Below are 56,514 nucleotides of genomic sequence, written 5' to 3' on the forward strand. Positions count from 1 at the left end.
CATGATTGTGCTGTCGGAAATCGGGGTGAATATCGCCCCGCTGCTGGCCGGTGCCGGTGCTCTGGGGCTGGCGATCTCCTTCGGGTCGCAAACGCTGGTGAAGGATATTATTACCGGCATCTTTATCCAGTTTGAGAACGGGATGAACACGGGCGATCTGGTGACCATCGGGCCGTTAACCGGCACCGTTGAGAGGATGTCGATTCGCTCGGTGGGCGTGCGCCAGGACACCGGGGCGTACCACATCATTCCCTGGTCCTCGATAACCACCTTCGCCAACTTTGTACGCGGCATTGGCTCCGTGGTAGCGAACTACGATGTGGATCGTCATGAGGATGCCGATAAAGCGAAGCAGGCGCTGCGCGATGCGGTAGAAGAGCTGATGCAGATGGAGGATATTCGCGGACTGGTGATTGGCGAGCCGTCATTTGCCGGCATTGTCGGGCTGACGAACACGGCCTTTACCCTGCGCGTGTCGTTCACCACCCAGCCGCTGAAGCAGTGGACGGTGCGCTTTGCGCTCGACAGCATGGTGAAAAAACACTTCGATCTGGCGAACGTGCGGATGCCGGTCCAGACCTATCAGGTACTGCCGCCGCCCGCAGCGCCGCTCCCACCGCAGGAGCCAACGCTGTAGCCTCGTTGCCGGGTGGCGGCTTCGCCTTACCCGGCCTACGACGGCGCGCTATTTGCGACGTTTGTTATTGTCCATAAACGTCCAGGCAATAAAGCGGCTTTGCTTCTGGCCCTGCGCCATCTCTTTTTTCACCACTTTTACGGCACCCGCTTCGGTGAGCGCGCGGTAGAGTGGCGGCAGGTTATCTCCGCGGGAAACCAGCGTCGTGAACCACTTCACCTGACGACCAAACTGTTTGCTTTCTGCAATCATGCGCAGGATAAACGCCACTTCGCCGCCTTCACACCATAATTCCTGCTGCTGACCGCCGAAGTTCAGCGCGGCATCTTCCGCCTGACCCAGGTTGCGGCGCTTGCGCTCGCTGCCCGCACGGGCCGCGGCCGCCGAATCATGGAACGGCGGGTTGCACATCGTGGCGTCATAGCTCTCATTTTTGTGAATGATACCGTTGAAGATCGACGCCGCCTCTTTCTGACGACGCAGACGAATGGCGCGGCTTAACCCAGGGTTCGCGCTGATAATCGCCTGGGCGCTGGCAAAGGCCTCGGCACCGATTTCGCTTCCGGTAAAGCGCCAGTGGTATTCATGCGCGCCGATCAGCGGGTAAATCAGATTCGCCCCGGTGCCAATATCCAGAATGGTGGCCTGCTCTGGAACAACGCCCTCATTACCTTCGGCAAGAAGATCGGCAAGGTGATGCACGTAATCCGCGCGGCCCGGCACAGGTGGACAGAGAAAGCCTTCGGGAATATCCCAGTTCGCCACACCGTAATAGTGTGCAAGCAGCGCTTTGTTCAACATTTTAACCGCCTGGGGGTCAGCAAAGTTGACCGAAGGTTCACCCGCGGGGGTCTGGACAATGTAGTCCTGTAGCGGCGGGCAGCTCAGGCATAACGCATTCATGTCGTAGCGGCTGCGGTGGCGATTTCGTGGGTGCAATCCCGGCTTTTGGGAAGTCATGGCGTTCTCCTTTAAACAGCGGCGTAAGATACCCTTTGCTGGCCCAACGGTAAATCTTTCTCTGCATCGATCAAAAATTCGACATAAATCAAACACCTTTATGTCTATGATCTGTCAGCGAAATGTCAACTGATGTTGTTCAAAAAATAAGCAGATCATCATCAAATATTTGCGCTAAGTCACACTCCTCCGGCTTCTAAACTTAAGGGGAATCACCTGTTGTTTCCTCATGAGGATGTGATTATGAAAAAGTATCTGACCCTTGCTGTTATCGCTGCCGCCCTGGCGACCGCGTCATTCTCTGCGATGGCCGTTCAGTCGCTGACCCCGAGTACCGACACCAGCCAGCTTCGGCCTGCGGGCACCGTCTCGGTAAGCCGTGCCAGCAACCTTGACGATCTCCAGTCTAAACTTGCCGAAAAAGCCCGTCAGGAAGGTGCAAAAGGCTTCGTGGTGAATTCCGCTGGCGGCGATAACCATATGTACGGCACAGCGACCATTTATAAATAATCTGCTATTTTCCCCAGACTGCATCTGTCCACCGGATGCAGTTCTCTTCCCCCTCGCCTTGACTGTTCGTTTTTTAACCCCATATTAAAAGCAGGGCTGAACCAATATCAGGAGGGCATAATGGCTTCCGGCTGGGCAAATGATGATGCCGTTAACGACCAGATCAACAGTACAATTGAAGATGCGGTAGCGCGTGCCCGCGGTGAAATTCCGCGCGGCGAAAGCTTAACTGAATGCGAAGAGTGTGGAGACCCTATTCCCGAGGCGCGCCGAAAAGCCATCCCCGGCGTAAGGCTTTGCTTCACCTGCCAGCAGCATAAAGATTCGAAAAATTCATCGCATTCGGGATATAATCGCAGGGGTTCGAAAGACAGCCAGTTACGTTGACTTTCCTTTACCTAAGTTAACCGCACAGGCCCTTACCTTTACGCTCACGATTTTTAGCGAACCGCGTAGCAAAATGTGCCCTTCATCTTTCTTCTGTAAAGCGCATCAACAAGAAGTGTAAATCGCCAGTTTGAATTTATTAATATTCAATAAGTTATTTGTCATTCAATTTTTTTGAGCAACCACGTCAATTCTCTTCGATTTTATCCCTCGTAAAAAACCGTGATACTTATCACATCGACGGAACATCGTCCCCTTAACAGAAACACCTGCGAGAGATTAATTATGAAAACCATCAAATATGCTGTAGCTGCTGTTGCCCTGTCCGCTCTGTCCTTCGGCGCTTTCGCCGTAGAGCCAGTCTCTTCAACTCAGGCACAGAACATGAATAAAGTCGGTGTGGTAAGTGCTGATGGTGCGACCACGCTGGACGGTCTGGAAGCCAAACTGGCTGAGAAAGCGGCTGCTGCCGGTGCAAGCGGATACACCATTACCTCCGCTAACGGCAATAACAAGCTGAGCGGTACCGCGGTTATCTACAAATGATCGCCTGAACGAATGCTGTCCCCTCGCCAAACCCTCTGGTGAGCTGCTCCAACCCTCATTGACCCTGTTGTTTGTTACCCTTGCTTGCCCGTCCGCCACTGGACGGGCTTTTTTTTAGTTAAAAAGACTGCGCCACGCGCGCCAGACCGTCCTCTATCGAGTCCACCTCGCCCGTCGCCAGCAGACAGCAGGCCATCTGCTGCGTAATGGCGTGCGGAACAGGGACCTGGCCCGCCAGACACTGGGTGATCCAGTGGGCGGTGGTGTGCGGATCTTTGGCTTCGGGCAACGCCACATCACGATTATCCGTCCCGCGCTCCAGAATGACGCGCGCGCCGGCAGAATCAATGTGCACAATCTGCGGGCAGCGCTGCGGGTTGGCATACACCTCCCCTTCGGTGCCGTGCATCAGTAAAGCGCGCCCGCCAACCTCTTCAAAGAACTTGCCGACTCGCGTCACGTACTCCGGATGAGAGACGCTGGAAAGCCGCAGCGCGGCATCTTCGCCAAACGGCGTTGCCAGTTTGGCCAGCGTGTGGGCGCTGTTACGCACCCCCATACGCCAGCGCATATCCAGCTGCTTTTCCAGCGGCGGGCAGAACGCACCAACCGGAATATAGACCGGCTGATGCCCGTCAAGCTTCGCCTGCGCCTGACCCGCATGAAGGGTCGGCTTGATGTCCAGCAGCTCAAAGATGGTTTGCGTCAATACGCGCGTGGGATCTTCACTTACGCCGTGTACGACAACCGGGAATCCAAGCTTGTGCAGTAAAATCGCCAGCAGCGGCGTCAGGTTTGCCTGTTTACGCGCCCCGTTATAGCTGGGGATGACAATCGGCATCGGCTTTGCGACTGGCGGCGTTAAGCGCATCGTTTGCGCCTGCATCGCCTCGTAAAAACCGCGCATCTCCGCTTCGCCTTCCCCTTTAATACGCAGCGCAATCAGGATGCCGCCCATCTCCAGATCTGGCACATCGCCATTCAGCATGTGCGTATACAGTGCCTTAGCCGTTTCGTAATCCAGGTCGCGCGCATGATTTTTGCCCCGCCCTACCTCTTTGATAATTTTGCGATAATCCACGTCTTTTCTCCTGACTACGTCATCTTGTGAACACTATAGTCCTGAAGAAGCGCTGGCCGATAGTTTTTTATGAAGACAATCAACCCGCTGATTTTTTAGCAGTTAACGAAAGACAAGCTTTATTTCAATTATTTGTGATTTCTATAGAAGATTCTAAAGCATATCTTTTTTGATTAAATAGTCGCCGAACACTATTGAGGGTCACGGTGAAAACGTCCAGGCAACGTTTTTACCCGAAACACACCAGGATTGACTATGAACAAGGTTGCTTTAGGTTTATTTATCGCTGCAACGATAGGGTGTTCTGCATCCGCCTTTGCGGCAACAAACGGTGAAGGACAGATTAACTTTACCGGCGAAATTATTGATTCTGCCTGTCAGGTAGTAAATGGATTAAGCGATCCACTCAACGTCCAGTTAGGCAAAGTTTCAAAAACGGTATTCACCGGTGCAGGCTCCACCAGCACACCAACAAAATTTGATATTCAGTTAAAAGATTGTCCGGAGACGGTCACCTCTGCAGCAATTAATTTTGGCGGTACGCCAGATGCGAATAACAGCACCACGCTGGCGTTAACGGCAGATGCGAATGCCGCAACCGGCGTCGCCATTCAATTGCTTGACTCATCTGAACAACCCGTCAGCTTATATACGCCTTCCCGCGCGTATCCACTCAACGCAGGAAGTACGGTTAACGATCTGGAATTTGCAGCGCGATATATTCAGACGCAGGCTGCCGTTACGGCTGGCCCTGCTAACTCCGTATCGACCTTCACCGTTATTTATAACTGATATTTTCAATCTGAAGATATTAGCTTTGTGTCAAAGCTAATATCTTTTCTTTATGTTGAGAAATATTTATGCGCCATGGTTATTTACTGAGCACTCTGTTACTGGTAGCCGCGACCGCTCATGCGGGAGTCATTATTAATGGCACCCGCCTGGTCTACCGGGGAGATAAAAAGGAGTCATCTCTTGGTATTTCAAATCCAGATACAACGGATTATCTGGTGCAGTCCTGGGTTGATACCGACAGTAAAAATCATGCCGCTGCGCCGTTCCTGATTACACCGCCCCTGTTTCGTCTTGATGCGAAAGAGGATAACGTACTGCGCGTCGTTCGCACCGGCGGGAATTTACCGGACGATCGCGAATCGCTGTACTGGTTAAATATTAAAGCGATTCCCTCATCGAAGCACGTTGAGGGGGTGAATACGCTGCAAATTGCGATTAATACGCGCATCAAATTACTCTACCGTCCATCGTCCGTTAAGGGCAAGCCGGAAGAGATGGCGGATAAGCTGGAATGGCATCGTGAAGGTAACGATCTGGTCGTTAATAATCCGACCCCCTTCTATATGAATTTCCAGAGCGTGGCGTTGAATGGTCATAAAATCACGAAAGCCACCTGGGCCGTGCCTGAAACCGGAACGCACATTACCCTGCCAGCCAATACGGGTGGCGATACTGTGACGTATTCCATTATTACGGATTACGGCAGCATCAGCAAAACCTGGACAAAATCCGTTCATTAATTTCATGTCTGATAACGCATTAAAATAATCATGTACAGCCATAAAAAGCCGTTCACCTGCCAATTATTCACGCTGCTGACCCTGCTATGTGGTCTGGCAGCCGTGTGTTTTGCGCAGTTCGCGTGGGCTGATGATTATTTTAACCCGGCACTGCTGGATATTGACAACCCTCAGCAGACCAAAACGGATCTCTCCGTATATGAAAAAGGGCCTGGACAGGCGCCGGGGAAATACCAGGTCGCGATCTATATTGATAATAATAAAATCGACACCCGTGACGTGACGTTTACATTGCAGCAGGATAGCCGGGGCAACAGTTCGCTTCAGCCTTGTTTTAGCCTCGAAGAGTTAAAAAGTCTGGGCATCAAAACCCAAAAATACCCGCAGTTAATGGCAAAGGGTTCGTGTGCCGACATTAGCGCCATCCCTTCGGCATCGGCCTCGTTCCACGTTCGGAATCAACAGCTGCTCCTGAGCATACCGCAAACGGCACTGGGCCAGGTGCCACGCGGCTATATCGATCCCAAAGAGTTTGATGAAGGGATCACCGCAGGCTTATTAAACTACAGCGCCAACGCCAGCCAGAGCCACGCTCGCCAGCAGGGCGAAGAGGATAACAGCAGCCAGTACGTCAATTTGCGCCCGGGCTTTAATGTCGGGGCCTGGCGCGTACGCAACTATTCCACCTGGAATCGCAGCACGACGGGCAAGGAAGAACAGCAGAAGTTCTCCTCCGTCTATACCTATGCCCAGCGCGATATCGTGTCGATGAAAAGCGATCTCACCGTCGGGCAGAGCTCTTCGCCTGCCGATGTGTTCGACAGCGTGCCCTATACCGGGGTGCAGATTAACTCCGACAGCGACATGCTGCCGGACAGCGAAAAAGGCTATGCGCCGATTATTCGCGGAACGGCGCACAGTAACGCGCTGGTGATGGTTCGCCAGAACGGCTATGTCATTTATCAGAACACCGTCGCCCCCGGCGCGTTTGAAATTAACGATCTCTACCCTACCGGCAGCAGCGGCGATCTGCAGGTGACCGTAAAAGAGACCGACGGAAGCGAAAGCCACTTTGTGGTGCCCTACGCGTCGGTGCCGGTATTGCAGCGTGAAAAAAACCTGCGCTACAGCGTAACCGCAGGCCGCTACCGCTCGTATGACAGCGACGTCGAGAAAACGCCGTTTGCCCAGGGGAGCGTAATTTACGGCTTACCTTACGGATTCACCGCCTACGGCGGCGTGCAGCAGAGCAGCCATTATCAGTCTCAGGCGGTGGGCGTCGGTAAAAACATGGGAGATTTAGGCGCCTTCTCGCTCGACGTCACCCGCGCAAAAGCGCTGCTGAAAAAACAGCAGTCCAGCAAAGGGCAGTCTGCGCGCCTCCGCTACAGCAAAGATTTTGCGGGATCGGGGACGAATTTTTCCGTGGCGGGCTATCGCTACAACAGCAAAGGGTTCTACACGCTGGAAGACACCATGGAATCCTATACCCGCTCGGATGACTGGTCGGCACCGCAGCAGCGCCGCGAGCGTGAAGAAGCCACCATCGACCAAACCCTGCCCGAAGGCTGGGGCTCAATGACGCTGAGCCTGGTCAAAGAGACCTACTGGAGCCAGAGCCAGAACATGACCTCAATGAGCGTCAGCTACAACAACAGCTGGCACGGCGTGAGCTACAGCCTGAGCTACAGCATGAACAAGAATACCGACGCCAGCGATGAAAACGGCAATTCCGTCTCCAACGACAACCAGTTTTCACTGAGCGTCTCCGTGCCGCTCGATCGCTGGATGCATAACACCTGGGCAACCTACAACCTGAACAATACCAAAGACGGCACGACGCAGAACATTGGCCTTAACGGCACGGCGCTGGCCGAAGATAACCTGAACTGGAACATCCAGGAGGGGCTTAGCCGCACCGGTAGCGGAAACTCGACCAGCATGAACGCTGACTACAAAGGCACCTACGGCGAGCTCAGCGGCGGCGTGAGTCAGGACAACTATCAGCAAAGCGTAAACGTCGGCGTGCAGGGTGGCGTTATCGCCCACGCCAACGGCATAACGCTGAGCCAGCCGCTCGGCGAAACAATTGCACTGGTCAAAGCGCCGGGCACCCATGGTACGCACATTGCCAACCAGACCGGCGTTGAAACCGACTTCCGCGGCTATACCGTGGTGCCGTTCGTCACGGCCTACCGCCATAACACGATTGCCCTGGACACCGAAACGCTGCCGGACGACGCCGACGTTACCCACGCCGCGCAGGTTGTTACCCCGACCCGCGGTGCGGTGGTGCGCGCCAGCTTTAACACCCGCGTGGGGAACCGGGTATTGATGGTGCTCACGCAAAACGGGAAACCGCTGCCCTTTGGCGCAACGGTGACCACCGACGATAAGGACAGCGAATTTATCGTGGGCAGCGGCGGCCAGACCTACCTCTCCGGCATGCCACAGCGCGGCACGCTCTCCGTTTCGTGGGGTGAAGGTGCCGGCGAACATTGCGTCGCTGAATACGCCCTCACGGATGAGAAAGACAAAAACAGCATCATTAACGCTGCCGCGCAGTGTCATTGATTCACCGTAAAGGTTGACCTTATGCAGATTGTAAAACAACTGGTGTTCTTATTCGTGCTCGGCCTGTCGGCGCTATTCATGCCCCATGCAAAGGCCGAATGTACGACGCCCGATATGCCAAAGTTGCTAAACGTGGCAACCATATCGGTACCCAGCACGTTGCCCGTGGGCGAAAGTATTCCCGGAACGGAACAAACCGTTCACGTTGCGGGAAGCTGCGACCACGCCTATGAAGCCGGTCAGGAAATTGTCTCCTGCTACTACGGCACCGGCACCGAAATTCCGGGCCTCGCCGGCGTGTACGGTACCGGCGTGGAGGGGATTGGCATTGCGCTGGTCAACGACAAAGGCCAGCGGATAACGGGCGCGGGTGGGGTCTATTGCGATTCGCGCAGTACACCCATTGGCTACATCTCAAATGATGATGCGCGAAACTTCAGCTTCGATGTCACCCTTGAACTGATAAAAACCAGCAATGCGGTAAGCTCGGGTACGCTTTCAATTGACCAGACAAAGTTTGGGATTGGCGTTTATGGCATGGACGGGATTGGTTCTCCGAACACCGTATCTTACGCTGGCGACGTCAATATTCAGGAGGTGACCTGTTCGGTTTCCCCTAAAAACCTCACCGTTGTACTAGGCGATTTTCCGGTCAGCGATTTTATCGGCATCGGCACGCTCTCCATGCCGGCGCAGGAGTTTAACGTAACGGTCAACTGTAACGCCACGGTACAGCCTGAAGTGAAAATCACCAGCGCTAACGGCTATGAGACCGGCTACGCTGGGGTGATCAAACTCACTCAGCAGCCCGGAATGGCCACCGGGGTCGGGGTGCGAATGTTGTTCGACAACGATATCGCCACCTTCGATCAATACGTCACGACCTCCAGCGAGGCCGTTGCCAACCAGACGCTGGATATTCCTTTCCAGGTGCGCTACCAGCAAATCAGCGACGAGGTCACGCCCGGCCCGGCCAACACCGTAGCCACCATAACTCTGGCCTATAAGTGACGATGATGAAAAAAATAGTGCTTTTCATTGGGATGAGCCTGATGACGCAGGCGTGGGCGGATGATATCCAGGTTCAGATGGTCGGGAATATCTATGCCAATACCTGCGTGATCGACAGCGCCAGCAAAAACTTAACCGTCGACCTCGGCCAGACAGCGTCCGGCAATTTTAAAGACGTGGGGGATACGGGCGAATGGAAAGAATTTTCGCTGAACGTCTCGCATTGTCCCAAAACGCTGACGCTGGCAACGGCCTTTTTCTATGGCCAGGCAGACAGCCTGCACCCGACAAAATTTGCCAACATCGGCAGCGCAAAAGGGCTGGCGCTTGAGCTGGCGGACCGGCAGGACAATATCCTCATTGCCCCGCAGGCGAGCTTTAACGCGGTGATTAATCAAAACGATCACACGGCCACCTTCCCACTCGCCGCACGCTACTACGCCACCTCCATGCCAGTGAGCGCGGGGACGTTCAGCAGCGTGGTGCAGGTGACCTTCACTTACCAGTAGGACCGCGCCCCTTAGCACGGATGCTTTTCCTGCGCCCGGCGGTCAGTGTTGCCGGGCGTTTTTTTACCTCGGGCACTTCTGGCTGTTCAATCGGAAAGATCGGCAGCGCGTTTAACAAACGTTGGCCGTAATTTTTGGTGAGCAGACGTTTGTCATAAATCACCACCTCCCCCCAGCAGCCGTGGCTACGGATCAGACGCCCGACCTGCTGAATGAGATTAAACGACGCCGCAGGTAAACTTTGCACCTCAAACGGATAGCGATTGAGGCTTTTCAACCACTCGCCTTCGGTGATGACGACCGGGCTGTCGATGGGCGGGAAGGCAATTTTATGAATATGCACCTGCGTCAGGTAATCGCCCTTCAAATCCAGACCTTCCGCGAAGGACTGTAATCCCACCAGCACGCTGCACTCGCCGTTATCGATACGTTTGCGGTGCGTTTCCACCAGCCGGTAGCGCGGCTGATCGCCCTGCACCAGCAGGAGTAAACGCAGATCGGTGACGTGCTCCAGGAAGCGCTGCATCGCGCGCCCGCTGGCAAACAGCACCAGCATGCCGGGGTATTTTCTGCTCTCAACCTGTTCGCGGAAGTAGGCCGCCATTTCCGCAATGTGCTGCTCTTCGTTGTCGATCAGCGGCTCGAATTTCATGCGCGGGATCACCAGCTTCCCCTGCTCGCAGTGGTTAAACGGCGAGTCCAGCGCGACAAAACGATCGCCCGCTTTCTCTTTCAGGCCGCTCATTTCCTGCAAACGCGAAAAACTGTTCAGGGAGCGCAACGTGGCAGAGGTGACCACCACGTGCGGCACGCTGCGCCAGATGAGCTTTTCCAGCTGATCGGCCACGCGGATGCCCACGCAGTGGAAAAACAGATGGACCTGCCCGTCGCGCACTTCCCGGGTGGCCCATTTGGTGACCGGCGCGCCCGACGCCTGCGCCATCGAGGCCAGCCGCCAGAGCTTGCTCTGCGCTTCAAACATGCCGAGCGCACGGTTCATTTGCAAAAGAATACGGTGCAGGCGAACCACGTCATGCGAGCCGGTTTTCTCGCTGAGATCGTTTAAGAACATCTCCGCCAGCCCGCGCAGCTTTTCGAGATGCTTCGCCAGCTGCTGGCAAATCTCCATCACCTCGTCCGGCAGTTCGCCCATCGCAAAGCGGTGTTCCGCCTCCTGGGTTGCGGGAAGATAAAGATTCAGGATGTTGTTCAGCGACGAGATAAGGCTGTAAACCTCTTCGCAGTGGTCGCTCAGACGCTCCGGCACCGCCAACGGCGGCGTGGTTTTCGGCCGGAACTGCTCCATGCAGGTGGCGACAAGCTTGCAGAAGAGATCCAGCTGCAGGCGGAACCAGGGGGCGGTAATTTCTGCGCTCATCTCCAGCGCGTCGCGCGCCACGTCGGGCAAATGGTGGCCTTCGTCGAGCACCAGCAGCAGGTTTTTCGGCTCCGGCAGCACCGCTTCGCTCTCCAGCGCCGCCATCACCAGGGCGTGGTTAGCCACAACCACCTCCGCTTCCTGAATTTCACGCCGCGCGACAAAAAACGGGCATTCGCGATAGTAGTGACAGTTGCGGTTCAGACAGCTGGCTTTGTCCGTGCTGAGCCTGCGCCACAAATCGTCGCTGATGGCTTTATCGGTGTGATCGCGCAGGCCGTCCCATTTATAGCCATCGAGATCGCCTTTCAGCGTTGCGCAGAGCTCCTGCTCGGCTTTGTTGTTTGGCGTGAGATCGTCGTCGAGGAACGCCAGCAGATCCTGCTGCGACGCCTCGCTGCTGGCAAGCCCTGCCAGGTTACGCGGACAGACGTAGCGACCGCGACCAAAGGCGGCCGTAAACCGCAGATCGGGGATGATTTTGCGCAGCAGTGGTAAATCTTTGCTGAAGATCTGATCCTGCAGCGCCACGTTGGCGGTGCTGACCACCAGCGTTTTGTCCTCTTCCCGCGCAATGGCAATGCCGGGAATAAGATACGACAAGGTTTTCCCGACGCCGGTCGGGGCTTCAATCGCCAGATGTCGCCCGTCGTCCCCGGCGAGCGTTTTTGCCACGTCAGCAATCATCTGCCGCTGCGGCGCTCGGGGGATAAAATCGGGGATCTGCTGTTGTAGCGCCTTATACCATGCGCCAATTTGCGCCTTGAGCGCAGCGGTTAAAGCCATCGGAAAACCTGAAATACTGTATAAACAGCCACTATTGTGGCACTTTCTCTTCGCAGCCGCAAAAAGAAAAGCCCGGCTTTACGACCGGGCTTCCAGATTACTGCGGGTTAGCAGGCTTGCGCGGGCGGCGTCGGCGCTGCCCTTCTCCTGCCGGCTTGCCTTCGCCGCTGCGCCACGGATTGTCACCGGCCGGTTTGCTGTCGTTGCTACGACGCGGCGGTTTGCCCGCTGACTTCGGCGCGCCGCCTTCGGCACGACGCGGCTGCTGACCGCGACCACCGCCGCCCTGACCGCGACCGCCCTGGCGACCGTTCTGAATCGGCTCGGCTTTGATCGACGGATCCACTTCATACCCCGGGGTTTCGATACGCGGGATCTCTTTCTTCAGCAGACGTTCGATATCGCGCAGCAGCTTGTGCTCGTCCACGCAAACCAGAGAGAGCGCTTCGCCGGTTGCCGCCGCACGACCGGTACGGCCGATACGGTGCACGTAGTCTTCCGGCACGTTTGGCAGCTCGTAGTTCACCACGTGCGGCAGCTCTTCAATGTCGAGGCCACGGGCAGCAATGTCAGTTGCCACCAGCACGCGGATGTCCCCAGACTTGAAGTCCGCCAGCGCACGGGTACGCGCGCCCTGGCTCTTGTTGCCGTGGATCGCCGCGCTGCGGATGCCGTCTTTATTCAGCTGTTCCGCCAGGTGGTTCGCGCCGTGCTTGGTGCGGGTAAAGACCAGCACCTGCTGCCAGTTACCCTGACCGATCATTTGGGAGAGCAGTTCGCGCTTGCGCTTTTTATCCACAAAGTGAACGTGCTGCGTCACCTGCTCAGAGGCGGTGTTGCGGCGCGCCACTTCCACTTCCAGCGGGTTATGCAGCAGCTTTTCCGCCAGCGCCTTGATCTCGTCGGAGAAGGTCGCGGAGAAGAGCAGATTCTGACGACGCGGTGGCAGCTTGGCCAGCACGCGGCGAATATCGTGAATAAAGCCCATGTCGAGCATGCGGTCGGCTTCGTCCAGCACCAGAATTTCGATGTTATCCAGCTTCACCGCGTTCTGGTGTTCCAGATCCAGCAGACGGCCCGGCGTTGCCACCAGCACGTCCACGCCGCCGCGCAGCTTCATCATCTGCGGGTTGATGCTGACACCGCCGAACACCACCAGCGAGCGAATGTTGAGATAGCGGCTGTAGTCACGCACGTTCTCGCCAATCTGCGCGGCCAGTTCGCGGGTTGGGGTGAGGATCAGCGCACGAACCGGACGACGGCCTTTGGCGTGCGGCTGGTTTTTTACCAGCAGCTCTAACAGCGGCAGCGTAAAGCCCGCGGTTTTACCGGTGCCGGTCTGGGCGCTGGCCATCAGGTCACGGCCCTGAAGAACGGCAGGAATTGCCTGCTGCTGGATTGGGGTTGGCTCAACGTAGCCCTGCTCTGCGATCGCGCGCAGAATTTCCGGGTTCAGGCCAAGGGAATCAAAAGACATAAAAACTCCGAACCGCCCCGACCATCACAGGTGTAGTTTTCAGGGAGATATAACAATTAGGAGGACAAAAACCACAATGTCGCGAAGGGGCGGAGTGTAGCAGCTTTTGTGACGTGGCGCATAAAATATCCCTCCTCGTTCCCTCGACGTAAGCGTGAATCAGGCATAATCTTAATCAATCGATTGATTAATTTTTAATGCCGCCATGAATACAACACCCACAACAACCAAAGGTGAACAGGCCAAAAACCAGCTTATTGCCGCCGCGCTGGCGCAGTTTGGTGAGTATGGGCTGCATGCGACCACGCGCGATATCGCCGCGCTGGCCGGGCAAAACATTGCGGCGATTACCTACTATTTTGGCTCAAAAGAGGATTTATATCTCGCCTGCGCCGAGTGGATTGCCGATTTTATCGGCACGCAGTTTCACCCGCACGTCGAGGAGGCCACCGCGCTGCTCAGCCAGCCGTCGCCCGATCGCGAGGCCATCCGCCAGCTGATCCTCAATGCCTGCCACAACATGATCCGCGTGCTGACCCACGACGATACGCTCAACCTGAGCAAGTTTATCTCCCGCGAGCAGCTCTCCCCCACTGCCGCCTATCAGCGGGTACACGATCGGGTCATTGCCCCGATGCATACCCACCTGACCCGGCTGATCGCCGCCTATACCGGGCGGGATGCCAACGATACCGCGACAATTTTGCATACCCACGCCCTGCTGGGTGAAATCCTTGCCTTCCGTCTGGGCCGGGAAACCATCCTGTTACGCACCGGCTGGACACAATTTGATGAGGATAAAGCCGCGCAGATCGGTGAGGTGATCGCCTGTCATCTCGATCTGATCCTGCAAGGCTTAACGCAAAGGAGCCTGAAGTCATGAAAAAACCTGTCGCCATCATTCTGGTGGTTGTTGTTTTGCTTGCCGCGGGCGTCGGTGGATGGCTGTGGTACCAGAGCCATCAGGATAAAGGCCTGACGCTGTACGGTAACGTGGATATTCGCACGGTGAACATGAGCTTCCGCATCGGCGGCCGTCTCGCCTCGCTGAGCGTTGACGAAGGCGATGCCATTAAAACCGGGCAGACGCTGGGAATGCTGGACAAAGCGCCCTATGAAAATGCGCTGCTGCAGGCCAAAGCGGGCGTCTCCGTTGCGCAGGCACAGTATGACCTGATGCTGGCCGGCTATCGCGACGAAGAGATCGCCCAGGCCGCTGCGGCCGTCAAACAGGCGCAGGCGGCCTATGACTACGCGCAGAACTTCTACGCTCGCCAGCAGGGGCTGTGGAAAAGCCGAACCATTTCCGCGAATGACCTGGAAAATGCGCGCTCCTCCCGCGACCAGGCGCAGGCAACGCTGAAATCCGCGCAGGATAAGTTAAGCCAGTACCACACCGGTAACCGCCCGCAGGATATCGCCCAGGCGAAAGCCAGCCTTGAACAGGCGCAGGCGCAACTGGCCCAGGCGGAGCTGGATCTGCACGACACCACGCTCATCGCACCGTCTGACGGCACGCTGATGACCCGCGCCGTGGAACCGGGCAGCATGCTCAGCGCGGGCAGCACCGTGTTAACCCTCTCCCTGACCCGCCCGGTCTGGGTACGTGCCTACATTGATGAGCCTAATCTCGGCCAGATGCAGCCGGGCCGCGAGCTGCTGCTCTATACCGACGGTCGCCCGGACAAGCCGTATCACGGCAAGGTGGGCTTTGTCTCCCCTACCGCCGAATTCACGCCGAAAACAGTAGAAACGCCGGACCTGCGTACCGACCTGGTGTATCGCCTGCGCATCATCGTGACTGATGCGGATGACGCCCTGCGCCAGGGCATGCCCGTCACCGTAAAAGTGAATAGCGGGGAACGACATGAATGATGCGGTTATCCAGCTCAACAATCTGGTCAAACGCTTCGCAGGGATGGACAAACCGGCAGTCGCGCCGCTGAACTGCACCATCCAGAAAGGCTATGTCACCGGCCTGGTCGGCCCGGACGGTGCGGGAAAGACCACGCTGATGCGCATGCTGGCGGGGTTGCTGAAGCCGGATGAAGGCTCGGCCAGCGTGCTTGGCCTTGACCCGATAAAAGATGACGGCGCGCTCCACGCCATGCTCGGCTATATGCCGCAGAAGTTTGGCCTGTATGAAGACCTGACGGTGATGGAAAACCTGAACCTGTACGCCGACCTGCGCAGCGTTACCGGCGAAGCCCGACAGAAGACCTTCGCCCGCCTGCTGGAATTTACCTCCCTCGGCCCGTTCACCGACCGGCTGGCGGGCAAGCTTTCCGGTGGGATGAAGCAGAAGCTGGGTCTGGCCTGCACGCTGGTGGGCGAGCCAAAAGTGCTGCTGCTGGACGAGCCCGGCGTGGGCGTCGACCCGATATCGCGCCGCGAGCTGTGGCAGATGGTGCACGAGCTGGCGGGCGACGGGATGTTGATTCTCTGGAGCACCTCCTACCTCGATGAAGCGGAACAGTGCCGGGACGTGCTGCTGATGAACGAAGGCGAACTGCTTTATCAGGGCGAGCCGACGACGCTGACGCAGAGCATGGCCGGGCGCAGCTTCCTGCTGCACAGCTCGCAGGCGTCCAACCGCTCGCTGCTGCAGCGGGTGCTCAAGCTGCCGCAGGTCAGCGACGGAATGATTCAGGGCCGCTCGGTGCGGGTGATCCTCAAAAAAGAGGCCACCGTCGACGATATTCGCCAGGCGCCCGGCATGCCTGAGATCGACATGGAAGAGACGGCGCCGCGCTTCGAAGATGCGTTTATCGACCTGCTGGGCGGCGCGGGGACGTCCGAGTCTCCGCTTGGCGCAATTCTGCACACGGTGGACGGCACGCCGGGCGAAACGGTGATCGAAGCCAAATCCCTCACCAAAAAGTTCGGGGATTTCGCCGCCACCGATAACGTCAATTTCGCGGTAAAACGCGGCGAGATTTTTGGCCTGCTAGGACCGAACGGCGCGGGAAAATCGACCACCTTTAAGATGATGTGTGGCCTGCTGGTGCCGACGTCCGGCAAAGCGCTGGTGCTGGATATGGATCTGAAGGTCAGCTCCGGCAAGGCGCGCCAGCATCTGGGCTATATGGCGCAGAAGTTCTCGCTGTATGGCAACCTGACGGTCGAGCAGAATCTGCGCTTTTTCTCTGGCGTGTATGGCCTGCGCGGACGGGCGCAGAACGAGAAGATCCGCCGCATGAGCGACGCCTTCGGGTTAACGACGATTGCTTCTCACGCCACCGACGAACTGCCGCTCGGCTTTAAGCAGCGGCTGGCGCTGGCCTGCTCGCTGATGCACGAGCCGGATATTCTGTTTCTGGATGAGCCGACCTCCGGCGTTGATCCCCTCACCCGCCGCGAGTTCTGGCTGCATATCAACAGCATGGTGGAAAAAGGGGTGACCGTGATGGTGACCACCCACTTCATGGACGAGGCGGAGTACTGCGACCGCATCGGGCTGGTGTATCGCGGCAAGCTGATTGCCCACGGTACACCGGACGACCTGAAAAACCAGGCCGCCGACGATGAGGTCCCGGACCCGACCATGGAGCAGGCGTTTATCACCCTCATCCACGACTGGGATAAGGAGAATGCCCATGCGCAGTAACGCCATTTCCTGGCGCCGGGTGCGCGCGTTGTGCATAAAAGAGACGCGGCAGATCGTGCGTGACCCCAGCAGCTGGCTGATTGCGGTGGTGATCCCCCTGCTGCTACTGTTTATCTTTGGCTACGGCATTAATCTGGACTCCAGCAAGCTGCGGGTCGGGATTTTGCTGGAGCAGCAGAGCGAGGAGGCGCTGGACTTCACCCACGCCATGACCGGTTCGCCCTACATTGACGCCACCATCAGCGACAATCGTCAGGAGCTGATCCAGAAGATGCAGGCCGGGAAAATTCGCGGTCTGATCGTCATTCCGGTGGATTTTGCCGCCAATATGGCGCGGGCGAATACCGATGCGCCGATCCAGGTGATCACCGACGGCAGCGAGCCGAACACCGCGAACTTCGTGCAGGGCTACGCGGAGGGGATCTGGCAGCTCTGGCAGATGCAGCGGGCGGAAGATCGGGGTGAAGAATTTAAACCACTCATCGACGTGCAGACGCGCTACTGGTTTAACCCCGCCGCCATCAGCCAGCACTTTATTATTCCGGGCGCGGTGACGATTATCATGACGGTCATTGGCGCGATTCTGACCTCGCTGGTGATCGCCCGCGAGTGGGAGCGCGGCACCATGGAGGCGCTGCTTTCAACCGAAGTGACGCGCGTCGAGCTGCTGCTGTGCAAGCTTATTCCCTACTACTTCCTCGGCATGCTGGCGATGCTGCTCTGTATGCTGGTGTCCGTCTTTATCCTCGGCGTGCCGTATCGCGGCTCGCTGGTGGTGCTGTTCTTTATCACCAGCCTGTTTTTACTCAGCACGCTGGGGATGGGGCTGCTCATCTCCACCATCACCCGCAACCAGTTTAACGCGGCCCAGGTAGCCCTCAACGCCGCCTTTTTGCCGTCGATTATGCTGTCCGGCTTTATCTTCCAGATAGACAGCATGCCTGCCGTGATCCGCGCCGTGACCTACGTGATTCCGGCGCGCTACTTTGTGAGCACGCTGCAGAGCCTGTTCCTGGCAGGGAATATTCCGGTGGTGCTGATCGTCAACACGCTGTTTTTACTGGCGTCTGCGGCGATGTTTATCGGGTTAACGTGGATGAAAACCAAACGGCGGTTAGATTAAGGAGCGCGCATGTTTCACCGTTTATGGACGTTAATACGCAAAGAGCTGCAATCCCTGCTGCGCGAGCCGCAAACCCGCGCCATTCTGGTGTTGCCGGTGCTGATCCAGGTTTTACTGTTCCCGTTTGCCGCCACGCTGGAGGTGACCAACGCCACCATCGCCATTTACAACGAAGACAACGGCAAACACGCCGTTGAGCTGACGCAGCGTTTTGCCCGCGCGAAAGCCTTTACCCACATCCTGCTGCTGAAAAGCCCGCAGGAGATCCAGCCTACCATCGACACGCAAAAAGCGCTGCTGCTGGTGCGGTTCCCGGCAGATTTTTCCCGCAATCTGGATACCTTCCAGACCGCGCCGCTGCAGCTGATCCTCGACGGACGCAACTCCAACAGCGCCCAGATCGCGGCCAACTATCTGCAGCAAGTCGTGAAGGATTACCAGCAGGAGTTGATGGACGGCAAACCGAAGCCCAACAACAGCGAACTGGTGGTGCGCAACTGGTATAACCCGAATCTGGACTACAAGTGGTTTGTGGTGCCGTCGCTGATCGCCATGATCACCACCATCGGGGTGATGATCGTCACCTCCCTCTCCGTCGCCCGCGAGCGCGAACAGGGCACGCTGGATCAGCTGCTGGTCTCCCCGCTCGCCACCTGGCAAATTTTCGTCGGCAAAGCGGTGCCGGCGCTGATTGTCGCGACCTTCCAGGCCACCATCGTGCTGGGGGTGGGAATTTGGGCCTACCAGATCCCGTTCGCCGGATCGCTGGCGCTGTTTTACTTCACGATGGTGATTTACGGGCTGTCGCTGGTGGGGTTTGGGCTGCTGATTTCCGCACTCTGCTCGACGCAGCAGCAGGCGTTTATCGGGGTATTCGTCTTTATGATGCCCGCGATCCTGCTCTCGGGGTACGTCTCACCCGTCGAGAATATGCCGGTGTGGCTCCAGGATCTGACGTGGATAAACCCGATACGACACTTTACGGATATCACCAAGCAGATCTATCTGAAGGATGCGAGTCTGGATATTGTCTGGGGAAGTTTGTGGCCGCTACTGGTCATCGCGGCCACGACGGGCTCAGTGGCCTATGCGATGTTTAGACGCAACATCGCGTAGCTTTTTCTCTTTGGTCAGCAACGAGACCACCGCAGGCCCTGCGAGGATAGCCAGACCCGCCAGGGCCAGCAGCAGGTTGTTTTGCAGGACGCGTGACAGCAGCCACAGGACAATCATCGCTGCACCAAAGTACCAGGTGGTGGTGAGCTCTTCGAGCACATCACCCACCTCACGCCAGCGCGCTTCATGGTGGCGCTGTAAGAACAGCATCGACAGCACGGTGACGCCGTAAAGGACGCATAGCCCCAGGCCAACACGCACCAGCGTGCCGCTCATCCAGCCCATCACCAGTACGGCCACGACCAGTAAATGCAACATTATCTGCCAGCAACTCAGGCCAGTTGCGACACGAACACGTTGTTGCCACTTCATGGCTTCTCTCCTGAAGGATTTTTCTCTGCTTAATCAGACTACCGCACTTTACGGAAAATTCCGTAACGCCGCATCTTTTTGTGACGCCGACTACACTTTATTTTCATTGGGATAGTCACTCAGGAAGGAGCTTATGACGAAAAAAATGCAGCATTTCTCGCTTAAAGTGCTGACGATAAACATTCATAAAGGCTTCACAGCATTTAACCGCCGCTTCATTTTACCGGAGCTGCGCGACGCGGTGCGCACCGTCAGCGCGGATATTGTCTGCCTGCAGGAGGTGATGGGCGCACACGAAGTGCATCCGCTTCACTTTGAGAACTGGCCCGACACGCCGCACTATGAATTTCTGGCCGACACCATGTGGAGTGATTATGCCTACGGCCGCAACGCGGTCTATCCGGAAGGTCATCACGGCAACGCGGTGCTGTCCCGCTACCCCATTGAACATTACGAAAACCGCGACGTTTCCGTCGGGGAGAGCGAAAAACGCGGCCTGCTTTACTGCCGTATTACCCCGCCCGACCTTGAGCTGCCCATCCACGTCGGCTGCGTTCACCTGGGCCTGCGCGAAGCCCATCGTCAGGCACAGCTGAAAATGTTGGCCGGATGGGCCAACGCGCTGCCTGACGGCGAACCTGTTGTCGTGGCAGGCGATTTCAACGACTGGCGCCAGCGGGCAAACCACCCCCTGAAGGTGGAAGCCGGGCTGGAGGAAATTTTCACCCGGGCGAACGGCAGGCCTGCGCGCACGTTCCCGGTTCGTTTCCCGCTGCTGCGGCTTGACCGCATCTACGTAAAAAATGCCCATGCCAGTAGCCCGACCGCCCTGGCGCTCCTTAACTGGCGGCATCTTTCCGACCATGCCCCGCTCAGCGCGGAGATCCACCTATGAAATGTTCCTGGCAGGAAGGCAACCGGATCACGCTGCTGGTCAACGGGGACGAGTATTACCCGGCCGTCTTTAAGGCGATTGATCACGCCCAGCAGAAGGTGATCCTCGAAACTTTCATCTGGTTCGAAGACAACGTCGGCAAGCAGCTGCACAGCGTGCTGCTGCGCGCCGCCCAGCGCGGCGTCAAAATTGAAGTGCTGCTGGATGGCTACGGCTCGCCGGACCTCAGCGATGCGTTCGTCAATGAACTGACCGCCGCGGGGGTGGTGTTCCGCTACTACGATCCCGGCCCTCGCCTGTTCGGCATGCGTACCAACCTTTTCCGCCGGATGCATCGCAAAATTGTGGTGGTGGATGAGACGGTGGCGTTTGTCGGCGGCATTAACTACTCCGCTGAGCATATGTCCGACTACGGCCCGGAAGCGAAGCAGGATTACGCCATTCGCATTGAAGGCCCGGTGGTGCAGGACATTTTGCTGTTTGAGCTGGAGAACCTACCGGGGAAAGAGGCCGTTCGCCGCTGGTGGCGACGTCGCCATCGCCCGGAAGAGAACCGGAAGCCCGGTGAAGCGCAGGCGCTTTTCGTCTGGCGCGACAACGGCGAGCACCGGGACGATATTGAACGTCACTACCTTAAGATGCTCGCCAACGCCAAGCGCGAAGTGATTATCGCTAACGCCTACTTCTTCCCGGGCTATCGACTGCTGCATGCCATGCGCAATGCTGCCCGTCGCGGCGTGCGCGTGAAGCTGATCGTGCAGGGCGAGCCGGATATGCCGATCGTCAAAGTCGGGGCGCGGCTGCTGTATAACTACCTGGTGAAGGGCGGCGTCCAGATCTACGAATACCGCCGTCGGCCGCTGCACGGCAAAGTCGCGCTGATGGACGATCACTGGGCCACTGTGGGCTCCAGCAACCTCGATCCGCTGAGCCTGTCGCTGAATCTTGAAGCCAACCTGATCATTCACGATCGCCAGTTTAATCAGACCCTGCGGGATAACCTGCAGGCGTTGATCGTTAACGACTGCGTGCGCGTGGATGAGTCCATGGTCCCCAAACGCACCTGGTGGAACCTGGGCATCAGCGTGGTGGTGTTCCACTTTCTACGGCATTTCCCGGCGATGGTCGGCTGGCTGCCGGCGCATACGCCGAAGCTGGCGCAGGTGGACCCGCCGGTACAACCCGAAATGGAAACCCAGGACCGCATAGAAGCGGAAGACGGAGGCAAACCCTGATGTCGAAATCGCATCCACGCTGGCATCTGGCAAAAAAGATCCTCACCTGGGTATTCTTTATTGCCGTCGCGGTGCTGCTGGTGGTCTACGCGCAGAAAGTGGACTGGGAAGAGGTGTGGAAGGTTATCCGCAACTATAACCGGATGGTGCTGCTGGGCGCGACGGGGCTGGTTATCGTAAGCTACCTGATGTACGGCTGCTATGACCTGCTGGGTCGGGCCTACTGCGGCCACAAGCTGGCCAAACGTCAGGTAATGCTGGTGTCGTTTATCTGCTACGCCTTTAACCTGACGCTGAGCACCTGGGTCGGGGGGATTGGCATGCGCTATCGCCTCTACTCGCGGCTCGGCCTGCCGGGCGGGACCATCACGCGCATTTTTTCCCTGAGCATTACCACCAACTGGCTGGGCTATATTCTGCTCGGCGGGGTGATCTTCACCATCGGCGTGGTGCAGTTGCCCGCGCACTGGTATATCGATGAGGCCACGCTGCGGATTCTGGGCATCGTACTGCTGTTGATTATCGCCGTTTATCTGTGGGCCTGCGCCTTTGCCAGACGCCGTCATATGACCATCAAAGGGCAAAAGCTGGTCCTGCCCTCGTGGAAGTTTGCGGTGCTGCAGATGGCGGTTTCCAGCGCCAACTGGATGGCGATGGGAGCCATCATCTGGCTGCTGATCGGCGAGGACGTAAACTACTTCTTCGTGCTGGGCGTGCTGCTGGTGAGCAGTATTGCCGGGGTGATTGTGCATATTCCGGCGGGGATCGGCGTGCTGGAGGCGGTGTTTATTGCCCTGCTGGCCGGGGAGCATGTTTCTCAGGGAACGATTATCGCCGCCCTGCTGGCGTACCGCATGCTGTATTACTTCCTGCCGCTGGCGCTGGCAACGATCTGCTATCTGGTGCTGGAAAGTCGGGCGAAAAAGCTGCGGGCGAAGAATGAGAGGATGCTAGCGAAGTGAATAAGTCGGGTGGCGGCTTCGCCTTACCCGACCTACGGTTCGCGCTTCGTAGGCCGGGTAAGGCGAAACCGCCACCCGGCAAAGCAATCTTAACGACGGTTGCCAAGAATTCGCAGCAACATCAGGAACAGGTTGATGAAGTCCAGATAGAGCGTCAGCGCGCCCAGAATCGAGTATTTGCGTAGGTTTGAACTGTCGCGCACGTCGATCTGCTCGCCGATGTTTTTCAGCTTCTGCGTGTCATACGCCGTCAATCCAACGAAGATCACCACCCCGATGTAGGTCACGGCCCACATCAGCGCTTCGCTCTTCAGCCACAGGTTCACCAGCGACGCCAGCACAATCCCGATCAGCCCCATAAACAGCATACTGCCGAAGCCGCTCAGATCGCGCTTCGTGGTGTAACCGTACAGGCTCATCGCACCGAACATCCCGCCGGTGACCACGAAGGTGCTGGCAATGGATGAGTAGGTGTAAACGATAAAGATGCTGGAAAGCGTCAGCCCCGTTAGCGCCGAATAGAGCATAAACAGGGTCGTTGCCATGCCGGCACTCAGCTTGTGTACCAGACCCGAAAGCACAAACACCAGCGCCAGCTGCGCGATAATCAGCCCAAAGAAGGTGATTTTGCTGGAGAAGATAAACATCATCAGCTCCGGCGTATTCGCCGCATACCACGCGATAAACGCGGTAAGCAGCAGGCCAACCGTCATCCAGCCGTACACCTGAGCCATATACGTCTGCAGGCCGCTACGGGTCTGCTGTACTATTGAATCGGAACGCGGAAATCGGTCCATGATTCACTCCTGATTAAGATTAAGTAGACACACTCGTTAAGAGTAACACATCCACGTAAACCGACTACCAACGGCTGGCGGCCTGTTTATCGCTATCGCGAGATTCTACCCAGCGATCGCCCTCCGGCGTGGCTTCGCGCTTCCAGAACGGCGCTTTGGTTTTGAGGTAATCCATAATGAACTCCCCTGCCGCAAACGCGCTGCCGCGGTGGGCGCTGGTCACCCCGACAAAGACAATCTCCTCGCCAGGCCACATCTCGCCGATGCGGTGAATCACCGTGACGCGCCCGAGCGGCCAGCGGCCTCGCGCCTCGTCCACAATCTCCGCCAACGATTTTTCCGTCATGCCGGGATAATGCTCCAGCGTCAGCGCCTTCACGCTGTCACCAAGGTTGTGGTTGCGCACCTTGCCGGTAAAGGTCACGACCGCGCCGTCTTCATCGCGTTCCGCCAGCCAGCTGTATTCGGTCCCCACGTTAAAACGCCCGGGGCTCACCAGAATGCGGGTTTCAGCCATCTTAGCCCCCCGTTACCGGCGGGAAGAAGGCCACTTCATCCCCGGCCTTCAGCGGATGGGTAAGCTCCACCAGCGTCTGGTTAACGGCGGCCAGCAGCTTGCCTTCATCCAGCGCCAGCGTCCAGCGGTCGCTTTGTGCCGCCAGATGCGCGCGTAGAGCCGCAACGTTTTCAAAAGAGGCATCCAGCGTCAGGCTGTCGGTATTTACCAGCTCGCGCACCTGCGCAAAAAAGAGCACCTTAATCATGGCTGTCCACCTTAAAATCACCGGATTTGCCACCGCTTTTTGCCAGCAGGCGAACCGGGCCAATCACCATATCTTTCTGCACCGCTTTGCACATGTCGTAGATGGTCAGCGCGGCAACGGAGGCCGCCGTCAATGCCTCCATCTCCACGCCGGTTTTGCCGGTTAAGCGGCACAGCGATTCAATCCGCACGCGATTGTGCTCCGGCTGGGCCTGCAGGTTCACCTCCACCTTGCTCAGCATCAGCGGATGGCACAGCGGGATGAGATCCCAGGTGCGCTTGGCGGCCTGAATACCCGCGATGCGCGCGGTCGCAAAGACATCACCCTTGTGATGGCTGCCGTCGATAATCATTGCCAGCGTTTCCGGCAGCATGGTGACGAACGCTTCCGCGCGCGCCTCGCGCACCGTTTCCGCTTTGGCGGAGACGTCCACCATATGCGCTTCGCCAGCGGCGTTAATGTGGGTCAGTTGTGACATAGCTTATTTCTTTAAATGGGGATGGAAATTACACGGACGGGTACGGGCATCCAGCTGCGGGGCGATGATGTTTTCCCACGCGGTGCGGCAGGCTTTCGTCGAGCCCGGCATGGCGAAAATCAGGGTTTTGTTCGCCACCCCGGCAACGGCGCGCGACTGCAGCGTGGAGGTGCCAATCTCTTCAAAGGAGAGCATGCGGAACACCTCGCCGAAGCCTTCCACCTCGCGGTCGAACAGCGGGAGCAGCGCTTCAGGCGCCTGATCGCCCGCGGTAAAGCCGGTGCCGCCGGTGATCAGCACCACCTGCACCTCATCACTGGCGATCCACTGCGAGACCTGCGCGCGAATGGCGTAGCGGTTCTCCTTCACGATCGCTTTATCAACAATGTTATGCCCCGCGTCATGGGCCGCCTCGCGCAGCCAGTGGCCGGAGGTATCATCCTCTTCGCCACGGCGGTCGGAAACGGTAAGGATCGCAATGCGTGTCGGGATAAATTCTGCGCTGACCTGACTCATCTTCTGATTCCTTCTTAAGACTGGTTACCCGCCGATGTAAGACAGGTTCTGAGTAATGCCAGTATTGCCCTGATGCAGGAAGTGGGTCTGTTTTTTATGCGTCAGAGCTTCAGAAATGCGCACTTCAAGCGCGTCCTGCTGCGCATCGTCTTCCAGCAGATCGCGAAGGTCCACGCCGCCGTCGCCGAACAGGCAGAGATGGAGTTTGCCCACGGAAGAGACGCGCAGGCGGTTGCAGCTGGCACAGAAGTCTTTCTCGTAAGGCATGATAAGCCCGATCTCGCCTTCATAATCAGGATGGCAGAAGACCTGTGCCGGACCGTCGCTGCGCTGGCGGATCTGGTGGATCCAGCCGCGCCTGAGCAGTTCGTCGCGCAGCACCATGCCGGAGATGTGATGGCGGCGGAACAGCTCGCTGCCCTCGCCGGTTTCCATCAGCTCAATAAAACGCAGCTGAATGGGACGGGATTTGATCCACGCCAGGAAGGTATCGAGCTGGTGATGGTTTACATCACGCATCAGCACCGTGTTGACTTTGACTTTTTCGAAGCCGGCCGCAAATGCTGCATCAATACCGTCCATGACCTGCTGGAATTTATCCTGGCCGGTAATGGCATGGAACTGGCGGGCGTCCAGACTGTCCACGCTGACGTTGATGGCGGTTAAGCCCGCATCGCGCCAGGTGGCCACGTCGCGGGCCATACGGTAGCCATTGGTCGTCATCGCAATCTGGCGGATACGTTCGTTTTCACGCACGGCGGCAATGATGTCGGGGAAATCGCGGCGCAGCGAGGGTTCACCGCCGGTAAGGCGCACTTTTTCGGTGCCGAGCTCAGAGAAGGCGCGCGTGACGCGGCGCACTTCATCCACGGAGAGAAAGCCGTTATTGGTGACGCTGCCCGGTTTGTAGCCGTCGGGCAGGCAGTAGGTGCAACGGAAATTGCACACATCGGTAATCGACAGACGTAAGTAATAAAACTTACGCGCGAAAGCATCAGTAAGTTGTGAAGCCATGTACACCTTTCCAGATACGGGAGGCACAGTCATTTCTTTCTGTACCCTGGTGGCAAATTCGCCACGGCCAGAGCGCCATATCTTTCGACACAGGCACAAGGGCTAGAGTGTATGTTTTCAATGTTGAAAACGTGGTTAGGGCGATAGTAGCGCGGAAATTCGGACAGCGCCATTGTCGGCTTTCGCTATATAATTACGTATATAGCGAATCATTCGCCCATTTTCGCTACAGAATACCTAAAAATCGCACTTTCACATTGATATACGTCATTTTGCATCGGGTGAGGCATCGTCTTTTAGGGGTAGTTAGGTTACTGTTACGCGATCGAACGTGATAAGGAATACGTATGCGCAATCGCACTTTTGCGGATCTTGACCGAGTGGTCGCTCTTGGCGGAGGCCACGGCCTGGGCCGCGTCATGTCCTCGTTGTCGTCACTCGGCTCAAGGCTGACAGGGATAGTGACCACCACCGACAACGGCGGCTCAACCGGGCGGATCAGACGTGCCGAAGGCGGCATTGCCTGGGGCGATATGCGCAACTGCCTGAACCAGTTAATTACCGAGCCGAGCGTCGCGTCGGCGATGTTTGAGTACCGTTTTGGCGGCAATGGCGAACTTTCCGGACATAACCTCGGAAATCTGATGTTAAAGGCGCTGGATCACCTGAGCGTAAGGCCTCTCGAAGCCATCAATCTGATCCGTAATCTGCTCAAAGTGGACGCATTCCTGATCCCCATGTCTGAACAACCGGTTGACTTGATGGCCATCGACGCCGAAGGGCATGAAGTTTATGGCGAGGTGAATATTGACCAGCTTCTGCTGCCGCCCAAAGAGCTGATGACTTACCCGAGCGTGCCGGCGACGCGTGAAGCCGTAGAAGCAATTGGCGACGCGGATTTAATTCTGATCGGCCCGGGCAGCTTTTACACCAGCCTGATGCCTATCCTGCTGGTGAAAGAGCTGGCGCAGGCGCTGCGCCGCACCCCGGCGCCAATGGTTTACATCGGTAACCTCGGGCGTGAACTGAGCCCGGCAGCCGCAAGCCTGTCGCTGTCGGATAAACTCAATTTGATGGAGCATTACGTCGGTAAGAAGATCATTGACGGCGTGGTGGTGGGGCCGAAGGTGGATGTATCCGGTATCGGCGATCGCCTGGTGGTGCAGGAGCCGCTGGAGGCCTCAGACATCAAGTATCGCCACGACCGCCATCTGCTGCGCGAGGCGCTGGAGAAAGCGATTCAGGCGTTGGGTTAGATTCGTTTAGTGAGGCCTGATGCCCTCACCCCGGCCCTCTCCCACGGGGAGAGGGAGAAAACAACGCTTTACTCACGACGCCGCGATAAACAGATCTCGCAGTTGATGAAGCTGGTCGCGGATCTGAGCCGCCTCTTCGAACTCCAGGTTCTGCGCGTGCTGCATCATCTGCCCTTCCAGCTCGTGGATTTTCTGCTGCAGCGCTTTTGGCGTCAGCACGACGGTATCTTCTTCCACCACTGAACGCGCCTTGCCGCGGCCTTTCGCTTTGGTTTTGGCGATGTTCTGACCCAGCGCCAGAATATCCACCACCTTCTTGTTCAGCCCCTGCGGGGTAATGCCGTGTTCTTCGTTGTAACGCTGCTGTTTCTCGCGGCGGCGCTCCGTCTCACCAATCGCCTTCGCCATCGACGGGGTAATTTTGTCACCGTACAAAATCGCTTTACCGTTGACGTTACGCGCGGCGCGGCCAATGGTCTGAATCAGCGAACGCTCGGAACGCAGGAAGCCCTCTTTGTCCGCATCCAGAATCGCCACCAGCGAGACCTCCGGCATATCGAGACCTTCTCGCAGCAGGTTAATCCCTACCAGCACGTCAAACTCGCCCAGACGCAGGTCGCGGATAATCTCCATGCGCTCCACGGTATCGATATCCGAGTGCAGATAACGCACCTTCTCACCGTGCTCTTCAAGATACTCGGTCAGGTCTTCCGCCATACGCTTGGTGAGCGTGGTCACCAGCACGCGCTCGTTGATGGCGGAACGGGCGCGGATCTCTGAGAGCAGGTCGTCCACCTGCGTGGCCACCGGACGCACCTCGATAACCGGATCCAGCAGCCCGGTCGGACGAACCACCTGGTCAACCACCTCATCGCCCGATTTTTCCAGCTCATAGTTGCCCGGCGTGGCCGAGACGTAGATGGTTTGCGGCGCCAGCGCCTCAAACTCTTCAAACTTCATCGGACGGTTATCCAGCGCTGACGGCAGGCGGAAACCGTACTCCACCAGCGTCTCCTTACGCGCCCGGTCGCCACGGTACATCCCGCCGATCTGCGGGATCGTGACGTGGGATTCGTCGATCACCAGCAAACCGTCGGCCGGAAGGTAATCAAACAGCGTCGGTGGCGGCTCCCCCGGCCCGCGCCCGGAGAGGAAGCGGGAGTAGTTTTCAATGCCGGAGCAGTAGCCCAGCTCGTTCATCATCTCCAGGTCGAACTGGGTACGCTGACTCAGGCGCTGCTCTTCCAGCAGCTTATTGTTCGCCAGCAGCACCTTACGGCGCTCGGCCAGCTCCACTTTGATCTCTTCCATCGCCTGCACGATACGCTCGCGCGGCGTCACGTAGTGCGTTTTCGGGTAGATAGTGAAGCGCTGGATCACCGACTCAACGTGTCCGGTCAGCGGGTCGAAGAGTGACAGGCGTTCAACCTCTTCGTCAAACAGCTCGACGCGCAGCGCCATATCGTCCGATTCTGCCGGGAAGATGTCGATCACTTCACCGCGCACGCGGAAGGTGCCGCGCTGGAAGGCCTGGTCGTTGCGGGTGTACTGCAGCTCCGCCAGGCGACGCAAAATCGCGCGCTGGTCAATGATCATCCCCTGCGTCAGGTGCAACATCATCTTGAGATAGAGATCCGGATCGCCCAGACCGTAGATCGCGGAAACCGAGGCCACGACGATCACATCACGACGCTCCAGAAGCGCCTTCGTGGCCGACAGTCGCATCTGCTCGATGTGTTCGTTCACCGAGGCATCTTTCTCAATGAAGGTGTCAGAGCTCGGCACATAGGCTTCAGGCTGGTAGTAATCGTAGTAGGAGACGAAATACTCCACCGCGTTTTCCGGGAAGAACTCTTTCATCTCGCCGTAAAGCTGCGCCGCCAGGGTTTTATTGGGCGCCAGCACCATCGTTGGGCGCTGGAGATCCGCAATCACGTTGGCAATGGTAAATGTTTTACCCGAGCCGGTGACCCCCAGCAGCGTCTGGTGCGCCAGCCCATCCTCCAGTCCCTCTTCCAGACGACGGATCGCCTCAGGCTGATCGCCAGATGGACGGAAAGCAGAATTCAATTTGAACGGTTTACTCATGGGCGACAACCTGATGACATTATAAGCGGCAGGTGAGTAATTTTACTCCTTGTTGCCAGGAATGCCAGTAAAAAACACTGGATGAAAAACCAGTAGCATGTCAGGATATTTAGAGTAGCGCCTGAATGATTAGCGCGATAGCGACCAAAATTTGGACTGTGACAACATAAAACACCAGTCAGGTCAGGTTATCCCCAGAACTTTTTCTTTTTTAACATTTGTCAAGCCAGGTAATGATAGTTTTGTGGCAACCGGTGACACTTTCATGACGGGAATTGCTTTTATCTAAGCAATTAAAAACTAAACGATATTTTCTAAAGCCGCGTTTCGCGTCAATTTGGGCGTAAGCCGCGTCTTCTCTCGCTTATCGCGTGTTTTCTAACTCTAATGCACATGGTTATCCACAGGAATAGTGGATAACTGCTTCCAGCCCATACAGACTGGCGCTCCGCAAATTCCCGGATTTTCCCACGAGACGGCGGCAAAAAATTTTTATAGCTATTTTTTGCTGATTAACAGTTGCGTCATTCATAACCAACCGATGCGATCTTGCTCACATTTTCACCTTTTCGGGCTCTGCACCACAACTCACCACCGCCAGCACCGTCGATGTGCAAGCCCGGTTTTTATCCGCCGCGCTTCTGTGACTTATTCCTAAAAAAGTCGCTTTTTTAACCACTTTCCGCTTTATGGCAGGGGTTTTGCAGATTCATCCACGAGCCACACCTACACACATTTTTAAGGAGAGAAAGATGTTGAGTCTGCGTGCAGTGAATCAGTTTTACGGAAGTCAACATACGCTATGGAATGTGGATTTAGATTTTCCGCAAGGGATGTGTACAGGCGTCGTTGGTCTGCCGGGCATGGGGAAAACCACCCTCATGAATTGCATCGCCGGGAAAGTGCCCGTCGAAAGCGGCAGCATCATCTGGTATGAGGCGGGCGCGCCCCCGCGTGATTTGCTCCACCCGCCGTCAGAACAGCGCTCCGGGCCGGGGATTGGCTATGTCTCGCAGGACAGGCGGATCTTCTCTCAGCTAACGATTGAGGAGAACCTGCATATCGCCATGCGGGCGACGGGGAAACCTAACCCGGAGGCGAAAAATGACGTTTACGACCTGTTTCCGGCGCTCTATGGGGTGCGGCAAACCCGCGCCAACACGCTCTCTCCGGACGACCAGTATCAGCTGGCGCTGGCTAATGCGCTGGTAAACCGCCCTCACCTGCTGATCCTGGATGAACCCCTGCACGGCGCGGGGCACAGCGTTGCCCAGAAGCTGTTGCAGCTGCTGGGGCGATTAAACCGGGAGCTGGGAATGACGGTGCTGTTAGCGGAGCAGCAGCTGTCGTTTATCCGCCGGGTGGCGGACCGTTTCTGTATGCTCTATCGCGGGCGTAACGTGGCGCAGGGCCACGTTAACGAACTGGATGATGAGCTTATCGCTCACTGGATGTCGCGGGAAGCAAAACGCTGAGATCGAGATAACGTCCTGTTTCGGCATTTTCCGCGCCGTCAGCAAGCCATGGGATCTCCCCGAGGCACGGCGCGGGCAGGACGCGCCTGAGCGTCGCCAGATACTCCAGGTGTCGTTTACCCGGCGCAACCACGTCGTTGGCTATCCAGCCCGCCAGACGCAGCCCGGCCTGCTGTATGGCCTGCGCCGTCAACATGGCGTGATTGATGCAGCCCAGCTTGACGCCGACGACAAGAATGACCGGAAGCTGCTCGGCCTGCACCCAGTCAGCAAACGTCTGCGTGTCCGAAAGCGGCGTAAACCAGCCGCCAGCCCCTTCCACCAGCACCCAGTCGGCCTGATTTTCCAGCGTCCGCAGTCCGGCAGACAACACAGCGAAATCAATCGGACTACCTTCATCGGCGCTGATAATGTGCGGTGAGGTCGGCTCGGCAAAGGTGTACGGATTCACCGCGGAATAGGCGAGTTCACGCGTGCTGTTACGCTGGAGCGCCAGCGCGTCGGTGTTGCGTAACCCTTCCGCCGTCATCTCGCTGCCGGACGCCACGGGCTTATACCCGGCAGTGTTTTTCCCGAGCAGCCGTGCCGCCTGCAGCAGCGCCGAGCTGGCCACCGTTTTGCCCACTTCTGTGTCCGTGCCGGTGACAAAATAACGTTCAGTCACGTTCGATAATCCCATGAAAAAGTTGATAGGAGAGCGGGAATTGACCCCGCTGCTGCGGCCAGGCCAGCTCAAGGCGCTGCAGCTGACCGCGGGTGAGCGGTTTTTTCTCGCGTCCGGTATGCAGGTGCGTGGCGCCTATGCCCTTCAGCGAACGCATGGCGCTGAACGCATCGCTAAAATTGAGCGTGATGGTCTGCACCACGCTGCGAGCGCGCCAGCCTGCCAGCGCCTGCGTCACCTGATCATGCGATAAAAACCGGTTAGCGTGCGGCTGTTCATCGACTGCCTGCCAGGCCTGATTCAGCTCCGGCAGCGAACTTTCCAGCAGGGTGGTAAACGCCACCTTCCCGCCCGGTCGCGCCACGCGATAAAGCTCACGCAAGGCCTGCGGCAGGCTGCTGCACCACTGAACCGCCAGATGACTCCAGACCAGATCAAACTGCGCGTCCGCCAGCGGGATCGCCTCGATATCGGCCAGCAGATAACGATCTGCAGCCTGCCGCTGGCGCGCCTCTTCCAGCATCTGGGCTGAGAGATCGATAGCCGTCACCTGGCTTCCTGCCCCGCGCCAGTAGCGGCTGTTGCTGCCGGGACCACACCCGGCGTCCAGCACCTGGGGAAAACGGTTCTCGCCAAGGGCGGCCAGAAGCCCCTGCGCGCTCAGACGCTGCAGCTCATCATGCTGCGAATAGCTCTGCGCGGCGCGGCCAAATGCGGCAGCGATGGCCTGCTTATTCACCGGCATCATGGAGCGCCTCCAGCAACGTCTCAATATCCTGTCGTTCATGCGCCGCCGTCAGGGTTAAGCGCAGCCGCGCCGTGCCCGGTGGGACGGTGGGCGGGCGGATGGCGGTCACCCACATGCCGCGCTGGCGCAGCGCCTGTGCCAGGGCCAGCGCGCGGGCATTTTCACCGACAATCACCGGCTGGATAGCGCTCTGCGAATCGGTGCTGCGGAAGGGCAGCGCCGCGAGTCCCTGACGGAAGCGGGCGATATGCTCTGCCAGCCGCTGGCGACGCTCATCCCCTTCCACGCTGCGGATGACTGCCAGCGAAGACGACAGCGCCACGGCCTGCGCCGGAGGCATGCTGGTGCTGTAAATCAGGTGTCGGGCAAACTGCAGCAGATAGTCGGCGACGGATTCGCTGCACAGTACGGCGGCACCACTAACGCCAAAGCCTTTGCCGAAGGTGACAATCAGCAGTTCCGGCTTCACGTTTTGCTGATACGCGCTCCCGCGCCCTTCGTCGCCCATCACGCCAGTGCCGTGGGCATCGTCCACCAGCAGCCAGGCATGCTGCCGCTTTGCGGCCTCGTGCAGCGCGGCAAGCGGCGCGCTGTCGCCGTCCATGCTGAACACCCCTTCCGTGACCGCCAGCTGTTGTCCTTCGCAGGGTTTATCCAGCAGCGCAGCAAGCTGTCCCGCATCGTTATGGGCAAAACGCCGCAGCTGCGCCGGGCTTAAATTTGCCGCCTCCAGCAGGGAGGCGTGGCTCAGGCGATCGGCGACAATGCGGTCCGCCTTCCCCATCAGGGCCGTGATGACCGCCTGATTGGCGGCAAAGCCGGAGATAAACAGCAGCGCGCGCGGGTAGCCGAGCCAGTCAGCCAGTTCCTCTTCCAGCGCCTGATGCGCCGTGGTGTATCCGCTGACGTGTCCCGATCCGCCGCTGCCCACGCCAAACCGCTCCGCGCCCTGCTGCCAGGCGCGGATTATGGCCGGATGCTGGCTCAGTCCGAGATAGTCGTTGCTGGAGAAATTGCAGAACCGCTGGCCTTCACGGGTAAGAAAACGACCCGCGCCGTTTTCCACCACCCTGCGAACGCGAAATGCCTCTGCCGCCCGACGGTCGTCGAGCGCAGAGTTGATCCGTGCCTGCCAGGTCATACGGCTGCCGCGTTGTAGAACTGGTCGGTGTCGGCGTTGAAAATCTGCTGCTCCAGCTGCTGCTGTTGCTCGTTATCGCCCGTCAGGACTTCGGTCTGATGCGGGTTCAGCCCCAGCTTGCGGAACAGCTGAACGTCTTTGTCCTCTTCCGGGTTCGGCGTGGTCAGCAGCTTGCAGCCGTAGAAGATGGAGTTGGCCCCGGCCATAAAGCACATCGCCTGGGTCTGCTCGTTCATCTGCTCGCGGCCCGCTGAGAGGCGAACGTAAGAGGTCGGCATCATGATGCGCGCCACCGCGATGGTGCGGATAAAATCAAACGCATCCACGTCCTCGTTATCCGCCAGCGGCGTGCCCTTGACCTTCACCAGCATGTTGATCGGCACGCTTTCCGGCGGGGTCGGCAGGTTCGCCAGCTGCAGCAGCAGGCCCGCGCGGTCTTTCACCGTCTCGCCTAAGCCCACGATGCCGCCGGAGCAGACCTTGATCCCCGCATCACGTACTTTATCCAGCGTATCCAGACGCTCCTGGTAGGTACGCGTGGTGATGATATTGCCGTAAAATTCCGGCGAGGTGTCGAGGTTGTGGTTGTAGTAATCCAGCCCCGCGGCCGAGAGGCGCTGCGCCTGCTCTTCGTTGAGCGTACCGAGGGTCATGCAGGCTTCGAGGCCCATCTCCTTCACGCCCTTCACCATCTGCTCCAGATACGGCATGTCGCGATCGTGCGGGTTCTTCCACGCCGCGCCCATGCAGAAGCGGGTTGAGCCAGCGTTTTTCGCCTTGCGCGCGGAGTCGAGGACCTGCTCCACTTCCATCAGGCGCTCTGACTCCAGACCGGTTTTGTAGCGCGCACTCTGCGGGCAATATTTGCAGTCTTCAGGGCAGGCGCCGGTCTTGATCGACAGCAGCGTGCTGACCTGAACATGGCGGGGATCGAAGTGCTGGCGATGCACCTGTTGGGCTTCGAACATCAGCTCAAGGAAAGGTTTGTTGAATAATTCAGTAACTTGCGACATCGTCCAGCGTGCGTGGTGAGCCATCGGGCTTCTCCAAAGGGTTTTGTTAATTTTCGGTTCGGTTTATACTCGTAAACCTAAAACTTTTCAAAATGGTTTACAAGTCGATTATGACCCAGGACGATCTCGCCTTCGACAAGCAGCATATCTGGCACCCTTACACCTCCACGACCCGCCCCCTTCCCGTTTATCCGGTGGCCTCCGCCCACGGCTGCGAGCTGCACCTCGCCAGCGGCGAGCGGCTCGTTGACGGGATGTCCTCCTGGTGGGCGGCGATTCACGGGTACAACCACCCGCGCCTAAATGCGGCGATGAAGGCCCAGATTGACCAGATGTCGCACGTGATGTTTGGCGGGATCACCCATCAGCCCGCGGTGGATTTATGCCGCCGTCTGGTGGCGATGACGCCTGCATCGCTGGAGTGCGTCTTCCTGGCGGATTCCGGCTCCGTGGCGGTGGAAGTGGCGATGAAAATGGCGCTGCAGTACTGGCATGCGAAGGGCGAAGCGCGCCAGCGTTTCCTCACCTTCCGCAACGGCTATCACGGGGATACCTTCGGGGCGATGTCGGTGTGCGATCCGGATAACTCCATGCACAGCCTGTGGAAGGGGTATCTGCCGGAAAACCTGTTCGCCCCTGCGCCGCAGAGCCGCTTCGACGGCGAGTGGAACGAGATGGACATGGTCGGCTTCGCGCGGCTGATGGCAGCACATCGTCACGAGATTGCTGCCGTCATTCTTGAACCGATCGTGCAGGGCGCGGGCGGAATGCGGATGTACCATCCGGAATGGTTGAGGCGTATTCGCAGGATGTGCGACCGCGAGGGCATTCTGCTGATTGCCGATGAGATCGCCACCGGCTTTGGCCGCACCGGCAAGCTGTTTGCCTGCGAACATGCGGGTATCGCCCCGGATATTCTGTGCCTCGGCAAAGCGCTGACGGGCGGCACCATGACGCTCTCCGCCACGCTCACGACCCGCCAGGTGGCCGACACCATCAGCGACGGCGAAGCAGGCTGCTTTATGCACGGCCCGACGTTTATGGGCAACCCCCTGGCCTGCGCGGTCGCAAGCGAAAGCCTTGCTATTCTGGAGAGCGGCGAGTGGCAGACGCAGGTTGCGGCGATAGAAGCGCAGCTGAAAGCGGAGCTGAGCGCCGCCTCGGGCGCGAATTTCGTGGCGGACGTGCGCGTGCTGGGTGCCATCGGGGTCATTGAAACCACCCATCCGGTGAATATGGCGGCGCTGCAGCGCTTCTTCGTGGATCAGGGCGTGTGGGTACGGCCTTTCGGCAAGCTTATCTACCTGATGCCGCCGTACAGCATTACGCCGGAGCAGCTGCGTAAATTAACTGATGCGGTCGTAACAGCCGTTAACATTCCCGCGCATTTCACGATTTAACCCTATGCATTACACTTGCTGAACGAGCGATTAACGAGGGTAAACCGTATGAAAATCATCAGTAAAGATCTGCGCGACGGTGAAAAACTGCCGGAACGTCACGTTTTTAACGGCATGGGGTATCAGGGAGACAATATCTCCCCGCACCTGGCGTGGGACGAGGTTCCGGCAGGCACCAAAAGCTTTGTCGTGACCTGCTACGACCCGGATGCGCCAACTGGCTCCGGCTGGTGGCACTGGATTGTGGCGAACCTGCCTGCCGACACGCGCGTACTACCGCAGGGTTCCGGTTCAGACCTGGTTGCCCTGCCTGAAGGTGCCATTCAGACGCGTACTGACTTCGGTAAAGCGGGCTACGGCGGCGCGGCCCCGCCAAAAGGGGAAACCCACCGCTATATCTTCACGGTGCACGCGCTGGATGTGGAGAAGATTGAGGTCGATGAAGGCGCGAGCGGCGCAATGGTCGGGTTTAACGTGCATTTCCATACGCTTGGCAGCGCGTCGATTACGGCGATGTATTCGTAAAAAAAGCCGGGTGGCGGCTACGCCTTACCCGGCCTGGATTTCGCACTCGTAGGCCCGGTAAGCGCAGCGCCACCGGGCAAAAAAATCACAGCACCGAAGGTAGCAGTCCTACAAGGCGTCCCTCTTCCAGAAGCTGCATCGCCTTATCAATATCCGGGGCAAAGAAGCGGTCGTCGTCGTAATGGGTGACGTGCTCGCGCAGCACCTGACGCGCCTGCTCCAGCAGCGGGCTGGATTTGAGCCCTTCACGCAGATCGATACCCTGACTCGCCGCCAGCCATTCCACCGCCAGCACACCGCGGGTGTTGGAGGCCATTTCCCAGAGACGACGCCCGGCAGCCGGTGCCATCGAAACGTGATCTTCCTGATTCGCCGAGGTTGGCAGGCTGTCCACGCTGTGCGGATGCGACAGCGCCTTGTTCTCGCTTGCCAGCGCTGCGGCCGTCACCTGAGCAATCATAAAGCCCGAGTTGACCCCGCCGTTACGCACCAGGAACGGTGGCAACTGGGACATGTGTTTATCCATCATCAGCGCGATGCGGCGCTCGGACAACGCGCCGACTTCGGCAATCGCCAGCGCGATATTATCCGCCGCCATTGCCACAGGCTCGGCGTGGAAGTTACCGCCGGAGACCACCTCGTTTTCCTGGGCGAACACCAGCGGGTTATCGGACACCGCGTTGGCCTCCACCAGCAGCACCTCCGCCGCCTGGCGCAGCTGCGTCAGGCACGCGCCCATCACCTGCGGCTGGCAGCGCAGGGAATACGGATCCTGCACCTTTTCACAGTTGTGGTGTGACTCCGCGATCTCGCTGGTGTCGGTAAGCACGTGACGGTACATCGCGGCAGCATCGATCTGCCCGCGCTGACCGCGCACCTCGTGGATGCGGGCATCGAACGGGCGACGCGAGCCCAGCACCGCTTCGGTAGTCAGCGCACCGCACACCACCGCCGAGGCAAACAGATCTTCCGCTTCAAACAGGCCGCGCAGCGCGAAGGCGGTCGACGCCTGGGTGCCGTTCAGCAGCGCCAGCCCCTCTTTCGCCGCCAGCGTGATCGGCGTTAAGCCGGCTTTTTTCAGCGCCTCTTTCGCCGGAAGCCACTCGCCCTGCCAGCGCGCTTTGCCTTCACCCAGCAGCAGCAGCGACATGTGCGCCAGCGGTGCGAGATCGCCGGAGGCCCCGACGGAGCCCTTCGCCGGGATCCACGGATAGACCTCCGCATTAACCAGCGCCATCAGCGCCTGGATCACGCTCAGGCGGATGCCGGAGAAACCGCGCGCCAGGCTGTTGATTTTGAGCACCATCATCAGACGGACAATCTCATCGTCAAGCGGCTGGCCGACGCCCGCCGCGTGCGACAGCACCAGAGAACGCTGCAGGTTTTCCAGATCGTGCGTCGCGATGCGGGTCTGCGCCAGCAGCCCAAAGCCGGTATTAATCCCGTAAGCCGTGCGCCCTTCGGCAACGATGGCTTCAACGCAGGCCACGCTGTCGTTAATGGCGGCGTGGGCGCTTTCATCCAGCGAAAGGGTGACCGGCTGACGCCAGACGTTACGCAGCTGTTTGAGCGTCAGTGAGCCGGGAGTGAGGGTTAATGCGTTCATTCATGCTTTCCTTGTGTGGCAGGGATCATCGGCAGGTTAAGGCCCTGCTCTTTGGCACAGTCAATGGCAATCTCGTAACCCGCATCCGCGTGACGCATCACGCCGGTGGCCGGGTCGTTGTGGAGCACACGAGCGATACGCGCGGCGGCTTCATCCGTTCCGTCACAGACAATAACCATCCCGGAATGCTGGGAGAAGCCCATCCCCACGCCGCCGCCGTGGTGCAGCGACACCCAGGTCGCGCCGCTGGCGGTATTCAGCAGGGCATTCAGCAACGGCCAGTCGGACACCGCATCCGAGCCGTCGCGCATGGCTTCCGTTTCGCGGTTCGGGCTGGCAACGGAGCCGGAGTCCAGGTGGTCGCGGCCAATGACGATCGGTGCGGAAACTTCACCGCTGCGCACCATTTCGTTAAAGGCGAGGCCGAGTTTTTGACGCCACTCCAGCCCTACCCAGCAGATACGCGCTGGCAGGCCCTGGAAGTTAATGCGCTCGCGGGCCATGTCCAGCCAGTGGTGCAGGTGTTCGTCATCGGCGACGATTTCCTTCACTTTGGCGTCGGTTTTGTAGATATCTTCCGGGTCACCGGACAGGGCAACCCAGCGGAACGGCCCGATGCCGCGGCAGAACAGCGGACGGATATAGGCCGGAACGAAGCCGGGGAAATCGAAGGCGTTATTCACGCCCATCTCTTTCGCCATCTGGCGAATGTTGTTGCCGTAATCAAAGGTCGGAATACCCATCTGGCTGAAGGCCAGCATCGCGGAGACGTGCTCGGCCATGGAGCGTTTCGCGGCAAGCACCGTACCTTCCGGGTCGGTCTCCGCTTTTTGCTGATATTCTTCCCACGACCAGCCTTTTGGCAGGTAGCCGTGCAGCGGGTCATGGGCGCTGGTCTGGTCGGTGACCAGATCCGGGCGCACGCCGCGGGCAACGAGTTCAGGAAGAATTTCTGCCGCGTTGCCGCACAGGGCAATCGACACCGCTTTGCCTTCGGACGTGTATTTTTTGATGCGCGCCAGCGCGTCATCGAGATTCTCGGCCTGTTCGTCGACGTAACGGGTGCGCAGTCGGAAATCAATGCGGCTCTGCTGGCACTCAATGTTCAGGGAACACGCGCCGGCCAGCGTGGCGGCCAGCGGTTGCGCGCCGCCCATGCCGCCCAGACCGGCGGTCAATACCCAGCGGCCTTTCAGCGAGCCGTTGTAGTGCTGGCGACCGGCTTCCACGAAGGTTTCGTAGGTGCCCTGCACGATCCCCTGGCTGCCGATGTAGATCCAGCTCCCGGCGGTCATCTGGCCATACATCGCCAGCCCTTTCGCGTCCAGTTCGTTGAAGTGTTCCCACGTTGCCCAGTGCGGCACGAGGTTAGAGTTGGCAATCAGCACGCGCGGGGCGTTTTTGTGCGTTTTAAACACGCCCACCGGCTTGCCGGACTGCACCAGCAGGGTTTCGTCGTGTTCGAGTTCGGTCAGGGATTTTACAATTGCGTCATAGCATTCCCAGTTGCGCGCGGCGCGGCCTATGCCGCCGTAAACCACCAGCTCGTGGGGGTTTTCCGCCACCTCAGGATCAAGGTTGTTCATCAACATGCGCAGCGGGGCTTCGGTGAGCCAGCTTTTGGCGGTAAGGGTGGTGCCGCGCGCGGCGCGGACGTCCTGCTGGCGGTATTTACCTGACGACATTGTGTGCTCCTATACGGGACAGATGATGCATTTAGATATACTTGTATAGACAAGCACACACAAGGTCGGATTTAACAAAAAAGATACAATTTTATTATATTGCGTTAGCGATCACGCTTATAAAACTATGACATAAAGTGGCCCTGCAGCCGGTAACGGTTACCCGGGAAAAGCAGCCGGGCATGCGACACAATGTGCGACGAGGACCAGGTTCGACGGCGGATCAGCAGGCACGGGTCGTGCTCTTTAATGCGCAACCGCTCGCACTCCTGCGGCGTGGCGCGCACGGCTTCCACAATGTGCTCCCCTTCCGTCAGCGGTGCGACAAGCGAAAGATAGGCATGCGGCGTGGTGTGGGTGTAATCCTGGTTCAGATAGTCCGGTATCCGTTCGGCGTTAACGCAGCGATCTTCAATCTGCACCGGAATGTCGTTTTCGAAATGCACCATCACGGAGTGGAAGATGCGGCTTCCCTCTTTGACATTCAGCTCTACCGCCTGCTCGGCGCTGGCCTGGGTCTCTTCGAGCACCAGCACCTCACAGCGGTGCTGATGATTACGCGCGGCAATTTCGTCCGCAATACTGCGGATTTCAAACAGGGCGGATTGCCCTTTCGGTTCCGCCACAAACGTCCCAACGCCCTGCAAACGCACCAGAAGCCCTTCGTCGGTCAGCTCGCGCAGCGCGCGGTTGACGGTCATCCGGCTAAAGCCAAACTGCGCCACCAGATCGGCCTCCGAGGGAATGCGGTCGTGCGGCCGCCAGACGCCGGTGGCGATTTTTTCGCTGATCGCCTGCTTCACCTTTTCGTAGAAAGGTGCGGGAGAGCTCGACTGCGGCAGGGGTGAGCGTGAAAACATCGTGACTCCTTGAATAGTGTTATGCCCACCAGTGAGCAATTTGCCAGGCCAGGCGGGCGGCGAGCTTAGCGCCCTGCCCGTCCCGATCGTACTGTGGGTTAAACTCTACCAGATCGGCGGCCTGAAGCTTACCGCTACGGCAGATATGTTCGATGACGGGGAGGAGATCCAGTGCCGGTATGCCTAACGCAGCCGGAGCGGAAACGGCAGGCATCTCGCTGGCGGGCAGGACGTCCAGATCGATCGTCAGGTAAATGCGATCGGCCTGCGCCAGCACACTTTCCAGCGCAGACAGTGCATCGCGCCTGAAATGGAGATCTTCCACCAGCGTGACGTTCAGGCGTTCAGCCTCATCCCACAGCGCCTGCGTGTTGGCCGCCCGGCTCACGCCAAAGCAGGCGTACTGAAATGCCCGCCCGCGCTCATCGCAGTAGTGCGCCAGTTGGCGAAACGGCGTGCCGGACGTCGCCCGCTCGGCCTTGCGCAGATCGAGATGGGCATCAAGGTTGATAATGACAACCCGCTCGTTCGGGAAGGCGTCCAGCACGCCGCGACCGTGCGCCCACGCGGTTTCGTGTCCGCCGCCAAAGACCAGCGTGCGCATCCCGGAGCGCTGGCAGGCTGTCAAGGCATCGCTTAACGTCTGCTGTGCCACCTCAAGCTCGTCACCTTCAACGTAGACCGATCCCATATCCGCCAGCCGATCGTGTCCCTGATGGCTTGCCATATTCGCCAGCGCCTTTCGCAGCATATCAGGCGCCTGCACGGCACCGGGCCTGCCCTGATTGCGTTTTACCCCTGCATCACATTCAAAGCCTATCAGCGCAATGCCGGATGATAGCGGCGTGAACGCTCCCTGCTGCCGTATCGTCTGGAAAATGCGCGTTGCGTTGCTGGCCTCAGCGCTGTCGTCGCGCCCCTGCCAGACCGATTTGGCTACGGGCCGCCATAACCTCATACTGCCTCCCCACGGAAAATACGTTGATACAGCGGATTGCGTCCCGGCTCGTAGACCATCTCAACCGGATGGCGAGCATCCCAGACGATGAAATCAGCGACAAACCCGGCCCGCAGCTGTCCGTGGGTTTCCCCGCGGCCCAGCGCCTGCGCGGCATGCCGCGTGACGCCAGCCCAGGCCTCTTCAGGCGTCAGGCCAAACTGGACGCAGGCCATGTTCATCGCCAGGTGCAGGCTCGCAAACGGGCTGGTACCGGGGTTATAGTCGGTCGCGACCGCCATCGGCACACCCTGTTTTCTGAGCTGTTCCACCGGCGGACGCTGGCGCTCCTGCAGAAAATAGAACGCGCCCGGCAACAGGACCGCAACCGTGCCGCTTTGCGCCATCGCCTGAACGCCTGCGTCGTCAAGATATTCGATATGATCGGCGGAGAGTCCCTTATACCGGCTGACCAGCGCCGCACCGCCCTGATTCGACAGCTGCTCGACGTGCCCTTTCACCGGAATACCGAGCGCGGTCGCCGCCTTAAAGAGGCGCTCGGTTTGCGACGGGGTAAAGCCGACGTTTTCGCAGAACACGTCTACTGATTCGTATAACTCTTTTTGCCACAGCGTGGGCAATATCTGCTCACAGACCAGCGTGAGGTACGCATCCGGATCCTGTCGGTATTCCGGCGGAACCGCATGAGCCGCCAGCAGCGTTGGGCTGATATCAACCGGATTATTGAGGCTCAGCTGGCGCGCGACCTGCAGCATCTTCTCTTCGGCCTCGGCGTTGAGACCGTATCCGGATTTGATTTCAACCGTGGTGACACCTTCATTCATCAGACGCTGAAGCCGCTGCTGCGCCAGCTTAAGCAGGGTTTCGGGCGAGCTGCTGCGCGTCGCCGTCACGGTAGCGTTAATCCCGCCCCCCTGGGCGCTGATGGTTTGATAAGAGACACCGTTCAGACGCTGCTCCCACTCCGCCGCGCGATCGCCGCCAAACACCAGGTGGGTATGGCAGTCAATCAGGCCCGGCGTGACCAGACGTCCCTGAAGATCGACACAGTGAGTGTGTCCGGCCGGAATGTCAGATTCAGGGATCACGGCCAGAAGGGTGTGGCCGCGTACGACCAGGGCATGTTGCTCTTTCAGTCCATAGGGTGCACAGACGTCCGGCGCCATCGTAGCCAGTCGCGCATTTCGCCATATCACATCGTCGGGATGAATCTGCTGCATGGGCATTCCACTTGTCATAGGTTGTATAGACATTTATTTTCATCTGTTGTCTGCTGTCAACCGACTTTGCGGAAAATGTTATTTATTTGTGATCACTTACCCGCCGCCCCTGGGCTAAAAATGCAACTTTTACCCTTTTTATCTTCCCGTTTCGCTCAACTTAGTATAAAAAAGCAGGCTATTTCGTCTATCCCGTAAAGACTTGCATACCCAGGAGCTTCACCTTGAACATTTCCAGGATTTCCCGTCTGGCGTTAGCACTCGCCTTTGGCGTGACATTATCCGCATGCAGTTCAACCCCACCGGATCAGCGGCCTTCTGAGCAGGTCGCGCCCGGTACGGCCTCCCGCCCGATTTTGTCTGCTGATGAAGCGAAGAACTTCGACCGTGCGCACTACTTCTCGTCGATGGATCCTAACGCTGCGCCGTGGACCCCGTCTTCGATTAACCTGCCGAAACAGCCTGACTTCGTGGTTGGCCCGGCGGGTGCGCAGGGCGTAACGCATACCTCGATTCAGGCTGCGGTAGATGCTGCCATCACGAAACACAGCGCGTCTCGCCAGTACATCGCGATCCTGCCAGGTGAATATGAAGGCACCGTGTATGTTCCGGCGGCACCGGGCAGCATTACGCTTTACGGTCTGGGCGAAAAAGCGATCGACGTAAAAATTGGCCTGGCGATTGATTCCGAAATCGACAGCAACACCTGGCGTCACCTGGTGAACCCGGCCGGTAAATATATGCCGGGTAAACCGGCGTGGTACATGTTTGATAACTGCCAGAGCAAGCGTGCCGCCACCATTGGCGTGATGTGCTCAGCGGTGTTCTGGTCCCAGAATAACGGTCTGCAGCTGCAGAACCTGACCATCCAGAATACCCTGGGTGACAGCGTTGACGCCGGTAACCACCAGGCCGTCGCGCTGCGCAGCGATGGCGATAAGGTGCAGATTAACAACGTCAACATTCTGGGTCGTCAGAACACTTTCTTCGTGACCAACAGCGGTGTACAGAACACGCTGCAGAATAATCGTCTGACCCGTACGCTGGTGACCAACAGCTACGTTGAAGGTGATGTGGATCTGGTGTCCGGCCGCGGCGCGGTGGTATTTGATAACACCGATTTCCGCGTGGTGAACTCACGCACTCAGCAGGAAGGTTACGTGTTTGCTCCGGCAACCCAGTCGAACCTCTTCTTCGGCTTCCTGGCCGTGAACAGCCGCTTTAACGCTGCCGGTGACGGCGTGGCGCAGCTGGGACGCTCCCTGGACGTGGACGCAGCGACCAACGGTCAGGTTGTGATCCGTGACAGCGTGATCAACGAAGGCTTCAACATGGCGAAGCCGTGGGCGGATGCGGCAATCTCCAAACGTCCGTTCTCCGGCAATACCGGTGCGGTGGACGATAAAGGGAACGTGCAGCGTAACCTGAACGACGCTAACTTCAACCGCATGTGGGAGTACAACAACCGCGGTCTCGGTAGCAAAGTGGTTGCTGAGCCGAAGCAGTAAGCAGTCCTTTTGCCGGGTGGCGGCTTCGCCTTACCCGGCCTACAGGTTATGTAGGCCCGGTAAACGCGGTGCCACCGGGCATAAAAAAACCTCGCATTCGCGAGGTTTTTTGTTTTAAGCCGCTTAGTGAGCGTTAACCACCACCCACATCGGCCCCTGGCCTACGGCGTAGCGCCCTTTCTCTTCCAGCAGACCCTGCTCGCCTTTAATTTCATACAGCGCGATATGGTGGGATTTCTGCCCCGCCGCAATCAGGTATTTGCCGCTGTGATCGATATTAAAGCCGCGCGGCTGGGTTTCCGTCGGCTGGAAGCCTTCAACCGCCAGCACGCTGCCGTCTTCGGAAACGCTAAACACGGTAATCAGGCTGGAGGTACGGTCACAGGCGTACAGATGACGGCCATCTGGCGTAATGTGGATATCTGCCGCCCAGCGGGTGTCGGAGAAATCAGACGGCATCATGTCCAGCGTCTGCACGCACTCAATCTGACCGTTTGGATCTTTCAGTTCCCATACGTCCACAGAGCTGTTCAGTTCGTTGACCACGTAGGCGTACTGCTGGTTCGGATGGAAGACCATATGACGCGGGCCTGCACCTTCTACCGTCGTGACTTCAGCAGGATTCTGCGCCACCAGGTGACCATCGTCGCTCAGGGTGAACAGGCAGATACGATCCTGCTTCAGCGCAGGTACCCACAGCGTGCGGTTATCCGGAGAGATATTCGCCGAGTGGCAACCTTCAAGCCCTTCCACCACATCCACGGTTTCGACCGGAATGCCATCTTCAAGACGGGTTACGCTGACGCAACCCGCGTTATAAGAGCCGCTGAAGACAAAGTTGCCTTTACGATCGGTTGAGATATGGGTTGGGCTGCCAGGCAACGGGGCTTCGGCAGTGTAAGTCAGCGCGCCGTCGTCCGGAGAGATGCGATAGGCCAGCACGCGGAACTCCGGGCGCACACCCACGTACAAGAAACGTTTATCCGGGCTGATAACCATCGGTTGCACCTGACCTGGCACATCAACAACCTGAACCAGCGTGAGTGTCCCCTCGGTATTTAAACGCCAGACGTGGATCTGCTGGCTTTCAGGACTGGCGGTATAAACGGTTTGTTTCATGAATATTCACTCCTCACTGCGCATGAAAGTAGTTAACTTTTGACGGTGAATGCTGAATTGTCGACAGGAGTTTTGAAGCGTTCGCCTCTCGGTGTACCATCCCATCAAAACGTAAATTCAATATTAACCCGGAAAAACAAATGACCTCGCGTGTGATTGCTCTGGATTTAGACGGTACCTTACTGACGCCGCAAAAAACCCTTCTCCCCTCTTCTCTGGAAGCGCTTAAACGCGCTCAGGAAGCGGGATATCAACTCCTTATCGTAACGGGTCGACATCACGTAGCCATTCACCCTTTTTATCAGGCACTGGCGTTAGATACACCTGCAATTTGTTGTAATGGCACTTATTTGTATGATTATCAGGCAAAAAAGGTTTTAGCCTCCGACCCGCTGCCGGTTCCCCAGGCGCTGCAACTGATTGATCTGCTGGATGAGCATGCCATTCACGGCCTGATGTACGTGGATAACGCGATGGTGTACGAGCGCCCAACCGGCCATGTGGTGCGCACCAGCAACTGGGCGTTGTCCCTGCCCGAAGCGCAGCGTCCGGTCTTTACTCAGGTAACTTCCCTGCGTCAGGCAGCCCAGGACGTTGAGGCTATCTGGAAATTCGCCCTGACGGATGAAGACACCACCAAACTGAATGCCTTCGCGAAACACGTGGAACAGACGCTGGGTCTGGAGTGTGAATGGTCCTGGCACGATCAGGTGGATATTGCCCGCAAAGGCAATAGCAAAGGCAAGCGTCTGACGCAGTATGTGGAATCGCAGGGCTGGTCAATGCAGGACGCGATCGCCTTCGGCGACAACTACAACGACATCAGCATGCTGGAAGCCGTCGGTACGGGCGTGGCGATGGGCAATGCCGACGACGCGGTAAAAGCGCGCGCTAACGTGGTGATTGGCGACAACACCACCGACAGCATCGCGCAGTACATTTATACCCACCTGCTGTAATCAGGCGGTGATCGAGACGCTCTTGATTTGCGCGTAGAGCCACAGGCCAGGTTTGATCCCTAACTCATCCCTGGCCCACGGGCTGATGCGTGCCCAGAGCGTTCTGCTTCCCACCTCGAGCTTCACTTCCACCTGGCCGTTATCATCAAAACACTCCGCGACTTTGGCGCGCAGGATATTTCGAATACTGGTTTGCAGCGGCGGCTGCAGCACCAGCGAAACGTCAGATGCCTGAATACGAATACGCAGCGCGGACTGTAATGGCTTGTCGATCTTATTGACCCACAGGTGCTGATCGCCCAGCGCCAGCGCCGTCATCGCGTAGTGCGGATGATGTTCCAGCACGCTCACTTTCAGGATGCTGCTCTGCTGTTCCCGGGGCAGCCAGGGGTGCATCACGCTGCTGCCCCACACCTCTTCCAGGTTGCCGAAGGCCTTGACGCTGCCCTCTTCCAGCACCAGCACCTTGTCGGCCAGATGGAGGATCTCATCCAGCGAATGGCTGACGTAGAGCATTGGAATATTAATTTCCCGCGTCAGGCGCTGCAGGTAGGGCAGGAGCTCACGTTTGCGCGGAATATCCAGTGAGGCCAGCGGTTCGTCGAGCAGCAGCAGTTCGGGTGCGGTCAGCAACGCGCGGCCAATGGCGACGCGCTGTTTTTCTCCGCCGGAAAGCGAGGATGGCAGCCTGTCGAGCAGTGGCTCAATGCCTAAAAGCGTCACCAGCTTATCAAACTGCCCGGCCATGCTTTTCGCCATGCCGTAACGCAGGTTGCCGCGCACGCTGTAGTGCGGGAATAAGCGTGCGTCCTGGAAAACATAGCCGATGCGGCGTTTATCCGGCGACAGATACACCTTGTTTTCCACGTCATTCAGAACGCGGTTATTCAATACAATCCGTCCTGACTGCGGGCGCGTCAGGCCGCTGATGGCATTTATCAGCGACGTTTTTCCCGCCCCCGACACGCCGAAGATGGCGGTGATACCGCTTGCAGGCAGCGTCTCGTTAAGCGTCAGGGTATGGTTTCCCAGCGTCTGAGTGAAATTCAGTTCCAGCATGCTTATTTCCCCATCCGCTCACGGCTCAGCCGCGCCAGCCATTCCGACACCAGCAGCGATACCAGGGCTAATACGATTGAGATGATACAGAGCCGCGCCGCCGCGCCCTCTCCGCCCGGCGTTTGAATCAGGGTATACATGGCCGATGGAATGGTTCGCGTCTCGCCGGGAATGTTCGAGACAAAGGTGATTGTCGCGCCAAACTCACCCAGCGAGCGGGCGAAGGCCAGTACCGTCCCGACAATAATGCCGGGTAAAGTCAGGGGAAGCGTGATGGTGAAAAAGACGCGCCAGCGCCCGGCACCCAGCGTACGCGCCGCCTGTTCGAGCTTCATGTCCACGCCTTCCAGCGCGAGGCGGATCGCCCTCACCATCAGCGGGAATGACATTACCGCTGCCGCCAGTACCGCACCGCGCCAGCTAAAAGCGAACGTCAGCCCAAACCAGTCGTAGAGCTTCTCGCCGATAAAACCGCGCCGCCCCATCGAAACCAGCAGCAGATAACCGACCACCACGGGCGGCAACACGAGCGGAAGATGAAGCACGCTGTCGAGCAGCGCTTTGCCGGGAAACTGACAGCGAACCAGTAACCAGGCAAAGAAGATCCCAAAGGGCAAACTCAGCGCAACCGCCAGGGAAGAGACTTTAAGGCTCAGCAGAACAGCCTGCCATTCAGGATCGGTCAATATCATCAGTGAGTCGTAAATCCGTAACGTTTAAAGATTGCGGACGCTTCCGGCCCCTTCAGATAATCGCGGAAAGCCGTCACGGTCGCATTTTTATGTCCATCAACAATCGCAACAGGATATTCCACTTTCTTGTGGGAGTCTTCCGGGAACGTAGCCACCACTTTCACACCCTTGCTGGCTACGGCATCAGAGCCATACACAATGCCCAGCGGGGCTTCGTTGCGTTCCACTAGCGCCAGCGCGCCGCGGACATCTTCCGCCGGAGCCAGCTTCGGCGGCAATGTCTCCCACGCGCCCAGCTTTTGCAGCGCTTCTTTGGCGTAGATCCCGGCCGGAACGTGCTCCGGATCGCCCACCGCCAGACGCCCGCCGTTCAGCAGACTTATCCAGTGGGTCTCTTTGTTGATGGTGAAGTCAGCCTGGGCGCTGGCTTTTGGCGCCACGACAACCAGGCTATTCCCCAGCAGCGTTTCGCGGGTTGCCGCATCAATCGCTTTCTTCTCCACCGCGTAATCCATCCACTTCTGGTCAGCCGAGATGAACAGATCCGCTGGTGCGCCCGCTTCTATCTGGCGCGCCAGCGTCGAGGAAGAGGCAAACGAGGATACAACCTCGACGTTTTTCTCTTTTTTATACGCCGCCGCGATATCCTGCAGCGCGTTGGTCAGCGACGCCGCCGCAAAGACCGTGATTTTACCGTCGTCCGCCAGCGCGTGGCCGGTAAGTGAAAGCGTCAGCGTTGCCCCTGCGAAAAGGCGTACCCAGGTACGTGCCATTTTTAACTCCTGTGAGTAGCGTTATATACACATTAATATAACGGTAACGTCAGGGAGATCCCAGCGTTAAATCGTACCGCTGAAGAGGTAAACCGGTGTGATACGTTAAATATTATCGGCGAAAACGGGAAAATCTTGAGAGCAAAACGCCCGGGCAAGCCGGGCGTTTTGGGGGGAATCAATGCTGCTTTTTAGCCTGGTCTCTGTGACCAATGTTCGAAAAGACGTTGAACACTTCACCCAGGCCGTAGATGGCACCGAGGATGATGGCCATCACTACTGGTACCATGATCACGGCGAATACCAGACTTTTCAACAACTCTAACATGGTTTTCTCCAGATATTGTGAATAGCTTATTCTACCCTTTCAACTGAGAAAAACATCCCCTTTTGTGCGGTACCCTTTGCGCCCTGCACCATTTGGGTCACAATACCCTTTTTGCCAGGACACTGTTATGCAGGCCGAAATTCTCCTCACACTCCGACTTCAGCAAAAGCTTTTCGCCGATCCGCGACGTATCACCCTGCTTAAACAAATAGAACAAACAGGCTCGATTAGCCAGGGGGCGAAAAACGCGGGCATCAGCTATAAAAGCGCCTGGGACGCCATCAACGAAATGAACACCCTGAGCGAACAGCCGCTGGTGGACAGAGCCACGGGCGGCAAAGGTGGCGGCGGTGCGATCGTGACGCGTTATGGACAGCGCCTTATTCAGCTTTACGACCTCCTGGCCCAGATTCAGCAAAAAGCGTTCGATGTGTTAAGCGATGACGATAACGTGCCGCTGGACAGTCTGCTGGCCGCCATTTCCCGCTTCTCGCTACAAACCAGCGCCCGCAACCAGTGGTTTGGAACGGTGACGGCGCGCGATAATCTGCAGATACAGCAGCATATTGAGATCCTGCTTGCCGATGGCACCACCCGCCTGAAAGCCGCCATAACGGCGCAAAGCGCGGAACGTCTTGAACTGGATGAAGGTAAAGAGGTGCTGGTGCTGCTGAAGGCGCCGTGGGTCACTATCACGCGCGATCCCGATGCGGCAAAGGCAGCAGATAACCAGCTGCTGGGCACCATCAGCCACATCGAACGCGGCCAGGCGCAGTGCGAAGTGCTCATGACCCTGGCAGACGGGCAACCGCTTTGCGCGACCCTACCGCTCAGCGAGTCGGACGGCTTAGAAGAAGGTGCTGTCGTCACCGCGTATTTCAACGCGGACCGGGTGATTATCGCCACTTTGTGCTGAGCGCATTGACAATCGTACCGACAGTGCGTATCCCTGATATCTATTGCTGCAAAAACAGGGATAAATCATGTCATCATTGCATATTTCGCAAGGCACGTTTCGTCTTAGCGATACCCGAACGCTGACGATTGCTGATTTGACACTACGCGCGGGTGAAAGCTGGGCGTTTGTCGGCACCAACGGCAGCGGTAAATCTGCGCTGGCCCGTGCGCTGGCGGGAGAGCTCAACCTCCTCAAGGGCGAATACCAGAGCGACTTTACGCGCCTGACGCGCCTGTCGTTTGAACAACTGCAAAAGCTGGTCAGCGACGAGTGGCAGCGCAACAACACCGATTTGCTCAGCCCTGGCGAAGACGATACCGGCCGTACGACCGCAGAAATTATACAGGATGAGGTGAAAGACCCCGCCCGCTGTGAGCGCCTGGCAGAACAGTTCGGTATCACCCCTCTGCTGAACCGGCGCTTTAAATACCTTTCTACCGGCGAGACGCGAAAAACGCTGCTTTGTCAGGCGCTGATGAGCCAACCTGAACTGCTTATTCTGGACGAACCGTTCGACGGTCTTGACGTGCAGTCCCGGGCGCAGCTGGCGTCCCTGCTGGCATCGCTTAATCAGCAGGGATATACCCTCGTACTGGTGCTTAACCGCTTCGATGAAATTCCGGACTTTATCCAGCACGCGGGCGTCCTGGCCGACTGTAACCTGATCGAGACCGGCGAAAAAACCGCGCTGCTTAAGCAGGCGCTGATTGCCCAGCTCGCCCACAGCGAACAGCTCGACGGTATTACCCTTCCGGAACCTGACGCCCCTTCTGCCCGCCATGCGCTTGACCCCCACCAGCCGCGCATCGTGCTGCGTGACGGGATGGTCGCTTATGACGATCGCCCGATTCTTAACCGCCTCAGCTGGACAGTCAATCCGGGCGAGCACTGGCAGATTGTCGGCCCCAACGGCGCGGGGAAATCCACGCTGCTGAGCCTGATCACCGGCGATCACCCGCAGGGCTATAGCAACGATCTGACGCTGTTCGGTCGGCGTCGCGGCAGCGGCGAAACCATCTGGGATATTAAAAAACATATCGGCTATGTCAGCAGCAGCCTGCATCTGGATTATCGGGTCAGTACCACGGTACGCAACGTGATCCTCTCCGGGTATTTTGACTCGATCGGCATTTATCAGGCGGTGTCGGACAAACAGCACAAGCTGGCCCAGCAGTGGCTGGACATCCTGGGCATGGACAACCGGGTCGCTGACGCGCCGTTTCATAGCCTGTCGTGGGGGCAACAGCGTCTGGCACTGATCGTTCGCGCGCTGGTGAAACACCCTACGCTGCTGATCCTCGACGAACCGCTGCAGGGACTCGACCCGTTGAACCGACAGCTTATCCGCCGCTTTGTGGACGTGCTGATTAGCGAAGGTGAAACGCAGCTGCTGTTTGTTTCACATCATGCCGAAGATGCCCCCTCCTGCATCACGCATCGCCTGGAGTTTGTTCCGGATGGTGAGCACTATCGTTATCTGCAAAGCAAAATCGATTGACCCCCGGAGGGCACCGCCCTCCGTTTTTCAGATAACCTGCACTAATACATTGCTATCCCGTTGATCTACAATGCCTCATGGCAGCTGAAAATCGGATTTTAAAAACAGTGTAAACGATTCCACTATTTTATCCCATGTCACACTTTTTGCGTCTCTGTTATGCTATGGTTATTACATACCATAAGCCCAATGGAGCGAAATATGCGAGTTCTGGTAACAGGTGGTAGCGGTTACATCGGTAGTCATACCTGCGTGCAGCTGCTGCAAAACGGCCATGACGTCATCATTCTCGACAACCTGTGCAACAGTAAGCGCAGCGTGCTGCCTGTGATTGAACGTCTTGGCGGTAAACAACCGACTTTCGTGGAAGGCGACATCCGCAACGAAGCGTTGATGACCGAGATCCTTCACGACCACGCTATTGAAGCGGTGATCCACTTCGCGGGTCTGAAAGCCGTCGGGGAGTCCGTTGCAAAACCGCTCGAGTATTACGACAACAACGTCAACGGTACCCTGCGTCTCATCTCCGCCATGCGTGCGGCCAACGTCAAAAACTTCATCTTTAGCTCTTCCGCCACCGTCTACGGCGATCAGCCCAAAATTCCTTACGTTGAAAGCTTCCCGACCGGGACGCCGCAGAGCCCGTACGGCAAAAGCAAGCTGATGGTGGAGCAGATCCTGACCGACCTGCAAAAAGCTCAGCCGGAGTGGAGCATCGCGCTGCTGCGCTACTTCAATCCGGTCGGTGCCCATCCGTCAGGCAATATGGGTGAAGATCCGCAGGGCATTCCGAACAACCTGATGCCGTATATCGCGCAGGTTGCCGTCGGTCGCCGCGATTCGCTGGCGATTTTTGGCAATGACTACCCCACCGAAGATGGCACTGGCGTGCGCGACTATATCCACGTGATGGATCTGGCAGACGGCCACGTTGCCGCCATGCAGCAGCTGGCGGATAAACCTGGCGTGCATATTTACAACCTCGGCGCCGGGGTCGGCAGCAGCGTGCTGGACGTGGTCAATGCCTTCAGCAAAGCCTGCGGCAAGCCGGTGAACTACCACTTCGCACCGCGTCGTGAGGGCGATCTGCCTGCTTACTGGGCCGACGCCACCAAAGCCGACAAAGAGCTTAACTGGCGTGTTACGCGCACGCTTGATGAAATGGCACAGGATACCTGGCACTGGCAGTCACGCCACCCGCAAGGCTATCCGGACTAAGGATCCGTCATGACGCAATTTAATCCCGTCGATCATCCGCATCGTCGCTTTAACCCGTTAAGCGGGCAATGGATTTTAGTTTCTCCACATCGCGCCAAGCGCCCCTGGCAGGGGGCGCAGGAGACGCCTGCAAAACAGACCTTACCGCAGCACGACCCGGACTGCTTCCTCTGTCCGGGCAATACGCGCGTGACCGGGGATAAAAACCCGGACTACAAAGGCACCTTCGTGTTTACCAACGATTTTGCCGCCCTGATGACCGACACGCCGGACGCGCCGGAAAGCCACGATCCGCTGATGCGCTGTGAAAGCGCGCGCGGTACCAGCCGCGTGATCTGCTTCTCTCCCGATCACAGCAAAACGCTGCCGGAGCTGAGCGTTGAGGCACTGAAAGAGGTGGTCAGCACCTGGCAGGCGCAAACTGCCGAGCTGGGTCAAACTTACCCGTGGGTGCAGGTGTTTGAAAATAAAGGTGCGGCAATGGGCTGCTCCAACCCGCATCCGCATGGCCAGGTCTGGGCGAACAGCTTCCTGCCTAACGAAGCCGAGCGTGAAGACCGTCTGCAAAAAGCGTATTACGCGGAAAACGGCTCGCCGATGCTGGTGGATTACGCACAGCGTGAGCAGGCAGACGGCAGCCGTACCGTGGTGGAAACCGAACACTGGCTGGCCGTCGTCCCTTACTGGGCCGCCTGGCCGTTTGAGACGCTGCTGCTGCCTAAAGCACACGTGCTGCGCATCACCGAACTCAGCGACGCGCAGCGCGACGACCTTGCCCTGGCGCTGAAAAAACTGACCAGCCGTTATGACAACCTGTTCCAGTGCTCCTTCCCGTACTCCATGGGCTGGCACGGCGCACCGTTTAACGGGGAAGAGAATCCGCACTGGCAGCTGCATGCCCATTTCTATCCGCCGCTGCTGCGCTCTGCGACGGTGCGTAAATTTATGGTGGGCTACGAAATGCTGGCGGAAACCCAGCGTGATCTGACGGCGGAACAGGCGGCAGAACGTCTGCGTGCCGTTAGCGACGTCCACTATCGCGAATCAGGAGTCTAAAAAATGAGTCTGAAAGATAAAACACAATCCCTGTTTGCTGAGAAATTTGGCTACCCTGCCACCCACATTATTCAGGCACCTGGTCGCGTTAACCTGATCGGTGAACACACTGACTACAACGACGGTTTTGTGCTGCCGTGCGCCATCGATTACCAGACGGTCATCAGCTGCGCGAAGCGCGACGACCGTCAGGTTCGCGTGATTGCGGCGGATTATGGTAATGAGACGGACACGTTTTCCCTCGATGCCCCGATTGTGACGCACGACAGCCAGCAGTGGTCTAACTACGTGCGCGGCGTGGTGAAGCATCTGCAGAAGCGTAACAAAAACTTCGGCGGCGCCGATTTGGTCATCAGCGGCAACGTGCCGCAGGGGGCGGGCTTAAGCTCCTCTGCGTCTCTGGAGGTCGCCGTGGGCACCGTGTTCCAGCAGCTCTATCATTTACCGCTGGATGGCGCACAAATCGCCCTGAACGGTCAGGAAGCGGAAAACCAGTTCGTGGGTTGCAACTGCGGCATCATGGACCAGCTAATCTCCGCGCTGGGCAAAAAAGAACACGCGCTGCTGATCGACTGCCGCTCGCTTGGCACCAAAGCCGTTCCCCTGCCAAAAGGCGCGGCTGTCGTGATCGTCAACAGCAACTTTAAGCGCACGCTGGTGGGCAGCGAGTACAACACCCGCCGCGAGCAGTGCGAAACCGGCGCCCGCTTCTTCCAGCAGCCCGCCCTGCGCGACGTGACGCTCAATGAATTTAACAAAGTGGCGCACGAGCTGGATCCGATTGTCGCCAAACGCGTTCGTCACGTGCTGACGGAAAATGCCCGTACCGTTGAAGCCGCCTCTGCGCTGGCGAAAGGTGACCTGAAACGCATGGGTGAGCTGATGGCGGAATCTCACGCCTCCATGCGCGATGATTTCGAGATCACCGTTCCGCAAATCGACACCCTGGTGGAGATTGTCAAAGCGGTCATTGGCGACAAAGGCGGCGTACGCATGACGGGCGGCGGTTTTGGCGGCTGCATCGTTGCGCTGGTGCCTGAGGAGCTTGTCCCTGCCGTACAGGACGCCGTGGCGAAGCAGTACGAAGCGAAAACAGGTATTAAAGAAACCTTCTATGTTTGCAAAGCATCACAAGGAGCCGGACAGTGCTAAACGAAACACCTACCCTCGCACCGGATGGTCTGCCGTATCGCCTGTTAACCCTGCGCAACCGCGCGGGGATGGTGGTTACGCTTATGGACTGGGGTGCAACTCTGCTTTCAGCCCGCGTACCGATGCCGGACGGCAGCGTGCGCGAAACCCTGCTCGGCTGCGCATCGCCCGAGCAGTATGTTAATCAGTCCGCCTATCTGGGCGCATCCGTAGGACGCTATGCTAACCGCATCGCGAAGAGCCGCTTTGAGCTCGACGGCGTGCAGTACACCCTGCTTCCAAGCCAGGGTGAAAACCAGCTGCACGGCGGCCCGGAAGGCTTTGATAAACGTCGCTGGAAAATTGTTCGTCAAAACGACGGCGAAGTGCTGTTCTCGCTGGATTCGCAGGACGGCGATCAGGGCTTCCCGGGTAACCTTATCGCCTCCGCGCGCTTAACATTGACGGACGATAACCGTATCGCCATTGAATACCATGCGACGGTCGACAAGCCGTGTCCGGTCAACCTGACCAATCACGCGTACTTCAATCTGGACGGCAACCAGTGCGACGTGCGTGAGCACAAGCTGCAGATCCTGGCGGATGCGTATCTGCCGGTTGACGAAATGGGCATTCCGTATCAGGGGCTCAAGGACGTGAGCGGGACCAGCTTTGATTTCCGCCGCGCGAAAACGATCGCCCAGGATTTCCTGAGCGATGACGACCAGCGCAAGGTGAAAGGATACGACCACGCGTTCCTGCTGCAGGCCAAAGGTGATGTGAAACAACCTGCCGCACAGGTCTGGTCCACCGATGAGAAGCTGCAGATGACGGTTTATACCACTGCCCCTGCCCTGCAGTTTTACTCAGGTAACTATCTCGGCGGCACAACGGCGCGCGAACACGAAGAGTACAGCGACTGGCAAGGCCTGGCGCTGGAGAGCGAGTTCCTGCCGGACAGCCCGAATCATCCGGAATGGCCGCAGCCGGACTGCGTGCTGCGCCCGGGTGAAGAGTACGTTAGCGTGACGGAATATCATTTTATTCCACATTAATCTTCAGCCCTCCCTCTGGAGGGCTTTTTTCTGCGCGCCTTGCTGAAAATAGCGCCGATCGCAGACAAAATCATAACCCTGGATTCACAAGCATCTTACACTCAGAGACTATTTTCGCTATGGTTAGGGTTAAGCGTTGCTGCTGGCACGGCCACGGCAATATAATGAGAATTGTTATCATTCTAAAAATGCTTGAGGAGTAAGAGATGGCTATTACTAAGCTGGTTCTGGTGCGTCACGGCGAAAGCCAG

At 57.9% G+C, this 56,514-nt stretch carries 56 protein-coding genes and 1 riboswitch (2 of these 57 cut by a window edge); of the genes, 30 read left to right on the top strand and 26 right to left on the bottom strand.

The annotated features are described in order from the left end of the window. Positions 1-637, top strand: partial view of a mechanosensitive channel protein gene (gene ybiO / locus BMW97_RS07320; RefSeq protein WP_045909508.1) — the final stretch only. The gene continues 1,577 nt to the left of window position 1, outside the view; 637 of the gene's 2,214 nt are visible here — the last part of the coding sequence; its start codon lies beyond the left edge, outside the window; the stop codon is at positions 635-637. Between the two features lie 48 nt (positions 638-685). On the opposite strand, the gene rlmF is transcribed toward ybiO, so the two are convergent. Next, positions 686-1,597 (bottom strand): 23S rRNA (adenine(1618)-N(6))-methyltransferase RlmF, encoded by a 912-nt coding sequence (gene rlmF / locus BMW97_RS07325; RefSeq protein WP_045909507.1) that lies wholly within the window; start codon positions 1,595-1,597, stop codon positions 686-688. Between the two features lie 243 nt (positions 1,598-1,840). Here rlmF and mcbA point away from each other — a divergent pair, with 243 nt between their 5' ends. The 3 genes from mcbA (at position 1,841) to ybiJ (ending at position 3,040) form a co-directional block, all read left to right on the top strand. Then, positions 1,841-2,107, top strand: coding sequence for a DUF1471 family periplasmic protein McbA (mcbA, locus tag BMW97_RS07330; protein ID WP_045909506.1), 267 nt, complete (start codon positions 1,841-1,843; stop codon positions 2,105-2,107). A 120-nt stretch (positions 2,108-2,227) separates the two neighbouring features. Next, positions 2,228-2,494 carry a DksA/TraR family C4-type zinc finger protein gene (locus BMW97_RS07335; RefSeq protein WP_045909505.1) on the top strand — a complete coding sequence of 89 codons (267 nt, stop codon included), beginning with the start codon at positions 2,228-2,230 and terminating at the stop codon, positions 2,492-2,494. 285 nt (positions 2,495-2,779) lie between these two features. Further along, positions 2,780-3,040 carry a DUF1471 family protein YbiJ gene (ybiJ, locus tag BMW97_RS07340; protein WP_023310874.1) on the top strand — a complete coding sequence of 87 codons (261 nt, stop codon included), beginning with the start codon at positions 2,780-2,782 and terminating at the stop codon, positions 3,038-3,040. A 118-nt stretch (positions 3,041-3,158) separates the two neighbouring features. Here the strand turns inward: ybiJ and ybiB are convergent, their stop codons facing one another. Further along, entirely contained in the window at positions 3,159-4,121 is a 963-nt protein-coding gene (ybiB, locus tag BMW97_RS07345; RefSeq protein ID WP_045909504.1) for a DNA-binding protein YbiB, read from the bottom strand. 255 nt (positions 4,122-4,376) lie between these two features. Here ybiB and BMW97_RS07350 point away from each other — a divergent pair, with 255 nt between their 5' ends. From BMW97_RS07350 to BMW97_RS07370, 5 genes are all read left to right on the top strand, one after another. Further along, entirely contained in the window at positions 4,377-4,913 is a 537-nt protein-coding gene (locus tag BMW97_RS07350) for a fimbrial protein (RefSeq protein ID WP_045909503.1), read from the top strand. Positions 4,914-4,981: 68 nt separating this feature from the next. Further along, a complete protein-coding gene (locus tag BMW97_RS07355; protein WP_045909502.1) occupies positions 4,982-5,656 on the top strand; it encodes a fimbrial biogenesis chaperone in 675 nt (224 codons plus the stop codon). Between the two features lie 30 nt (positions 5,657-5,686). After that, the gene (locus BMW97_RS07360; RefSeq protein WP_082087750.1) at positions 5,687-8,230 is read left to right on the top strand and encodes a fimbria/pilus outer membrane usher protein; all 2,544 of its coding nucleotides are present in this window, start codon (positions 5,687-5,689) and stop codon (positions 8,228-8,230) included. Between the two features lie 21 nt (positions 8,231-8,251). Continuing rightward, positions 8,252-9,241 (top strand): fimbrial protein, encoded by a 990-nt coding sequence (locus tag BMW97_RS07365; RefSeq protein WP_045909501.1) that lies wholly within the window; start codon positions 8,252-8,254, stop codon positions 9,239-9,241. A gap of 5 nt (positions 9,242-9,246) precedes the next feature. Beyond that, positions 9,247-9,750 carry a fimbrial protein gene (locus BMW97_RS07370; RefSeq protein WP_045909509.1) on the top strand — a complete coding sequence of 168 codons (504 nt, stop codon included), beginning with the start codon at positions 9,247-9,249 and terminating at the stop codon, positions 9,748-9,750. Here BMW97_RS07370 and dinG read toward each other — a convergent pair. After that, the gene (gene dinG / locus BMW97_RS07375; RefSeq protein WP_090392621.1) at positions 9,737-11,914 is read right to left on the bottom strand and encodes an ATP-dependent DNA helicase DinG; all 2,178 of its coding nucleotides are present in this window, start codon (positions 11,912-11,914) and stop codon (positions 9,737-9,739) included. The genes BMW97_RS07370 and dinG overlap by 14 nt on opposite strands. Before the next feature lie 97 nt (positions 11,915-12,011). Then, positions 12,012-13,391, bottom strand: coding sequence for an ATP-dependent RNA helicase RhlE (rhlE, locus tag BMW97_RS07380; RefSeq protein WP_045909499.1), 1,380 nt, complete (start codon positions 13,389-13,391; stop codon positions 12,012-12,014). 205 nt (positions 13,392-13,596) lie between these two features. On the opposite strand from rhlE, the gene cecR reads away from it, so the two are divergent. The 5 genes from cecR to BMW97_RS07405 are packed head-to-tail and all read left to right on the top strand — an operon-like array spanning position 13,597 to position 19,237. Continuing rightward, complete coding sequence (cecR, locus tag BMW97_RS07385) at positions 13,597-14,274, top strand: transcriptional regulator CecR (protein WP_045909498.1); 678 nt, start codon at positions 13,597-13,599, stop codon at positions 14,272-14,274. Further along, a complete protein-coding gene (gene hlyD, locus BMW97_RS07390; protein ID WP_045909497.1) occupies positions 14,271-15,266 on the top strand; it encodes a secretion protein HlyD in 996 nt (331 codons plus the stop codon). Before cecR ends, hlyD begins: the two co-directional genes overlap by 4 nt. Then, the gene (locus BMW97_RS07395; protein WP_090392623.1) at positions 15,259-16,998 is read left to right on the top strand and encodes an ATP-binding cassette domain-containing protein; all 1,740 of its coding nucleotides are present in this window, start codon (positions 15,259-15,261) and stop codon (positions 16,996-16,998) included. Before hlyD ends, BMW97_RS07395 begins: the two co-directional genes overlap by 8 nt. Then, complete coding sequence (locus BMW97_RS07400; protein WP_045909495.1) at positions 16,988-18,121, top strand: ABC transporter permease; 1,134 nt, start codon at positions 16,988-16,990, stop codon at positions 18,119-18,121. Before BMW97_RS07395 ends, BMW97_RS07400 begins: the two co-directional genes overlap by 11 nt. A gap of 9 nt (positions 18,122-18,130) precedes the next feature. After that, positions 18,131-19,237, top strand: a complete 1,107-nt coding sequence (locus BMW97_RS07405; RefSeq protein WP_045909494.1) for an ABC transporter permease — start codon at positions 18,131-18,133, stop codon at positions 19,235-19,237. On the opposite strand, the gene BMW97_RS07410 is transcribed toward BMW97_RS07405, so the two are convergent. Continuing rightward, positions 19,199-19,609, bottom strand: a complete 411-nt coding sequence (locus BMW97_RS07410) for a YbhQ family protein (RefSeq protein ID WP_045909493.1) — start codon at positions 19,607-19,609, stop codon at positions 19,199-19,201. The two genes, BMW97_RS07405 and BMW97_RS07410, sit on opposite strands and share 39 nt — an antisense overlap. Positions 19,610-19,742: 133 nt before the next feature. Here BMW97_RS07410 and BMW97_RS07415 point away from each other — a divergent pair, with 133 nt between their 5' ends. Genes BMW97_RS07415 through BMW97_RS07425 form a run of 3 tightly spaced genes read left to right on the top strand, consistent with a single transcriptional unit; the run spans position 19,743 to position 22,701 of the window. Next, positions 19,743-20,504, top strand: a complete 762-nt coding sequence (locus BMW97_RS07415; protein WP_045909492.1) for an endonuclease/exonuclease/phosphatase family protein — start codon at positions 19,743-19,745, stop codon at positions 20,502-20,504. Continuing rightward, positions 20,501-21,739 (top strand): cardiolipin synthase ClsB, encoded by a 1,239-nt coding sequence (clsB, locus tag BMW97_RS07420; protein WP_045909491.1) that lies wholly within the window; start codon positions 20,501-20,503, stop codon positions 21,737-21,739. Before BMW97_RS07415 ends, clsB begins: the two co-directional genes overlap by 4 nt. Then, positions 21,739-22,701, top strand: a complete 963-nt coding sequence (locus tag BMW97_RS07425; RefSeq protein ID WP_045909490.1) for a lysylphosphatidylglycerol synthase domain-containing protein — start codon at positions 21,739-21,741, stop codon at positions 22,699-22,701. Before clsB ends, BMW97_RS07425 begins: the two co-directional genes overlap by 1 nt. 89 nt (positions 22,702-22,790) lie before the next feature. On the opposite strand, the gene BMW97_RS07430 is transcribed toward BMW97_RS07425, so the two are convergent. From BMW97_RS07430 to moaA, 6 genes are all read right to left on the bottom strand, one after another. Next, positions 22,791-23,498, bottom strand: coding sequence for a Bax inhibitor-1/YccA family protein (locus BMW97_RS07430; protein WP_045909489.1), 708 nt, complete (start codon positions 23,496-23,498; stop codon positions 22,791-22,793). A 64-nt stretch (positions 23,499-23,562) separates the two neighbouring features. Continuing rightward, positions 23,563-24,015, bottom strand: coding sequence for a molybdopterin synthase catalytic subunit MoaE (moaE, locus tag BMW97_RS07435; RefSeq protein ID WP_045909488.1), 453 nt, complete (start codon positions 24,013-24,015; stop codon positions 23,563-23,565). 1 nt (position 24,016) lies between these two features. Continuing rightward, positions 24,017-24,262, bottom strand: coding sequence for a molybdopterin synthase sulfur carrier subunit (gene moaD / locus BMW97_RS07440; RefSeq protein ID WP_045909487.1), 246 nt, complete (start codon positions 24,260-24,262; stop codon positions 24,017-24,019). Beyond that, positions 24,255-24,740 carry a cyclic pyranopterin monophosphate synthase MoaC gene (moaC, locus tag BMW97_RS07445; protein WP_008501142.1) on the bottom strand — a complete coding sequence of 162 codons (486 nt, stop codon included), beginning with the start codon at positions 24,738-24,740 and terminating at the stop codon, positions 24,255-24,257. The genes moaD and moaC overlap by 8 nt, the downstream gene beginning before the upstream one ends. Positions 24,741-24,743: 3 nt before the next feature. Continuing rightward, complete coding sequence (moaB, locus tag BMW97_RS07450; protein ID WP_045403780.1) at positions 24,744-25,256, bottom strand: molybdenum cofactor biosynthesis protein B; 513 nt, start codon at positions 25,254-25,256, stop codon at positions 24,744-24,746. A gap of 24 nt (positions 25,257-25,280) precedes the next feature. After that, a complete protein-coding gene (moaA, locus tag BMW97_RS07455) occupies positions 25,281-26,270 on the bottom strand; it encodes a GTP 3',8-cyclase MoaA (RefSeq protein WP_045909486.1) in 990 nt (329 codons plus the stop codon). Further along, positions 26,258-26,392, bottom strand: a riboswitch (molybdenum cofactor riboswitch). (Overlaps the previous gene by 13 nt.) A gap of 225 nt (positions 26,393-26,617) precedes the next feature. Here moaA and yvcK point away from each other — a divergent pair. Beyond that, a complete protein-coding gene (gene yvcK / locus BMW97_RS07460; protein WP_045909485.1) occupies positions 26,618-27,526 on the top strand; it encodes a uridine diphosphate-N-acetylglucosamine-binding protein YvcK in 909 nt (302 codons plus the stop codon). 72 nt (positions 27,527-27,598) lie between these two features. Here yvcK and uvrB read toward each other — a convergent pair whose 3' ends face one another. Beyond that, a complete protein-coding gene (gene uvrB, locus BMW97_RS07465; RefSeq protein ID WP_045909484.1) occupies positions 27,599-29,614 on the bottom strand; it encodes an excinuclease ABC subunit UvrB in 2,016 nt (671 codons plus the stop codon). Between the two features lie 752 nt (positions 29,615-30,366). On the opposite strand from uvrB, the gene BMW97_RS07470 reads away from it, so the two are divergent. Further along, positions 30,367-31,089, top strand: a complete 723-nt coding sequence (locus tag BMW97_RS07470; RefSeq protein WP_045909483.1) for an ABC transporter ATP-binding protein — start codon at positions 30,367-30,369, stop codon at positions 31,087-31,089. Here the strand turns inward: BMW97_RS07470 and bioD are convergent. The 4 genes from bioD to bioB are packed head-to-tail and all read right to left on the bottom strand — an operon-like array spanning position 31,052 to position 34,679. Continuing rightward, complete coding sequence (gene bioD / locus BMW97_RS07475) at positions 31,052-31,753, bottom strand: dethiobiotin synthase (protein ID WP_090392626.1); 702 nt, start codon at positions 31,751-31,753, stop codon at positions 31,052-31,054. The two genes, BMW97_RS07470 and bioD, sit on opposite strands and share 38 nt — an antisense overlap. Then, positions 31,746-32,501 carry a malonyl-ACP O-methyltransferase BioC gene (gene bioC / locus BMW97_RS07480; protein WP_045909481.1) on the bottom strand — a complete coding sequence of 252 codons (756 nt, stop codon included), beginning with the start codon at positions 32,499-32,501 and terminating at the stop codon, positions 31,746-31,748. The genes bioD and bioC overlap by 8 nt, the downstream gene beginning before the upstream one ends. After that, positions 32,485-33,642 (bottom strand): 8-amino-7-oxononanoate synthase, encoded by a 1,158-nt coding sequence (bioF, locus tag BMW97_RS07485; RefSeq protein WP_045909480.1) that lies wholly within the window; start codon positions 33,640-33,642, stop codon positions 32,485-32,487. Before bioF ends, bioC begins: the two co-directional genes overlap by 17 nt. After that, positions 33,639-34,679: a biotin synthase BioB gene (bioB, locus tag BMW97_RS07490; protein ID WP_008501133.1), complete on the bottom strand. Its 1,041-nt coding sequence runs from the start codon at positions 34,677-34,679 to the stop codon at positions 33,639-33,641. The genes bioF and bioB overlap by 4 nt, the downstream gene beginning before the upstream one ends. Before the next feature lie 68 nt (positions 34,680-34,747). Between bioB and bioA the strand changes: the two genes are divergently transcribed. Then, complete coding sequence (bioA, locus tag BMW97_RS07495) at positions 34,748-36,055, top strand: adenosylmethionine--8-amino-7-oxononanoate transaminase (protein ID WP_052714373.1); 1,308 nt, start codon at positions 34,748-34,750, stop codon at positions 36,053-36,055. 48 nt (positions 36,056-36,103) lie between these two features. After that, positions 36,104-36,580 carry a kinase inhibitor gene (locus BMW97_RS07500; protein WP_024908770.1) on the top strand — a complete coding sequence of 159 codons (477 nt, stop codon included), beginning with the start codon at positions 36,104-36,106 and terminating at the stop codon, positions 36,578-36,580. Positions 36,581-36,665: 85 nt separating this feature from the next. Here the strand turns inward: BMW97_RS07500 and hutH are convergent, their stop codons facing one another. The 5 genes from hutH to hutI form a co-directional block, all read right to left on the bottom strand. Beyond that, positions 36,666-38,186, bottom strand: a complete 1,521-nt coding sequence (gene hutH, locus BMW97_RS07505; RefSeq protein ID WP_023326936.1) for a histidine ammonia-lyase — start codon at positions 38,184-38,186, stop codon at positions 36,666-36,668. Further along, positions 38,183-39,871: a urocanate hydratase gene (gene hutU, locus BMW97_RS07510; protein ID WP_045909477.1), complete on the bottom strand. Its 1,689-nt coding sequence runs from the start codon at positions 39,869-39,871 to the stop codon at positions 38,183-38,185. The genes hutH and hutU overlap by 4 nt, the downstream gene beginning before the upstream one ends. A gap of 125 nt (positions 39,872-39,996) precedes the next feature. Further along, positions 39,997-40,731 (bottom strand): histidine utilization repressor, encoded by a 735-nt coding sequence (locus BMW97_RS07515; protein ID WP_045909476.1) that lies wholly within the window; start codon positions 40,729-40,731, stop codon positions 39,997-39,999. A 19-nt stretch (positions 40,732-40,750) separates the two neighbouring features. Beyond that, positions 40,751-41,689, bottom strand: a complete 939-nt coding sequence (gene hutG / locus BMW97_RS07520) for a formimidoylglutamase (protein WP_090392628.1) — start codon at positions 41,687-41,689, stop codon at positions 40,751-40,753. Then, the gene (gene hutI, locus BMW97_RS07525) at positions 41,686-42,909 is read right to left on the bottom strand and encodes an imidazolonepropionase (RefSeq protein WP_045909474.1); all 1,224 of its coding nucleotides are present in this window, start codon (positions 42,907-42,909) and stop codon (positions 41,686-41,688) included. Before hutI ends, hutG begins: the two co-directional genes overlap by 4 nt. A gap of 224 nt (positions 42,910-43,133) precedes the next feature. On the opposite strand from hutI, the gene BMW97_RS07530 reads away from it, so the two are divergent. Then, positions 43,134-44,417 (top strand): putative acyl-CoA thioester hydrolase, encoded by a 1,284-nt coding sequence (locus tag BMW97_RS07530; RefSeq protein ID WP_045909473.1) that lies wholly within the window; start codon positions 43,134-43,136, stop codon positions 44,415-44,417. Positions 44,418-44,540: 123 nt separating this feature from the next. Here BMW97_RS07530 and pgl read toward each other — a convergent pair whose 3' ends face one another. Further along, positions 44,541-45,536, bottom strand: a complete 996-nt coding sequence (gene pgl / locus BMW97_RS07535; RefSeq protein ID WP_045909472.1) for a 6-phosphogluconolactonase — start codon at positions 45,534-45,536, stop codon at positions 44,541-44,543. A 140-nt stretch (positions 45,537-45,676) separates the two neighbouring features. On the opposite strand from pgl, the gene BMW97_RS07540 reads away from it, so the two are divergent. Beyond that, positions 45,677-46,495 (top strand): pyridoxal phosphatase, encoded by an 819-nt coding sequence (locus tag BMW97_RS07540; RefSeq protein ID WP_045909471.1) that lies wholly within the window; start codon positions 45,677-45,679, stop codon positions 46,493-46,495. On the opposite strand, the gene modC is transcribed toward BMW97_RS07540, so the two are convergent. The 4 genes from modC to BMW97_RS07560 all read right to left on the bottom strand — a co-directional run bounded on the left by modC (position 46,496) and on the right by BMW97_RS07560 (position 49,347). Next, on the bottom strand, positions 46,496-47,554 hold the full coding sequence (modC, locus tag BMW97_RS07545; RefSeq protein ID WP_023292995.1) for a molybdenum ABC transporter ATP-binding protein ModC: 1,059 nt from the start codon (positions 47,552-47,554) through the stop codon (positions 46,496-46,498). Between the two features lie 2 nt (positions 47,555-47,556). Then, positions 47,557-48,246: a molybdate ABC transporter permease subunit gene (modB, locus tag BMW97_RS07550; protein WP_045909470.1), complete on the bottom strand. Its 690-nt coding sequence runs from the start codon at positions 48,244-48,246 to the stop codon at positions 47,557-47,559. Continuing rightward, positions 48,246-49,019, bottom strand: coding sequence for a molybdate ABC transporter substrate-binding protein (gene modA / locus BMW97_RS07555; protein ID WP_045909469.1), 774 nt, complete (start codon positions 49,017-49,019; stop codon positions 48,246-48,248). Before modA ends, modB begins: the two co-directional genes overlap by 1 nt. Positions 49,020-49,197: 178 nt before the next feature. Then, the gene (locus BMW97_RS07560) at positions 49,198-49,347 is read right to left on the bottom strand and encodes an AcrZ family multidrug efflux pump-associated protein (protein ID WP_008501118.1); all 150 of its coding nucleotides are present in this window, start codon (positions 49,345-49,347) and stop codon (positions 49,198-49,200) included. 127 nt (positions 49,348-49,474) lie between these two features. Here BMW97_RS07560 and modE point away from each other — a divergent pair, with 127 nt between their 5' ends. From modE to gpmA, 7 genes are all read left to right on the top strand, one after another. Next, positions 49,475-50,263: a molybdenum-dependent transcriptional regulator gene (gene modE / locus BMW97_RS07565; protein ID WP_045909468.1), complete on the top strand. Its 789-nt coding sequence runs from the start codon at positions 49,475-49,477 to the stop codon at positions 50,261-50,263. Between the two features lie 67 nt (positions 50,264-50,330). Beyond that, entirely contained in the window at positions 50,331-51,803 is a 1,473-nt protein-coding gene (gene modF / locus BMW97_RS07570) for a molybdate ABC transporter ATP-binding protein ModF (protein ID WP_045909467.1), read from the top strand. 201 nt (positions 51,804-52,004) lie between these two features. After that, positions 52,005-53,021 (top strand): UDP-glucose 4-epimerase GalE, encoded by a 1,017-nt coding sequence (galE, locus tag BMW97_RS07575; RefSeq protein WP_045909466.1) that lies wholly within the window; start codon positions 52,005-52,007, stop codon positions 53,019-53,021. Between the two features lie 9 nt (positions 53,022-53,030). Continuing rightward, positions 53,031-54,077, top strand: a complete 1,047-nt coding sequence (galT, locus tag BMW97_RS07580; protein WP_045909465.1) for a galactose-1-phosphate uridylyltransferase — start codon at positions 53,031-53,033, stop codon at positions 54,075-54,077. Between the two features lie 3 nt (positions 54,078-54,080). Next, positions 54,081-55,229: a galactokinase gene (gene galK / locus BMW97_RS07585; RefSeq protein ID WP_045909464.1), complete on the top strand. Its 1,149-nt coding sequence runs from the start codon at positions 54,081-54,083 to the stop codon at positions 55,227-55,229. After that, the gene (galM, locus tag BMW97_RS07590; protein WP_045909463.1) at positions 55,223-56,263 is read left to right on the top strand and encodes a galactose-1-epimerase; all 1,041 of its coding nucleotides are present in this window, start codon (positions 55,223-55,225) and stop codon (positions 56,261-56,263) included. Before galK ends, galM begins: the two co-directional genes overlap by 7 nt. A gap of 206 nt (positions 56,264-56,469) precedes the next feature. Next, on the top strand, positions 56,470-56,514 hold the beginning of the coding sequence (gpmA, locus tag BMW97_RS07600; protein ID WP_008501111.1) for a 2,3-diphosphoglycerate-dependent phosphoglycerate mutase. It continues 708 nt past the right edge of the window; 45 of the gene's 753 nt are visible here — the first part of the coding sequence; it begins with the start codon at positions 56,470-56,472; its stop codon lies off the right edge, out of view.

This window comes from Enterobacter sp. NFIX58 (assembly GCF_900110475.1).
Lineage (GTDB): Bacteria > Pseudomonadota > Gammaproteobacteria > Enterobacterales > Enterobacteriaceae > Enterobacter > Enterobacter quasiroggenkampii.

Excerpts from the sequence above, each read along its gene's own strand:
- bioB (WP_008501133.1), bottom strand. The coding sequence starts at position 34,679 with ATGGCTCACCACGCACGCTGGACGATGTCGCAAGTTACTGAATTATTC.
- BMW97_RS07560 (WP_008501118.1), bottom strand. The coding sequence starts at position 49,347 with ATGTTAGAGTTGTTGAAAAGTCTGGTATTCGCCGTGATCATGGTACCA.
- moaE (WP_045909488.1), bottom strand. The coding sequence starts at position 24,015 with ATGGCTGAAACCCGCATTCTGGTGAGCCCCGGGCGTTTTAACGTGGGG.
- moaB (WP_045403780.1), bottom strand. The coding sequence starts at position 25,256 with ATGAGTCAGGTCAGCGCAGAATTTATCCCGACACGCATTGCGATCCTT.
- BMW97_RS07335 (WP_045909505.1), top strand. The coding sequence starts at position 2,228 with ATGGCTTCCGGCTGGGCAAATGATGATGCCGTTAACGACCAGATCAAC.
- rlmF (WP_045909507.1), bottom strand. The coding sequence starts at position 1,597 with ATGACTTCCCAAAAGCCGGGATTGCACCCACGAAATCGCCACCGCAGC.
- uvrB (WP_045909484.1), bottom strand. The coding sequence starts at position 29,614 with ATGAGTAAACCGTTCAAATTGAATTCTGCTTTCCGTCCATCTGGCGAT.
- moaC (WP_008501142.1), bottom strand. The coding sequence starts at position 24,740 with ATGTCACAACTGACCCACATTAACGCCGCTGGCGAAGCGCATATGGTG.
- BMW97_RS07425 (WP_045909490.1), top strand. The coding sequence starts at position 21,739 with ATGTCGAAATCGCATCCACGCTGGCATCTGGCAAAAAAGATCCTCACC.
- BMW97_RS07500 (WP_024908770.1), top strand. The coding sequence starts at position 36,104 with ATGAAAATCATCAGTAAAGATCTGCGCGACGGTGAAAAACTGCCGGAA.
- BMW97_RS07470 (WP_045909483.1), top strand. The coding sequence starts at position 30,367 with ATGTTGAGTCTGCGTGCAGTGAATCAGTTTTACGGAAGTCAACATACG.
- rhlE (WP_045909499.1), bottom strand. The coding sequence starts at position 13,391 with ATGTCTTTTGATTCCCTTGGCCTGAACCCGGAAATTCTGCGCGCGATC.
- modB (WP_045909470.1), bottom strand. The coding sequence starts at position 48,246 with ATGATATTGACCGATCCTGAATGGCAGGCTGTTCTGCTGAGCCTTAAA.
- bioF (WP_045909480.1), bottom strand. The coding sequence starts at position 33,642 with ATGACCTGGCAGGCACGGATCAACTCTGCGCTCGACGACCGTCGGGCG.
- bioA (WP_052714373.1), top strand. The coding sequence starts at position 34,748 with ATGGTTTACAAGTCGATTATGACCCAGGACGATCTCGCCTTCGACAAG.
- modA (WP_045909469.1), bottom strand. The coding sequence starts at position 49,019 with ATGGCACGTACCTGGGTACGCCTTTTCGCAGGGGCAACGCTGACGCTT.
- dinG (WP_090392621.1), bottom strand. The coding sequence starts at position 11,914 with ATGGCTTTAACCGCTGCGCTCAAGGCGCAAATTGGCGCATGGTATAAG.
- BMW97_RS07400 (WP_045909495.1), top strand. The coding sequence starts at position 16,988 with ATGCGCAGTAACGCCATTTCCTGGCGCCGGGTGCGCGCGTTGTGCATA.
- BMW97_RS07350 (WP_045909503.1), top strand. The coding sequence starts at position 4,377 with ATGAACAAGGTTGCTTTAGGTTTATTTATCGCTGCAACGATAGGGTGT.
- modC (WP_023292995.1), bottom strand. The coding sequence starts at position 47,554 with ATGCTGGAACTGAATTTCACTCAGACGCTGGGAAACCATACCCTGACG.
- BMW97_RS07515 (WP_045909476.1), bottom strand. The coding sequence starts at position 40,731 with ATGTTTTCACGCTCACCCCTGCCGCAGTCGAGCTCTCCCGCACCTTTC.
- BMW97_RS07415 (WP_045909492.1), top strand. The coding sequence starts at position 19,743 with ATGACGAAAAAAATGCAGCATTTCTCGCTTAAAGTGCTGACGATAAAC.
- yvcK (WP_045909485.1), top strand. The coding sequence starts at position 26,618 with ATGCGCAATCGCACTTTTGCGGATCTTGACCGAGTGGTCGCTCTTGGC.
- hutH (WP_023326936.1), bottom strand. The coding sequence starts at position 38,186 with ATGAACGCATTAACCCTCACTCCCGGCTCACTGACGCTCAAACAGCTG.
- BMW97_RS07370 (WP_045909509.1), top strand. The coding sequence starts at position 9,247 with ATGAAAAAAATAGTGCTTTTCATTGGGATGAGCCTGATGACGCAGGCG.
- BMW97_RS07365 (WP_045909501.1), top strand. The coding sequence starts at position 8,252 with ATGCAGATTGTAAAACAACTGGTGTTCTTATTCGTGCTCGGCCTGTCG.
- BMW97_RS07360 (WP_082087750.1), top strand. The coding sequence starts at position 5,687 with ATGTACAGCCATAAAAAGCCGTTCACCTGCCAATTATTCACGCTGCTG.
- BMW97_RS07395 (WP_090392623.1), top strand. The coding sequence starts at position 15,259 with ATGAATGATGCGGTTATCCAGCTCAACAATCTGGTCAAACGCTTCGCA.
- clsB (WP_045909491.1), top strand. The coding sequence starts at position 20,501 with ATGAAATGTTCCTGGCAGGAAGGCAACCGGATCACGCTGCTGGTCAAC.
- bioC (WP_045909481.1), bottom strand. The coding sequence starts at position 32,501 with ATGATGCCGGTGAATAAGCAGGCCATCGCTGCCGCATTTGGCCGCGCC.
- moaA (WP_045909486.1), bottom strand. The coding sequence starts at position 26,270 with ATGGCTTCACAACTTACTGATGCTTTCGCGCGTAAGTTTTATTACTTA.
- hutI (WP_045909474.1), bottom strand. The coding sequence starts at position 42,909 with ATGCAGCAGATTCATCCCGACGATGTGATATGGCGAAATGCGCGACTG.
- galK (WP_045909464.1), top strand. The coding sequence starts at position 54,081 with ATGAGTCTGAAAGATAAAACACAATCCCTGTTTGCTGAGAAATTTGGC.
- cecR (WP_045909498.1), top strand. The coding sequence starts at position 13,597 with ATGAATACAACACCCACAACAACCAAAGGTGAACAGGCCAAAAACCAG.
- mcbA (WP_045909506.1), top strand. The coding sequence starts at position 1,841 with ATGAAAAAGTATCTGACCCTTGCTGTTATCGCTGCCGCCCTGGCGACC.
- galT (WP_045909465.1), top strand. The coding sequence starts at position 53,031 with ATGACGCAATTTAATCCCGTCGATCATCCGCATCGTCGCTTTAACCCG.
- modE (WP_045909468.1), top strand. The coding sequence starts at position 49,475 with ATGCAGGCCGAAATTCTCCTCACACTCCGACTTCAGCAAAAGCTTTTC.
- hutG (WP_090392628.1), bottom strand. The coding sequence starts at position 41,689 with ATGAGGTTATGGCGGCCCGTAGCCAAATCGGTCTGGCAGGGGCGCGAC.
- hutU (WP_045909477.1), bottom strand. The coding sequence starts at position 39,871 with ATGTCGTCAGGTAAATACCGCCAGCAGGACGTCCGCGCCGCGCGCGGC.
- hlyD (WP_045909497.1), top strand. The coding sequence starts at position 14,271 with ATGAAAAAACCTGTCGCCATCATTCTGGTGGTTGTTGTTTTGCTTGCC.
- ybiJ (WP_023310874.1), top strand. The coding sequence starts at position 2,780 with ATGAAAACCATCAAATATGCTGTAGCTGCTGTTGCCCTGTCCGCTCTG.
- modF (WP_045909467.1), top strand. The coding sequence starts at position 50,331 with ATGTCATCATTGCATATTTCGCAAGGCACGTTTCGTCTTAGCGATACC.
- BMW97_RS07540 (WP_045909471.1), top strand. The coding sequence starts at position 45,677 with ATGACCTCGCGTGTGATTGCTCTGGATTTAGACGGTACCTTACTGACG.
- BMW97_RS07405 (WP_045909494.1), top strand. The coding sequence starts at position 18,131 with ATGTTTCACCGTTTATGGACGTTAATACGCAAAGAGCTGCAATCCCTG.
- BMW97_RS07410 (WP_045909493.1), bottom strand. The coding sequence starts at position 19,609 with ATGAAGTGGCAACAACGTGTTCGTGTCGCAACTGGCCTGAGTTGCTGG.
- BMW97_RS07355 (WP_045909502.1), top strand. The coding sequence starts at position 4,982 with ATGCGCCATGGTTATTTACTGAGCACTCTGTTACTGGTAGCCGCGACC.
- moaD (WP_045909487.1), bottom strand. The coding sequence starts at position 24,262 with ATGATTAAGGTGCTCTTTTTTGCGCAGGTGCGCGAGCTGGTAAATACC.
- BMW97_RS07430 (WP_045909489.1), bottom strand. The coding sequence starts at position 23,498 with ATGGACCGATTTCCGCGTTCCGATTCAATAGTACAGCAGACCCGTAGC.
- pgl (WP_045909472.1), bottom strand. The coding sequence starts at position 45,536 with ATGAAACAAACCGTTTATACCGCCAGTCCTGAAAGCCAGCAGATCCAC.
- galE (WP_045909466.1), top strand. The coding sequence starts at position 52,005 with ATGCGAGTTCTGGTAACAGGTGGTAGCGGTTACATCGGTAGTCATACC.